53 protein-coding genes and 1 riboswitch (2 of these 54 running past the window's edge) are annotated in these 57,671 nt (G+C 53.9%); of the genes, 42 read left to right on the forward strand and 11 right to left on the reverse strand.

Annotation, left to right across the window (positions count from 1 at the left end):
• The 5 genes from QKW35_RS02615 to QKW35_RS02635 form a co-directional block, all read left to right on the forward strand.
• A protein-coding gene (locus QKW35_RS02615) for a sensor domain-containing protein (protein ID WP_282350582.1) crosses the window boundary here: on the forward strand, positions 1 to 1,801 show its 3' portion. Its footprint begins 1,601 nt before the window's first position; 1,801 of the gene's 3,402 nt are visible here — the last part of the coding sequence; its start codon lies beyond the left edge, outside the window; the stop codon is at positions 1,799 to 1,801.
• 143 nt (positions 1,802 to 1,944) lie between these two features.
• Entirely contained in the window at positions 1,945 to 3,336 is a 1,392-nt protein-coding gene (locus tag QKW35_RS02620; protein WP_282350583.1) for an MFS transporter, read from the forward strand.
• Between the two features lie 79 nt (positions 3,337 to 3,415).
• On the forward strand, positions 3,416 to 4,756 hold the full coding sequence (locus QKW35_RS02625) for a PAS domain-containing sensor histidine kinase (RefSeq protein ID WP_282350584.1): 1,341 nt from the start codon (positions 3,416 to 3,418) through the stop codon (positions 4,754 to 4,756).
• Positions 4,749 to 5,744 (forward strand): NADH-quinone oxidoreductase subunit B family protein, encoded by a 996-nt coding sequence (locus QKW35_RS02630; RefSeq protein WP_282350585.1) that lies wholly within the window; start codon positions 4,749 to 4,751, stop codon positions 5,742 to 5,744. Before QKW35_RS02625 ends, QKW35_RS02630 begins: the two co-directional genes overlap by 8 nt.
• A gap of 18 nt (positions 5,745 to 5,762) precedes the next feature.
• The gene (locus QKW35_RS02635; RefSeq protein WP_282350586.1) at positions 5,763 to 7,214 is read left to right on the forward strand and encodes a nickel-dependent hydrogenase large subunit; all 1,452 of its coding nucleotides are present in this window, start codon (positions 5,763 to 5,765) and stop codon (positions 7,212 to 7,214) included.
• A gap of 60 nt (positions 7,215 to 7,274) precedes the next feature.
• Here QKW35_RS02635 and QKW35_RS02640 read toward each other — a convergent pair whose 3' ends face one another.
• The gene (locus tag QKW35_RS02640; protein WP_282350587.1) at positions 7,275 to 7,529 is read right to left on the reverse strand and encodes an FmdB family zinc ribbon protein; all 255 of its coding nucleotides are present in this window, start codon (positions 7,527 to 7,529) and stop codon (positions 7,275 to 7,277) included.
• A 505-nt stretch (positions 7,530 to 8,034) separates the two neighbouring features.
• Between QKW35_RS02640 and QKW35_RS02645 the strand changes: the two genes are divergently transcribed.
• Positions 8,035 to 10,098, forward strand: a complete 2,064-nt coding sequence (locus tag QKW35_RS02645; protein WP_282350588.1) for a TonB-dependent receptor plug domain-containing protein — start codon at positions 8,035 to 8,037, stop codon at positions 10,096 to 10,098.
• A 57-nt stretch (positions 10,099 to 10,155) separates the two neighbouring features.
• Here QKW35_RS02645 and QKW35_RS02650 read toward each other — a convergent pair whose 3' ends face one another.
• Positions 10,156 to 10,467 (reverse strand): hypothetical protein, encoded by a 312-nt coding sequence (locus QKW35_RS02650; RefSeq protein ID WP_282350589.1) that lies wholly within the window; start codon positions 10,465 to 10,467, stop codon positions 10,156 to 10,158.
• Positions 10,468 to 10,505: 38 nt separating this feature from the next.
• Positions 10,506 to 10,611: riboswitch (SAM-I-IV-variant riboswitch) on the reverse strand.
• Positions 10,612 to 10,674: 63 nt separating this feature from the next.
• On the opposite strand from QKW35_RS02650, the gene QKW35_RS02655 reads away from it, so the two are divergent.
• Together QKW35_RS02655 and QKW35_RS02660 are read left to right on the forward strand one after the other, a co-directional pair.
• Positions 10,675 to 11,508 carry a helix-turn-helix transcriptional regulator gene (locus QKW35_RS02655; protein ID WP_282350590.1) on the forward strand — a complete coding sequence of 278 codons (834 nt, stop codon included), beginning with the start codon at positions 10,675 to 10,677 and terminating at the stop codon, positions 11,506 to 11,508.
• Between the two features lie 53 nt (positions 11,509 to 11,561).
• Positions 11,562 to 12,197, forward strand: a complete 636-nt coding sequence (locus QKW35_RS02660; RefSeq protein ID WP_282350591.1) for a LysE family translocator — start codon at positions 11,562 to 11,564, stop codon at positions 12,195 to 12,197.
• An 11-nt stretch (positions 12,198 to 12,208) separates the two neighbouring features.
• On the opposite strand, the gene QKW35_RS02665 is transcribed toward QKW35_RS02660, so the two are convergent.
• From QKW35_RS02665 to QKW35_RS02680, 4 genes are all read right to left on the reverse strand, one after another.
• A complete protein-coding gene (locus QKW35_RS02665) occupies positions 12,209 to 12,751 on the reverse strand; it encodes a DUF8082 domain-containing protein (RefSeq protein WP_282350592.1) in 543 nt (180 codons plus the stop codon).
• A 6-nt stretch (positions 12,752 to 12,757) separates the two neighbouring features.
• The gene (locus QKW35_RS02670) at positions 12,758 to 13,825 is read right to left on the reverse strand and encodes a HAMP domain-containing protein (protein WP_282350593.1); all 1,068 of its coding nucleotides are present in this window, start codon (positions 13,823 to 13,825) and stop codon (positions 12,758 to 12,760) included.
• 363 nt (positions 13,826 to 14,188) lie between these two features.
• Positions 14,189 to 15,694, reverse strand: a complete 1,506-nt coding sequence (locus QKW35_RS02675; protein ID WP_282350594.1) for a diguanylate cyclase domain-containing protein — start codon at positions 15,692 to 15,694, stop codon at positions 14,189 to 14,191.
• A gap of 205 nt (positions 15,695 to 15,899) precedes the next feature.
• Positions 15,900 to 17,366 (reverse strand): HD-GYP domain-containing protein, encoded by a 1,467-nt coding sequence (locus QKW35_RS02680; RefSeq protein WP_282350595.1) that lies wholly within the window; start codon positions 17,364 to 17,366, stop codon positions 15,900 to 15,902.
• A gap of 253 nt (positions 17,367 to 17,619) precedes the next feature.
• On the opposite strand from QKW35_RS02680, the gene QKW35_RS02685 reads away from it, so the two are divergent.
• The 5 genes from QKW35_RS02685 (at position 17,620) to QKW35_RS02705 (ending at position 22,781) form a co-directional block, all read left to right on the forward strand.
• Complete coding sequence (locus QKW35_RS02685; protein WP_282350596.1) at positions 17,620 to 17,850, forward strand: hypothetical protein; 231 nt, start codon at positions 17,620 to 17,622, stop codon at positions 17,848 to 17,850.
• Between the two features lie 242 nt (positions 17,851 to 18,092).
• Positions 18,093 to 19,661 (forward strand): diguanylate cyclase, encoded by a 1,569-nt coding sequence (locus QKW35_RS02690; RefSeq protein WP_282350597.1) that lies wholly within the window; start codon positions 18,093 to 18,095, stop codon positions 19,659 to 19,661.
• A 70-nt stretch (positions 19,662 to 19,731) separates the two neighbouring features.
• A complete protein-coding gene (locus tag QKW35_RS02695) occupies positions 19,732 to 20,472 on the forward strand; it encodes a response regulator (RefSeq protein WP_282350598.1) in 741 nt (246 codons plus the stop codon).
• 142 nt (positions 20,473 to 20,614) lie between these two features.
• Positions 20,615 to 21,916 (forward strand): ATP-binding protein, encoded by a 1,302-nt coding sequence (locus QKW35_RS02700; protein WP_282350599.1) that lies wholly within the window; start codon positions 20,615 to 20,617, stop codon positions 21,914 to 21,916.
• Between the two features lie 124 nt (positions 21,917 to 22,040).
• Entirely contained in the window at positions 22,041 to 22,781 is a 741-nt protein-coding gene (locus QKW35_RS02705) for a MipA/OmpV family protein (RefSeq protein ID WP_282350600.1), read from the forward strand.
• Positions 22,782 to 22,973: 192 nt separating this feature from the next.
• Here QKW35_RS02705 and QKW35_RS02710 read toward each other — a convergent pair whose 3' ends face one another.
• Positions 22,974 to 26,042: a mechanosensitive ion channel domain-containing protein gene (locus QKW35_RS02710; protein ID WP_282350601.1), complete on the reverse strand. Its 3,069-nt coding sequence runs from the start codon at positions 26,040 to 26,042 to the stop codon at positions 22,974 to 22,976.
• 339 nt (positions 26,043 to 26,381) lie between these two features.
• On the opposite strand from QKW35_RS02710, the gene hypF reads away from it, so the two are divergent.
• Positions 26,382 to 28,685 carry a carbamoyltransferase HypF gene (gene hypF / locus QKW35_RS02715; protein WP_282350602.1) on the forward strand — a complete coding sequence of 768 codons (2,304 nt, stop codon included), beginning with the start codon at positions 26,382 to 26,384 and terminating at the stop codon, positions 28,683 to 28,685.
• Here the strand turns inward: hypF and QKW35_RS02720 are convergent.
• Positions 28,682 to 29,620: a LysR family transcriptional regulator gene (locus QKW35_RS02720; RefSeq protein ID WP_282350603.1), complete on the reverse strand. Its 939-nt coding sequence runs from the start codon at positions 29,618 to 29,620 to the stop codon at positions 28,682 to 28,684. The genes hypF and QKW35_RS02720 overlap by 4 nt on opposite strands.
• 191 nt (positions 29,621 to 29,811) lie before the next feature.
• Between QKW35_RS02720 and QKW35_RS02725 the strand changes: the two genes are divergently transcribed.
• The 6 genes from QKW35_RS02725 (at position 29,812) to QKW35_RS02750 (ending at position 34,673) form a co-directional block, all read left to right on the forward strand.
• Positions 29,812 to 30,825 carry a TRAP transporter substrate-binding protein gene (locus QKW35_RS02725; protein WP_282350604.1) on the forward strand — a complete coding sequence of 338 codons (1,014 nt, stop codon included), beginning with the start codon at positions 29,812 to 29,814 and terminating at the stop codon, positions 30,823 to 30,825.
• A gap of 60 nt (positions 30,826 to 30,885) precedes the next feature.
• A complete protein-coding gene (locus tag QKW35_RS02730) occupies positions 30,886 to 31,440 on the forward strand; it encodes a TRAP transporter small permease subunit (RefSeq protein WP_282350605.1) in 555 nt (184 codons plus the stop codon).
• Positions 31,430 to 32,755, forward strand: a complete 1,326-nt coding sequence (locus tag QKW35_RS02735) for a TRAP transporter large permease (RefSeq protein ID WP_282350755.1) — start codon at positions 31,430 to 31,432, stop codon at positions 32,753 to 32,755. The genes QKW35_RS02730 and QKW35_RS02735 overlap by 11 nt, the downstream gene beginning before the upstream one ends.
• A gap of 4 nt (positions 32,756 to 32,759) precedes the next feature.
• Positions 32,760 to 33,188 carry a universal stress protein gene (locus QKW35_RS02740; protein ID WP_282350606.1) on the forward strand — a complete coding sequence of 143 codons (429 nt, stop codon included), beginning with the start codon at positions 32,760 to 32,762 and terminating at the stop codon, positions 33,186 to 33,188.
• Between the two features lie 97 nt (positions 33,189 to 33,285).
• Complete coding sequence (locus tag QKW35_RS02745; protein ID WP_282350608.1) at positions 33,286 to 33,672, forward strand: DUF6627 family protein; 387 nt, start codon at positions 33,286 to 33,288, stop codon at positions 33,670 to 33,672.
• The gene (locus QKW35_RS02750) at positions 33,669 to 34,673 is read left to right on the forward strand and encodes a PA2778 family cysteine peptidase (protein WP_282350609.1); all 1,005 of its coding nucleotides are present in this window, start codon (positions 33,669 to 33,671) and stop codon (positions 34,671 to 34,673) included. The genes QKW35_RS02745 and QKW35_RS02750 overlap by 4 nt, the downstream gene beginning before the upstream one ends.
• Here the strand turns inward: QKW35_RS02750 and QKW35_RS02755 are convergent, their stop codons facing one another.
• Complete coding sequence (locus QKW35_RS02755) at positions 34,674 to 35,561, reverse strand: LysR family transcriptional regulator (RefSeq protein ID WP_282350610.1); 888 nt, start codon at positions 35,559 to 35,561, stop codon at positions 34,674 to 34,676.
• A gap of 99 nt (positions 35,562 to 35,660) precedes the next feature.
• Between QKW35_RS02755 and QKW35_RS02760 the strand changes: the two genes are divergently transcribed.
• The 6 genes from QKW35_RS02760 to QKW35_RS02785 all read left to right on the forward strand — a co-directional run bounded on the left by QKW35_RS02760 (position 35,661) and on the right by QKW35_RS02785 (position 42,087).
• Positions 35,661 to 36,842: an MFS transporter gene (locus QKW35_RS02760; protein ID WP_282350611.1), complete on the forward strand. Its 1,182-nt coding sequence runs from the start codon at positions 35,661 to 35,663 to the stop codon at positions 36,840 to 36,842.
• A 359-nt stretch (positions 36,843 to 37,201) separates the two neighbouring features.
• Positions 37,202 to 38,281 carry a hydrogenase small subunit gene (locus QKW35_RS02765; protein WP_282350612.1) on the forward strand — a complete coding sequence of 360 codons (1,080 nt, stop codon included), beginning with the start codon at positions 37,202 to 37,204 and terminating at the stop codon, positions 38,279 to 38,281.
• Positions 38,278 to 40,086: a nickel-dependent hydrogenase large subunit gene (locus QKW35_RS02770; protein ID WP_282350613.1), complete on the forward strand. Its 1,809-nt coding sequence runs from the start codon at positions 38,278 to 38,280 to the stop codon at positions 40,084 to 40,086. Before QKW35_RS02765 ends, QKW35_RS02770 begins: the two co-directional genes overlap by 4 nt.
• Before the next feature lie 60 nt (positions 40,087 to 40,146).
• Positions 40,147 to 40,890, forward strand: a complete 744-nt coding sequence (gene cybH, locus QKW35_RS02775; protein ID WP_282350614.1) for a Ni/Fe-hydrogenase, b-type cytochrome subunit — start codon at positions 40,147 to 40,149, stop codon at positions 40,888 to 40,890.
• A 226-nt stretch (positions 40,891 to 41,116) separates the two neighbouring features.
• On the forward strand, positions 41,117 to 41,395 hold the full coding sequence (locus QKW35_RS02780; protein WP_282350615.1) for a HigA family addiction module antitoxin: 279 nt from the start codon (positions 41,117 to 41,119) through the stop codon (positions 41,393 to 41,395).
• A 161-nt stretch (positions 41,396 to 41,556) separates the two neighbouring features.
• On the forward strand, positions 41,557 to 42,087 hold the full coding sequence (locus tag QKW35_RS02785) for an REP-associated tyrosine transposase (RefSeq protein ID WP_282350616.1): 531 nt from the start codon (positions 41,557 to 41,559) through the stop codon (positions 42,085 to 42,087).
• Positions 42,088 to 42,179: 92 nt separating this feature from the next.
• Here QKW35_RS02785 and ubiM read toward each other — a convergent pair whose 3' ends face one another.
• Positions 42,180 to 43,499, reverse strand: a complete 1,320-nt coding sequence (gene ubiM / locus QKW35_RS02790) for a 5-demethoxyubiquinol-8 5-hydroxylase UbiM (RefSeq protein ID WP_282350617.1) — start codon at positions 43,497 to 43,499, stop codon at positions 42,180 to 42,182.
• Between the two features lie 261 nt (positions 43,500 to 43,760).
• Here ubiM and QKW35_RS02795 point away from each other — a divergent pair, with 261 nt between their 5' ends.
• The 15 genes from QKW35_RS02795 (at position 43,761) to hypE (ending at position 55,548) form a co-directional block, all read left to right on the forward strand.
• A complete protein-coding gene (locus tag QKW35_RS02795) occupies positions 43,761 to 44,873 on the forward strand; it encodes a high-affinity branched-chain amino acid ABC transporter substrate-binding protein (protein WP_282350618.1) in 1,113 nt (370 codons plus the stop codon).
• A gap of 242 nt (positions 44,874 to 45,115) precedes the next feature.
• Positions 45,116 to 45,745 (forward strand): HyaD/HybD family hydrogenase maturation endopeptidase, encoded by a 630-nt coding sequence (locus QKW35_RS02800; RefSeq protein WP_282350619.1) that lies wholly within the window; start codon positions 45,116 to 45,118, stop codon positions 45,743 to 45,745.
• Positions 45,745 to 46,047, forward strand: coding sequence for a HypC/HybG/HupF family hydrogenase formation chaperone (locus QKW35_RS02805; RefSeq protein ID WP_282350620.1), 303 nt, complete (start codon positions 45,745 to 45,747; stop codon positions 46,045 to 46,047). The genes QKW35_RS02800 and QKW35_RS02805 overlap by 1 nt, the downstream gene beginning before the upstream one ends.
• A gap of 14 nt (positions 46,048 to 46,061) precedes the next feature.
• Complete coding sequence (locus QKW35_RS02810; RefSeq protein WP_282350621.1) at positions 46,062 to 46,493, forward strand: thioredoxin domain-containing protein; 432 nt, start codon at positions 46,062 to 46,064, stop codon at positions 46,491 to 46,493.
• Between the two features lie 10 nt (positions 46,494 to 46,503).
• Positions 46,504 to 47,367, forward strand: a complete 864-nt coding sequence (locus tag QKW35_RS02815) for a hydrogenase expression/formation protein (protein ID WP_282350622.1) — start codon at positions 46,504 to 46,506, stop codon at positions 47,365 to 47,367.
• 12 nt (positions 47,368 to 47,379) lie between these two features.
• Positions 47,380 to 47,601 carry a rubredoxin gene (locus QKW35_RS02820; protein WP_282350623.1) on the forward strand — a complete coding sequence of 74 codons (222 nt, stop codon included), beginning with the start codon at positions 47,380 to 47,382 and terminating at the stop codon, positions 47,599 to 47,601.
• Between the two features lie 3 nt (positions 47,602 to 47,604).
• A complete protein-coding gene (hybE, locus tag QKW35_RS02825; protein WP_282350624.1) occupies positions 47,605 to 48,177 on the forward strand; it encodes a [NiFe]-hydrogenase assembly chaperone HybE in 573 nt (190 codons plus the stop codon).
• Positions 48,174 to 49,307, forward strand: coding sequence for a nickel-dependent hydrogenase large subunit (locus tag QKW35_RS02830; RefSeq protein WP_282350625.1), 1,134 nt, complete (start codon positions 48,174 to 48,176; stop codon positions 49,305 to 49,307). Before hybE ends, QKW35_RS02830 begins: the two co-directional genes overlap by 4 nt.
• Positions 49,308 to 49,309: 2 nt before the next feature.
• Entirely contained in the window at positions 49,310 to 49,651 is a 342-nt protein-coding gene (hypA, locus tag QKW35_RS02835) for a hydrogenase maturation nickel metallochaperone HypA (protein WP_282350626.1), read from the forward strand.
• A 2-nt stretch (positions 49,652 to 49,653) separates the two neighbouring features.
• A complete protein-coding gene (hypB, locus tag QKW35_RS02840; RefSeq protein WP_282350627.1) occupies positions 49,654 to 50,583 on the forward strand; it encodes a hydrogenase nickel incorporation protein HypB in 930 nt (309 codons plus the stop codon).
• Positions 50,580 to 52,061, forward strand: a complete 1,482-nt coding sequence (locus QKW35_RS02845) for a sigma-54-dependent transcriptional regulator (protein WP_282350628.1) — start codon at positions 50,580 to 50,582, stop codon at positions 52,059 to 52,061. The genes hypB and QKW35_RS02845 overlap by 4 nt, the downstream gene beginning before the upstream one ends.
• Positions 52,062 to 52,090: 29 nt before the next feature.
• Positions 52,091 to 52,372: a HypC/HybG/HupF family hydrogenase formation chaperone gene (locus QKW35_RS02850; protein WP_282350629.1), complete on the forward strand. Its 282-nt coding sequence runs from the start codon at positions 52,091 to 52,093 to the stop codon at positions 52,370 to 52,372.
• A gap of 14 nt (positions 52,373 to 52,386) precedes the next feature.
• Entirely contained in the window at positions 52,387 to 53,094 is a 708-nt protein-coding gene (locus tag QKW35_RS02855) for a D-sedoheptulose-7-phosphate isomerase (RefSeq protein WP_282350630.1), read from the forward strand.
• A 133-nt stretch (positions 53,095 to 53,227) separates the two neighbouring features.
• A complete protein-coding gene (gene hypD / locus QKW35_RS02860) occupies positions 53,228 to 54,355 on the forward strand; it encodes a hydrogenase formation protein HypD (RefSeq protein WP_282350631.1) in 1,128 nt (375 codons plus the stop codon).
• 146 nt (positions 54,356 to 54,501) lie between these two features.
• A complete protein-coding gene (gene hypE, locus QKW35_RS02865) occupies positions 54,502 to 55,548 on the forward strand; it encodes a hydrogenase expression/formation protein HypE (RefSeq protein ID WP_282350633.1) in 1,047 nt (348 codons plus the stop codon).
• 347 nt (positions 55,549 to 55,895) lie between these two features.
• Here hypE and QKW35_RS02870 read toward each other — a convergent pair whose 3' ends face one another.
• Positions 55,896 to 56,471 carry a HupE/UreJ family protein gene (locus tag QKW35_RS02870; RefSeq protein ID WP_282350634.1) on the reverse strand — a complete coding sequence of 192 codons (576 nt, stop codon included), beginning with the start codon at positions 56,469 to 56,471 and terminating at the stop codon, positions 55,896 to 55,898.
• Positions 56,472 to 57,021: 550 nt separating this feature from the next.
• Between QKW35_RS02870 and speD the strand changes: the two genes are divergently transcribed.
• Positions 57,022 to 57,671, forward strand: the 5' portion of a protein-coding gene (speD, locus tag QKW35_RS02875) for an adenosylmethionine decarboxylase (RefSeq protein WP_282350635.1). Its footprint extends 163 nt past the window's final position; the window shows 650 of its 813 coding nt (coding positions 1-650); its start codon is at positions 57,022 to 57,024; its stop codon lies beyond the right edge, outside the window.

The following is a 57,671-nucleotide window of genomic DNA, read 5'->3' on the forward strand; positions in this document are numbered from 1 at the left end:
GGACGGTAGCTTGTACTGGGAGCGCGCCAACATCGGTTCAATCAAGGATGATAAGGGCGAGGTTATCCACTACGTGGCGATCAAGGAGATCATCACCCAACTGAAAGAGGACGAGAAACAGCTTCGTCTGGCTTCAGCCGTTTTTCAGACGGCAGCTGAAGCAATCATGGTTACCGATGCCGATAACAAGATCCAGATGGTGAACCCATCCTTTGCCTCGATTACCGGCTACGAAGAAGCGGAGGTCTTGGGGCGGAAGCCAAGCATCCTGAAGTCCGGTAAACACGCTGCTCATTTCTACGAGAACATCCATAACGCATTGGCGGCCCGTGGGTTCTGGGAAGGAGAGATCTGGAACAAACGCAAAAACGGCGAAATCTATCCTAAGTGGCAGACAATCTCTGCGATGCTGGATGCGGAAGGGCAGGTGGAAGGATATGTTTCGCTCTTTAACGACATCACCGAGCGTAAGAAGAACGAAGAGCTGATCCTGCAGCAGGCTAACTTCGATGCGTTGACTGGACTGCCAAACCGTAACCTGTTTGCTGACCGTTTGTCGCAGGCATTGAGCCGTGCCGGTCGACTGCAGCAACGTGGTGCACTGCTGTTTATCGACCTGGACCGCTTCAAGTTGGTGAACGATACCCTGGGCCATTCAGCGGGAGACCTGTTGCTGCAGGAAACCTCGGTACGTATCAAAGATTGCCTGCGCCGGAGTGATACTGCGGCTCGCCTGGGGGGGGATGAGTTTGCGATCATCATTCCGGAGATCCAGAAGCTGAGTGATGTGCAAGAGGTGGCGCATAAAATCCTGGATCGCCTGGCGCAGCCGTTTATGCTGGACGAACATGAGGCGTTTGTGTCCGGTAGCATCGGTATAACCATCTTTCCGGATGATGGCCGTGAGTCCGAGGTGTTGGTCCGTAACGCCGACAGCGCTATGTACAAGTCTAAGGAGCAAGGACGCAACACCTATCAGTTCTATACCGCCGAAATGAACGAAGCTGCGCTGCGTAAGCGTGAGCTGGAGAACGCACTGCACCAGGCACTTCGCAAACAGGAGTTTAGTCTGCTCTACCAGCCGATCTGGAATATATGTACTGGTACCCTGGAGGCGGTCGAGGCTCTGATTCGCTGGCACCATCCGCAGCGGGGGCTGATCTCTCCAGCGGACTTTATTCCGGTCGCCGAAGAGGTGGGATTGATCACCAATATAGGTGAATGGGTGTTGAACGAGGCCAGCCGTTTTGGCGTTGAGTTGTCTCAGCTGAGTGATGAACCGCCGAAAATCAGCGTTAACGTGTCCAGTCGCCAGATTCAGCGCGTGGATGTGGCAGAACTGACCCAACAGGTACTGCAGAGTAGCGGTTTGCCTGGTAGTCAGCTGATTGTCGAGATCACCGAAAGTATTCTGATCGAAGATGAACGCAATACCCATCAGCAGCTTGAGCGGCTGCGCGACATGGATGTGGAAATCGCCATTGACGACTTTGGTACCGGTTACTCCTCGCTGAGTTATCTGAAGAAGTACCCAATCACCCGCCTGAAGATCGACCGCTCTTTTGTGCAAGACGTCGGCAAGGATGTTGGGGATCATGCCCTGGTGAGCGGAATCATCTCGATGGCGGACTCACTCTCGTTGAAAGTGATCGCTGAAGGGGTGGAGACCCGTGAGCAGGTGGAGCTGATCCGTGAAATGGGTTGTTACTCGATTCAGGGCTACTACTTCGACCGGCCGTTGCCGGCCGAAGCGCTGAAATCGTTGCTGATTGGCCAGAAGGCCGCGGAAACACTTTGTTAAAGGTGTATTGAGAAGCTGATTGCAACAGAGTGTTCGTTAACCTATTAAGCAGTTCTTTGGTATAGTCCTCTTTAACTTGGGCGCCGAACCGGTGCCCGTTATCTATTTCGTCATTCCTGGCGGCTTTTTCTATACGTTTCTGAATGTCTGACTACTACACACAAAACCCGGCTGCCCGTTGGCTGGCACTGGCCAGTATCTGTATTGCCACGTTTCTGGTCCCGCTCTCGATGTCGGCGATCAATATTGCCCTGCCAGCCATTGCTGATGAGCTTCAGGCAGATGCGGTGCTGCTCAGCTGGGTGCCGACCTCCAACCTGCTCGGCAGCATGATGCTGATGCTGCCCGCCGCGCGCGTGGCGGACATTGTTGGACGCAAGAAGGTGTATATCGTCGGAGTGCTGATGTTCTGCCTGACCTCTTTGATGGTGATCTGGATTGAGAGCATCGAGTGGTTGCTGGTGTCCCGTTTCCTGCAGGGCCTGGCCAGTGCGATGGTGTTTGGTACCGGTATGGCGATCGTGACGTCGGTGTTCGCCGACGGTAAACGGGGTACCGCACTGGGATTGACCGCCACATCTGTGTATCTGGGCCTGACCTGTGGCCCAATGATTGGTGGCTGGTTAACCGAGGTACTGGGCTGGCGTTCGGTGTTCTGGGCGCCGGTGCCGTTTGCCCTGACCTCGGTGTTAGTGGTGATCCTGAACGTAAAAGGGGACTACAAAGCCGAAGGCAAGCAGAAGCTCGACTGGATCGGCAGTGCACTGTTTGCGCTGTGGATCAGTGCGTTTTTCTTTGGCCTGTCCGGCGTGCCAGATACGGGCTACATCATCTGTCTGCTGCTTGGTGTGGGGCTGTTCTTCCTGTTTCTGCGTCAGCAGGGGAGTGCGGAATATCCGCTCGTTCGGTTGAAAGTACTGGCTAACAATAAAGTGTTTAGTCGCTCGATGATCTCCAGCGTCTTTATGTACGGCGCACACTATCCGGTGTTGTTCCTGATGAGTCTGTATCTGCAGTACCTGAAGGGGATGTCTCCGAGCGAGTCGGGGCAGCTTATCCTGCTGCAGGCGCTGGTGATGGCCTGTCTTGCACCCTTTGCCGGGCGTCTGTCTGATCAGTTTGAGCCACGTATCATCGCTACCACCGGCTGTCTGATTTATGGCAGCGGCTTTGCCATGTTGCTGTGGATTGATGCCAGCAGTTCACAGGCTTATATCGCGGCAGCCTTGCTGGCGCTGGGAATGGGCTTTGGGCTGTTTTCCACGCCGAATAACAACGCCGCGATGGGGGCAGTGCCGCCGGATCGTCTCAGTATCGGGTCCGCGTTGATGAACCTGTCACGTACCATGGGCAATATGTTCAGTATGACGCTGGTGGTGTTACTGGTGAACCTGGTGATGGGAGAGGCTGAGATCACATCGCAGCAATATCCTGATCTATTGCGAGTGATCAAGGTGGCCTTTGCGCTGGCGTTTGCGTATACCCTGGTCGCGGCTTACGCATCATTTTCCCGCGGCAACGTGCGCAACACGTAAATAGGCACAATATACGGCGACTACCGGTTCGGGCTAATATAGAGAGCAGTATTAGCCTTGATCGAGTAGTGCTGCCTTCATGTCCCGAAAGCAAGATCTGACACCTCCAACCCACATCGACACCGATGATGCCTGGGTCAGCGTAATCCAGAAGATGGATGAAGCGTACGCTGAGCTGGTGCATTCACAGGTTGAAGTGGAGGAGAAAAACGCCGAACTGGAAGAGGCACGCAGCTTTTTCCACAGCATCCAGAGTTCGATGAGTGACGTGCTGATTGTCTGTGATCAGAACGGTGTGATCGAAGGGGTGAATAAAGCGCTGGAGGTGCTGACCGGACGCCGCGAAGCGGAGCTGATCGGCACCCGTTTTACCGATCTGGTGGTGAAAAGGTACCACGCCAAGATCAACACCTTCATGGGACAGCTGCGCATTCAGCCGGTACGGGACTGCGAAGTCGAACTGATCGGCCGTGAGGGTGAAGTCCCACTTTCCATGAACTGCTCCCCCCGTAACAACCACCGGGGGCGCCTGATTGGCATGGTGATGCTGGGGCGACCGTTGGGGGAGCTGCAGAAAGCCTACAAGGAACTTAACGCTGCTCATGCCGAGCTGAAACTGGCCCAGGAACGCCTGGTGCAGTCGGAAAAGATGGCCTCACTGGGGCGCCTGGTGGCGGGTGTGGCCCATGAGCTGAACAACCCGATCAGTTTCGTCTACGGCAATATGCATGCCCTGCAGCGCTACACTGACCGCCTCTGTACTTACTTCGATGCGATCAACGAGGGCAACAGCCGCGAACAGCTACGCGCAATGCGCGAGAAACTGCGTCTCGACAAAGCGATCCGTGATCTCAATTCGTTGGTGGAAGGCACCATGGAGGGGGCGGATCGGGTCAAAGAGATCGTCAACGACCTGCGCCAGTTCTCCTCCACGCAGGAGTCAGAGAAGGCACAGTTTGATCTCTCCCACGTGATCAAGACCGCGCTGCACTGGATCATCAAAGAGAGCAAAACACCGATCGATCTGGTGGATAATGTACCGGATGACCTCACCGCGTTTGGCCACTCCGGCCAGATCCATCAGGTGGTGGTTAACCTGATCCAGAATGCGGTGGATGCAATGGAGGGCTGTGATCACAAGCGCCTTGAGCTAAGTACCCATCAGCGTGATGGCCGGGTAATCTTCGAAGTGCATGATAGCGGTAGCGGTATTCCCGAGGACTTTCTTTCCCGCCTGTTTGATCCGTTCTTTACCACCAAGCCCGTGGGGCAGGGTACGGGGCTGGGGCTCTCGATCAGCTACGGCATTGTGTCCGAACACGGTGGTGAGCTGGAGATTCTGAATCATCCCGAAGGTGGTGCTCTTGCACGCCTCACCTTGCTGGCCGAAGAAGACCTGGCGGAGGCCGATCATGCCTAATCTGCTCTGGTTGCAGTCCGGCGGTTGCGGGGGCTGTTCCATGTCTCTGCTCAATGCTGAATCCCCTGATTTGATGACTTTGCTGGACGCCGCAGGGATTGAGCTGCTCTGGCATCCCTCCCTGAGTGAACAAACCGGGCGAGAAGTGGTGCAGTTGTTGGAGGCGATTGTCAGAGGTGAACAGCCGCTGGATCTGCTCTGTATTGAAGGTTCGATGATGATGGGGCCGCAGGGTACGGGGCGTTTTCATATGCTCGGCGGCACCGGCAAGGCGATGATCGAGTGGGTGCGTGAACTTTCTGCAAAAGCAAAATACACCCTGGCTGTAGGCTCCTGTGCGGCCTACGGGGGCATAACCGCAGCAGGCAACAACCACACCGATGCAACCGGGTTGCAGTTTGACGGTGAACTACCCGGCGGTTTGCTGGGGGATGACTATCTGTCCGACAACGGCTTTCGGGTAGTGAATATCGCCGGTTGTCCAACCCATCCTGACTGGGTGACCGAAACACTGGTCAGCATCGCTTTGGGTGAACACAGCGAAGAGAACTTGGATGCATTGGGACGCCCGCGTATGTATGCGGACCAACTGGTGCACCACGGCTGTAGCCGCAACGAATACTACGAATACAAAGCCAGCGCCACCGCGCCGGGTGAGCGTGGTTGTATGATGGAGAACATGGGCTGTCTGGGTACCCAGGCCCATGCTGATTGCAATATTCGTGACTGGAACGGCCACGGCTCGTGTACCAGCGGAGGCTATGCCTGTATCAACTGCACGGCACCGGAGTTTGAAGAACCCGGCCACAGTTTCGGTAAAACACCCAAGATCGCCGGTATCCCGGTGGGCCTGCCGACCGATATGCCCAAGGCTTGGTTTGTGGCATTGGCCTCGCTTTCAAAAGCCGCTACACCCGCTCGCCTGAAGGAGAACGCCACCTCCGAGCAGTTGATCTATCCCCCTACCATCCACAAGCGCAAAGGCTAAGCAGGGAAGGACAGAAGTATGAGTCGTATTTTGGTTGGTCCCTTCAACCGTGTGGAAGGGGACCTGGAAGTCACACTGGATATCGATGGTAATCAGGTGCGCAGCGCGCGAGTAAATTCGCCGCTGTACCGCGGTTTCGAGCAGATCATGCTCGGTCACGATCCGATGGATGCGCTGGTCTATACGCCACGTATCTGTGGGATCTGCTCAGTGAGCCAGTCGGTTGCCTGTGCCCAGGCCCTTGCCAATCTGATGCAGCTGGAGATGCCTGAGAACGGCCAGCACTGTACCAATCTGGTCCTAGCCAACGAGAACATGACCGACCTGCTAACCCACTTCTACCTGTTCTTTATGCCTGACTTCGCTCGCCCGGTGTATGCCGGTGAAGACTGGTTTGAAAAAGTTGAGCAACGCTTTAAGGCCACCAAGGGGGATGCCGGCCGCGTCATGCTGCCCGCCCGTGCTGAATTCCTACACCTGATGGGGCTGTTGGCAGGTAAGTGGCCACACACTCTCAGTCTTCAGCCCGGTGGTACCACCAAGCCGGTTGAACCGCAGGAACGTATCCGCCTGCTTACAATTATCGCAGCTTTCCGCCGTTTTCTGGAGACGGAGCTGTTTGGCGATGACCTAAACGTAATCGCCAGCCTGAAAACCGTAGTGGAGCTGGAACAGTGGCGCCAACAAAAGCCTTGGTACAGCAGCGATTTCCGTACCTTTCTGCACCTGAACGAATCACTGGAACTGCATAAGCTGGGAAGGGCTTCCGACCAATTTCTCAGTTACGGTACCTACCCTCAGGGAGGGCAGAGAGTCTTTAAATCCGGCATCTACATGGGAGGTGAACGCTTACCTCTCAACAGTGCAGACATCACCGAAGACGTATCTCATACCTGGATGGAGAACGGTGACCCACCCCGTCACCCATCCCAGGGTAAAACCATTCCGTCCTTGGAAAATAAAGAGGGTTACAGTTGGTGTAAGTCGCCTCGCCTGAATCATCAGGTCGTTGAAGTGGGTGCGTTGGCTCGTCAACTCATCAACGGCCATCCACTGGCACAGGACCTTGTTACGCAGCAGGGCGGTAACGTCCACAGCCGCATTGTTGCCCGTCTGCTGGAACTGGCGATCATCGTGCCTCAGATGCAGGAGTGGGTAAAAGCGATCGATCCGAAAGCCCCATTCTGCAATAACGCTGAACTGCCCAATAGCGGTTCAGCCTTCGGCATGATCGAAGCGGCACGGGGTTCGCTTGGTCACTGGCTGGAAGTAAAGAAAGGCAAGATCCACAACTACCAGATCATCGCCCCAACCACCTGGAATTTTTCACCGCGTGATCAGCAAGCGGTACCGGGAGCTTTGGAACAGGCACTGGAAGGCACGCCGGTCAGGGAAGGGGAGAGTGAACCGGTCGCGGTTCAGCATGTAGTGCGGTCATTTGATCCGTGCATGGCCTGCACGGTGCATTGATCGAAAGCTCCAGGCTGAAATTTAGCTTTCGATCAGTGAGATTGAAGGCAAGAATGGGAGTTAGATCCCACACCCTCCACCTGAACAACCGCCGCCTGTCATGCACGGCGGTAGGTTCTGACTTTTCAAAGGATTGCTTTTCACCACACCACCGGTTGTCAGCAGTTTGGTGATAGGGCTATCCAGTGGCGTATCACCAGGCTCCATTCCGGTTACGTCGCACAGGTCCTGCCAATTAGACAGCTTAATTGCCATCGGGTGGCGGGCTTCATAGACGTTACCTGTCAGTTCACAACGGTAATCGTAAGTTGGCATTTAGTTCTCCAGATCTCATTCGTCCCTGATAGTGGGGGTGCCACGCGTAGCGATCGATTATACACGGGAATCTTCATCTCAGTAGAAGGAGATGAATGATTCTGGTTCTTGTTAATACAGCCTTTACTTGCGATATCCCGATGGCAGACGGTTGTGTTTTGCATACTGCTTAAGACGTGCCTTCAAAGAGGGGGGGAGTTGATGCGTGTGGTAAGCGTTTAATTTTGTTTGAATTACAACTTTGGGTTGGGCTGATTCAACAGAGGTTTTCGCGTATCATCAGCCCTTTAATTATTGCAGTTGTAACAGGTTTTCGTGATCTGTTGTTTATTGTAGTTCTTGCGACTGCCAGATAAAACGTACTCGTATTCTTGTTTAAATTTTCGATTCTAAACGGAGTGGTTATTTGTACGTGCGTAGCGTTTAACTCGTGTTGTTTGCTAGGGATACTATGAATTACCCCTCTTCAATTCTTACTTTGATACTGTGTCTTTGCTCGCAGGGTGTGGTCGCAGATATTTCTGCCCTGGATGAAGTCGATTATTCATTGGAAGAAGCCTACTTCTCCACTATTGCATCAGGTCATCTGGAAGCAGTGCGTAAAGCACCTGGCGTGGTCAGTGTTATTTCCTCTTCTGAGATGGAGGCGATGGGGGCTAACCATCTGGACGAGGTATTGGAAGCGGTATCGGGTATACACGTGGTGCGTTCCGATCTCAACCGTTTGGAACCGGTTTATAGTATTCGCGGTATCCACAGTGGTTTTTCTGCGCAGGTTCTTGTGTTGTTTAACGGTATGGAACTGAAGAATCCATTTAATGGAGGGCTTCCTTCTGTCTTCCGATTGCCGCTGAACGCCATTGAGCGTATTGAAGTGATCAAAGGGGCGAGCTCTTCGTTGTATGGCGCGGATGCATACTCGGGTGTGATCAACATCGTGCCCAAACGGGTAAGGGATTATGCACCAGCTATTGCTCAGGTGCGTGTAGGTAGCTTCAATAGCCGGGAATTCACGGTGCAGCATCAACATCAGGATGCAATGGGGGCAGGGTACTTTTTCTCACTGGAGCATCAGGAAAGTGGGGGTGATTCTGCCCGCACGCTATCGAAGGATCTGCAAACCCTGAATGATCTTGCGTATGGAACCAGTGCGTCATTGGCACCTGGTGAACTGAGTACGAATTACTCGGTGACTAACATGATGCTCAATGTGGAAAATGATACGTGGAGCTGGAATAACTGGTACTGGAGTAATTTGGATGCAGGTACCGGGCAGGGGGTTGCTCGTGCGTTGGATAAGGACGGGTTTGTAGACTCCACGTCGTTTATGACTCACCTGCAATATCGCAGCATCATTGATCATGGTTGGTCGGTGGAGAGTAATCTCAAATATCATTTTATTGATGCTGACAGTCTGTTCAAACTCTTTCCGGATAACAGCCGTCTGCCAATCGGCAGTGACGGTAATCCGTATACCTTGCCTGGTAATATGGTGACTTTTTCCGATGGAGTAATTGGTGCGCCTGCCTATAAAGCATATGAAAGCTATTTTGATACCAGCTTTCAGTTCATTGGATTAGAAAACCACATCCTTCGTGCTCAGTTGGGCGGGCAATATGTCGCTTTACGTAGTGGTGAACGCAAAAACTACGGTCCTGGCGTATTAGATGGAACTGAGACTATAGTGAATGGCTCTTTGACCGATGTGAGCGATCAATCCGAGGTATTTCTGGCGGACCAGGAGCGTCACAATGTGTTTGTCGCGTTGCAGGACCAGTGGGATATTCAGGATAACTGGACTCTGACGTTAGGGGGGCGACTGGATCAGTACTCTGACTTTGGTCGGGTCTTTAACCCAAGAATGGGATTGGTTTGGGAGCCTAGTCACAGCTTTACGGGCAAGTTGTTATATGGTGAGGCTTTCAGAGCACCTTCGTTTAGTGAACTTTACCTGAAGAACAATCCGAGTGGTATTGGTTCTGAAATCCTAAAACCAGAACGTATAAAAACCTACGAGTTCGTCGCGGATTACCAGGCGACCCCATCGCTCAGGTTGATCAATACGTTGTATTTATACGAAGCAAAAGACCTGATTGCCAACCGTTTGGTCGGCAGCGTTTTTCAGTTCCAGAATGCGCTACGACAAGACGGCTACGGCTTCGAAGTTGAGAGTCACTGGCGTGCCAGCGACGCAATGACGCTGAAAGCGCAATATAGCTACCAGCACAGCGAGAACAGTGATACGGGCGAGGCGGTGGCGGATGTGCCTAATCATACGGCCTACCTTGCAGTGGATTACCAGTTACCTGATCAGTGGCAGTTGCACGTGAATAATCATTGGATCGGTTCCAGTTTCAGGGCGCCGGGGGATGGTCGTGACAAACTGAGTGGTTATTCATGGACAACCCTTAAGCTCGCCAAGGCGTTTGAGCCTGAAGGATTGAGTGTTGCGTTGATCGTTAAAAATCTGCTGGATGAAAATGCCCGCGCACCGGCATCCTCCATTATCCCGAACGACTACCCGCTGGAAGGTCGCAGTATTTGGGGTGAGTTGACCTACCACTTCTGAGGCAATACCCACAGGGGCAAAACGCCCCACCCCTGTGTGATCTATCTGGCTGAACTATTAGCTATTCAGTTCCGGAATCTCGATGGCAGTGGCTTCGGCCAAAAGCTGTTCTATAGTTTGTCCTTCTTGCGTGCGTTCCAGGCAGATAAAGCCATTCTCACCCTGATTGGTACGGTATTCCACATAGATAAACCAGACGTCCTGTGGATTCTGTTGGTTGTCTTTACGTTTGCCGGCCGCCAACCAGATCTTGAGTGGACGCAGGCTCGCCTTGTGAGTGCGGGTAAAGGTGCGTTGCCAGTGGTTGTCGGTCACTGGGTTCAGATTCAGCTCGGAATCGTGTGCGGAAAGTGTGTGTGCTTCAAACATGATGGCTCCCATAGTGTTTATGAGAGCTGACGTGTGGGGCGTACCTGATTGGTTGTCGGTCGACCACATCGCTGCTTAGCAGCAACCACCTTGCCCAGGTCAGGCAGGTTGGCGAGGACGTCAGCCCTTCTCTTGATGTATATGTTGAAAACGCTACTCTACTTCGAGCGCAGTCGATTGGCAAGTGTACTGAGGAAAGACAGGGCGATGCGGGTAAAAGAGATCGATCAGCAGTTTCTGCGAGTGGTGGGCTTGCCGCATATGGAGTTGCGCTCAACCCGTTGTAGTTACCAGGGATACAAGGCGCATAGCCATTCGGAGTTCTCGATTGGATATCTGCACTCCGGTATGACCTGCCTGACCAGCAATGGGCGGGAGCACCAGATCCAGCAAGGGGATCTGGTGATCATTGAACCGGGTAAGGTGCATGCCTGTAATCCGATCGGTGGAGGATCCCGTGGTTACCATATGCTGTATATCGATGCGCAGTGGTGTTTGGAGTGGTTATCTGCACTTTACGCAAAACCGGTCTCTGAGTTTTGTTGTGAGCAGGCGGTTATTCATGATCCCAAGGTAATTGAGCCGTTTCTTACGCTGGTGAACCTGCTGCAAAGGGGTCATGTCCGTGCTGCTTCGGAACAGCTGGATTATCTGGCAGTTGCGCTGCTAGCGCCTTATTGTGCACCGGTAGACACCGCTGGCATATCGTATGAACGGTCAGTCAGACTTAAACAGCAGTTGCTAATTGACCTGAGCAATCCCCCGGCCCTGGATCAGCTTGCCGAGGCCGAAGGTTGTAGTCGGGAGGCATTAATCCGTTTGTTCAAACGTCATTACGGTATCACGCCTATCGCCTTTGCAAACAACGCGCGTATCGAGCATGCCAAGTTGATGCTACGGCAGGGCAGAGCAATTGTGGATGTGGCACAGGAGGTCGGTTTTGCCGATCAGAGCCAGTTTCACCGTACCTTTGTGAATTACACCGCCTCCACCCCACGCCAGTATCAGCAGACAGGGTCAATTTCCGACAATAACGGCTAAATCTTCTGGCGTAAGCTCCTCGTTGTTGATGTTGTCCGTAAGAGGAGTTTGCTGTGTCGCTGGAGTTATTGTTTCCTGCCGCCTTTCCTGCGCTGGTTTTAGCGCATTTTGTCGCGTTGTTGAGTCCCGGCCAGGACTTCTTCCTGATTTCCGCCAACACGATCGGCCATGGTTTGCGGGGCAGCCGTTTTATCTGTGTGGGTGTTGCGCTGGGTAACGCGGTTTATATCGCTATCGCAATTTTGGGCTGGAGCGGAATCCGCGACAATCCTGTGATCTTTACCGTGATCGAATTCGCAGGGGCGCTGTATCTGCTGTGGATTGGATTGCAACTGTTGCGTAGCAAACCGCAATTGATGACAGGCGGGCAGGGTGAGATTGAAGCACCAAGCGTATTAAAGCAGCTGTTGCTTGGCATTAACTCCGCCCTGTTAAACCCCAAGAACGCGTTGTTTTATATGAGCCTGATGGCGGTGATTCTCGGACCGGATGTAACCCTGGTACAGCAGCTCAGCTGCGGGGTCTGGATGATGCTGACGGTGTTGTTGTGGGACCTATTCGTTGCTTGGTTGATTGGTTTACCGAAGATCAGAGAGAGGCTCAACCGGCGGATCCACTGGGTTGAGCGCGGCGCTGGAGTGGTGCTGGCCAGTTTGGGAGTCGGGATCTTCCTGCAGACTGGCCGCTGATAGATAGTCAATTATCCCAACTGCGCTTGCACCTCTTTGAGAAACTGGCGTGCCTCCTCTTCAGAAGGGATCTCTTCTGCCAGTTTGCTCAGCGCTGTGTCCAGGTCGAGTACGGACTTTAAGATGTCGTCGCAGATAAAGGGGGCGACCGGGCCGATGTACTCCGCCAAGCGGGTTTCGATCACGCTGCGTTGCTCATCCGAGCATTCGAATACCGGTGCCGGGACAAAGCTGTCATTCAGGGTTGCTGATTGAGTTTTGATCTCTGCCAGCGTGTTCAGGATCTCAGCGGTAGGCGGTAACGGTGTGCGCTGATTGGTGATCATCCCCTCCTGGAAGTTGTGGCGGGCGTTGGCGATCTCCCCTATAGCATCAAGTGCTTCAATACCATGCAGGTTGAAGTAGTAGATAAATACGATCTCGCCCTCGGCGATGATCATATGTGCAGACCGGTTGCAGTCGGTCGAGATAAACAGGCTGCCTGTCGCGTCCTTTCGACAGAGCTGTCTGATCTCCTCAACAACCCGCGCAAACGGCAGATAGTTTCTGGACATCGTGGTTTACCTCTCGCGCAGGCGATCCATGGTGATTTGCAGACTGGTATCCATGCGCTTGATCGCTTTAGCTAATGCGCCGATCTCATCTTTACGATCGGTGCCTTCGATTTCTGCGTCAGTCTGTCCGCGGCTGATCCCTTCAGCAATCCCGGTGAGGCGTGCAACAGGATTCAACACCAGATGGCCCATCATGATGTAGAGTACCAGCGAGGCCACAATGGCACTGGCGATGGCGCCCAGAATGGCGTTTCGGCTCAGGGTGTAGGCCTCGGCCATCACCTTCTCTTTCTCCAGCACAACCCCGATCATCCAGTTACTGCCAAACAAGCCGCGCAGGCGGCGGTAGCTGGTCAATACAGTTGTGTCGCCAAGCTCCAGCTCCTGCAGTTCAGAACTCAGGCGGGGTTGCTTACCTGTAAATAGCGCACTGATTGGTTGACCGTTAAAACGTGTTTCCGGATGGCTGATGATCTCGCCCTTGGAGTTCAGCAGGAAGGCATAACCGTTGCCATTGAAGTTCAACGTGTTCACCGCGTCGGAGACGGTTTTCAGGCTCAGATCACCACCAAAAGCACCTTTGAATTCACGGCCGTCATAGATGCTCGCTACTGCGGAGATAAGGATATCGTTGGTGGCGGAGTCGGCGTACGGATCGGTCAGGATCGCGCGGTTGTGGTTACGCGCGCGGTCGTACCAGGGGCGCGCGCGGGCATCCCAGCCTTTTCCCGGGTTCCAGTCCGGGTTATTGGAGATTGGCTGGCCGTCGTGGTCTAGGCCCCCGAACATCAGAATGAACTCCTGCTCCAGCAAAGGTCGATCCATGGTGGCTTGGATCACTTCTTTGCTGAAATCATCGGAGATGGTTTGTGCCATCATATCGATGATCGCTAACTTGCCGTTCAGCCAATTGGTGATCTGGTGAGAGAGGGCAACGGTCGCTTCATTGATACGGTTTTCGGTACGTTCGTATAGGGTGTTTTGTACGGTGTGGTATTGGGTCCAGGCGAAGAGTGAGAACGCAAGGACGATCACGGCAGAGGTTGCCAGTGGTACTTTGTGTGAGATTTTCACGATGGTATGCCTTATTTCGGAAACCCTTTCGACGTGGCTGAGGTTTCAGTTTTTATTTTTGTTTTCAGGCTGCAGGCGAATTAATTAAGGCTGCACTTTTTTGTGATTCATTTAATTCTCTGAAAAAGATCGAAGGGGGTATTACCGTCGGTGCGGGTATTTATCTGGTCCATTACTACATCCCAGTTAGTAATCAAATTAGCCACAGTATTAACCGATCGAACAAGTTGACTAAAATATAAGCAGATATGTTGGCTCATTAGTGCCAACTTGAACTGCTTGATTGGGCCAGGTGCAGGGCTACAACACTACGTTAGTGGTTAAACTTTTTAGTTACTCTGGGGGCCGGGTGCTTTCAATCATTCAGGTCTTTACCTGTTCATTGGCGTTTTCAGTCGAATCGTGCACGACGTAGCAATAAGGTGCCCCAGACTGTTTAGCTCGATACATGGCAGCATCGGCTTCGGCGATGAGTTCTTCTGAGCTGCTGCATGGGTTTGGGTAGAGGGCAATTCCGATGCTGGCGCTTACGTTAATCCCCAAATCGTCAATAATGACCGGTTGTTGGATCAATTTCTGTAGGTGTTCGACGATTTTTGTGGAGTCGATTGTGCCGTTGACCGCGGGTGCGATTATTACAAATTCGTCTCCACCATAGCGTGCGATTGTATCGGTAGAACGCATGCCATCTTTTAACCGTCCGGCCAGAGTGATCAGCAACTTATCGCCGACCTCATGGCCATGGGTATCATTTACCGGTTTAAAGCCGTTTAGATCTATAAAGAACAGAGCAAGTCGGTTGCCGTTACGGTCGGCATGAGCGACCTCCAGCACCAGACGGTCATAAAATACTCGCCGGTTGGCGAGGCCGGTCAACGCATCATGATTGGCCAGTTCTGCTAACTGCCGTTCTTTATCGCGGTGATGGCTGATATCTATGACAGTGGTCAGGCGCAGCACCCGGTCATCCAACTGAAACTGTTTTTCATGCAGTTCAACTGCAAAGCGTTTGCCATCGGCCTTCACGCCTATACATCCGCCTTCTGACGGCTGAAAGAGATCCTGATGGGTTAGCGCGGTGATTTCTGCGATCTTATAACCAAAGGTTTCTCTTGCCAGGGCGTTAGCCATACGGATTCTGCCATGCCGGTCGCTGATCAGCAGGCAGGAAGAGGTGTTATCCAACAGATCGGAGAGATGGTTGATAAGTTGAGACGAGGCGAGGCTGGTACGACGGAAGAGCCAGATAATATGGGCAAAGTTGAACAGTGCCAGCAGAAAAGTGACAAGTTGGGCCGCACGCAAGCGTTCAATCTTTTGCCGGGACATCTCCTCGATACGGGTTGTTAGACTGTTCATCAGCGTTAGGAGCGAGTTGTTTCGTGCCTCCAATACCGTCTTCAGTGCTTCCACCGTTGCCGCAGATTGGTTTCCCTGAATAAATCGCTGGGCGAGAGGAATGAGCGGGGAGAGTTCCTGCTCTGCCAAAGCAAATATCTTTTCGAGCTGTGAGTCGTCGCGTACAGTGAATCTAACCAACTGGCCGCGGGTATCTATTATCGTGCCGCCATGCTTTAGGCCATCCAAGGTAGCAGAGAACATCTGAAATACGTCGATGAACTCTTGGCGATATTGCTTAAACTCATCTGTGCCGGGCTGCGAGTAGTGCAGTTGCAGCACTGACTTGGTCAGTTTCTGAGACAGCATACGCTGGCGCCCGGCAATGTTTATTGCTATTGCGTCCGACTCGACTTCCTGCGTGATCTTTAAGTTGATACCTAAGATCGCAAAGTCGAGTAAGAGAAAGACGCATATGGCGATAAACAGCGAGCGCCGGTTATTGGGTTGTTGGAGGCTTAACGGACTCATCCTAACTTCGGTCGGTTTTCTACGACATTCCTTCGACGCGATAAACCTAGTACCGGATTACTGCTTTTTCCAGCGTTGTTAACTGAATCCGTTCAAACCTTGATGTTGCTCACACTTTGTTCGGATTTTACGATAACCGGATGATGAGCCACTTAGATCATGCGGCTTACAGACGACACGCAGTCACCAAAGCTGTTTTAAAGTACTATGCAGCGGTCGGCTGCTTATCAACGTAGGTGGTAGCGATGTCAATAAACGTCTGCTCCAGTGCCAGGAACGCATCCACGACAGCAGGATCGAAGTGGCTACCCCGGCCTTCAACAATAATGGCGCGGGCTTTTTCGTGTGGGAAGGCGGGTTTGTAGACACGCTTAGTGGTGAGTGCGTCATACACATCGGCCAGTGCCATCAGACGACCGGAGATCGGAATCTCTTCCCCTTTTAGTCCTTTCGGATAACCACGGCCATCCCATTTCTCGTGATGGGTCAGACTGATCTCCCGTGCGGTCTGCAGAAAGGAGTTACTGCCCAGCTGCGCTTTCGCGACTGCCAGCGCGTCGGCACCGATTTGGGGGTGGCCCTTCATGATCTCGAACTCTGCATCGGTCAGTTTACCCGGCTTGAGCAGGATATTATCGGGGATACCTACCTTACCCACATCATGCAGAGGCGCGGACTTGTAGAGCAGATCAATGGTCTCGGGATCCAGCTGATCGTGATACTTGTCCTGTTTTGCCAGCTCCTCGGCCAGGACACGGACGTAGTTCTGAGTACGCAGGATATGCGCACCGGTTTCATTGTCACGGGTTTCGGCCAGACTGGCCAATCCCAGGATACTGGCGTCACGGGTGATGCTCAGCTCCTTTGTGCGAGCCGCCAGTGCTTTGATCATCTGGTTGGTACGTACTGCCATCAGACCGAATTCGTCGTTGCTGGTCACCGGTACTTGTACATTCAATTCACCGTTGCTGACACGGGCGAGGGTGGCATTCTCAGCACCGATAAACAGTTTTAGATTGCGAGAATAACCCACAATAATCGCCAGTATGTAAATCATCATCGCGCCAACCACGAAGATAATTTCGCCCAGGATATAACGCTGGGAGGTTTCTAATGGGATGCTGTTACCGGTGTGGATCAGCCACTCCAGATCCTTGTTGATGACCAGAAAGACCACGCCGATGAGGGCGATAGCACAGATTGCGGCAAACCATATAAATTTCTGGGTAAGGGGATAGGGGTTGTCGTCCGGTTGCAGTTGTTCGTTAGATGCTGTGAGCTTTTGGGCCAGCAAATATTCGCGATACAGGGCCAGTTCGCAAGCGATCAGGAAGCCGAGCACGGACATCCCCACAATTACTTTGCCGGCACTTTCCATCGGAAAACCGTAGTTGAGCCAGTTATACAACCCAAGACCCGCACCAAAGATCAGAAACAATCCCAAGTCGATTTTGAACTGGTGTTTCACCTGCTGTTTGTAAGTGCGTTGCTCCAGACCCGCTTCAAGCTTCATACGCAAGGCCCACTGCACGCAGAATGCGATCAGTATAGGTGCCAGCAGCTGCGTTGTGGTCAATGAATCAAGAAAAGGGCACACCTGAACACCATAAAGAGCGAACAGGAGCATTGCTGTCAAATAATGGAGCGTGGTGCGCTTGGTAATCGACTGCATGATAATGGTTAATCCTCTGCGGTGTACTTCAGCCCTTATCCTAGGGAAACACGGTTAAATTGCAGGTTCGAATCCTCTGGGTCCAAGCACAATTTAAAGGTTCAAATTCCAAAATGTAAAACTTGTTGTATTAAAGACAAACCTTTTTCGTGGCTTTAATCATATAAAACGTTGTTCCGGTGAACTACGGTAGAACTTGTGATCAATATTGGCTATGTTCTTACCAAATACCGCACCCTTGAGAAGTAATTGAATGACCATCGCATCGGTATTCTCTCAATTAAATCAGGCCTATCTTCTTATTTCGCTTTCAGACTGGTCACGTTTAATCGCCAACAAAAGTGCCTGTCGTATGCTTCGGCTGAACGCCGATACTCTTGAACAGGGGGCATTATGGAATCACACCCTGAAACCGCTGTTGTCAGAGCGTTATCTATATCATCCAGTGGCCAGAAGAATAGCTCTTACTCTGCCAGTTCTTTGATGATCGTTTGTATATCAAATCAGGGGGATTTATCGCCGTCTGATGAAAGAACCTGATCATTGTCAAGAAAACCGGTAGAGGCCCTTTTATGTGTGCTTACTGATGTGCATGCTTAGAGGCATAATAAAAAAGAGCGTGATCGTCATGGATTGACACTGACGGCATCGCCTACCAATGACTGTACTTTGATGGCCTCTATACGCTGTGCCTGAAAGTCTGGAAAATGAAGTAGAAGTAGTATGATGACCAGACAGCTCCAACGTCTTGATACCGCCTTCAACTGGTTATTAAGAGTCTTTATTGCCGGTGTGCTGGTGCTTGTGGCATTTGCGGTTGCACAGCCCGGTAACGCCGCCTTACCCTCGATTCAGAAAGTTTTTGATCAGCATAGCGCGATTATGCTGCTGATCGATCCCGCTACCGGCGCATTGATTGATGCCAACCCTGCCGCGGCGCGTTTCTACGGTTTTTCGCAGGATCAACTGCGTAACATGAAAATCCAGCAGATCAATACGTTGACCCCGCAAGAGGTGGCTGCCGAGCGACAGCGGGCCGCGAAGCAGAATCGAAACTTCTTTATCTTCCGCCACCGGCTGGCAGGTGGCGAAGTGCGTACGGTTGAGGTCTCTTCCGTACCTTTTATCTTTGACGACAAAAAACTCCTGTTTTCGATTGTGAATGATGTATCGGAACTGCGTGAAACCCAGGAAGCGCTGTGGCATTACCAGTCCCAGCTGGAAGGTATGGTTGATCGCCAGACAGAAGCCCTGCGTAAAGGTGATGAGCAACTGATTACGCTGTTGTTGGCCGGATCGCTGGCATTGCTGCTGGTGGTGTTGGTGCTGGTCCGTTTACTCATCAAGCGCAAACAAGTGGAGGCGGCGCTGGATCTGGAGCGGAAGCGTCTGGAAGAGATCATTCGTGGCACCAATGTGGGTACGTGGGAGTGGCGCATCGATACCGGCGAGATTGTGCTAAATGATCGTTGGGCTGAGGTACTGGGCTACAAACTGAGGGAACTGCAACCACTTAACATTGATACACGGCTTGAATTGATCCATCCGGAAGATCGGGCGCGGTCGGATACGCTGATAAGCGAGCTGTTCCGGGGCGAGATTGACCACTATGAGTGTGAGGTTCGCTTGCTTCACAAAGCGGGACACTGGGTGTGGGTTATGGAACGCGGCAACGTGGTGGAGTGGAGCGACAATCACAAACCACTGAGAATGTCCGGAACTCACCAGGATATCAGTCTGCGCAAACAGCGGGATGAGCTGATTAAGTATCAGGCACGCTACGATGCGCTCACCGGGCTGTTGAACCGCAGCGCCTTTCTTGAACGCTGTCGTCTGGTGCTGGATGAAGCGCGGCTCAAGGAGGAACATGTCGCCTTGATGTTTGTGGACCTGAATAAGTTCAAACCGGTCAACGACACCCTCGGGCACGAAGTGGGCGACAAGGTGCTCAGGGACGTAGCAACCCGAATCCGCGCAACAGTGCGTGAACAGGATTGCGTGGCACGTTTTGGTGGGGATGAGTTTGTGGTGCTGCTATCAGGTTTGCATGATCGCAGGCCGATCCACCGTATTGCACATGATGTGCTTGAACAAATCTCCGCGCCTTACCACGTGGATGAAGAGACAACGGTCAGTGTTGGCGCCAGTATCGGTGTGGCAATGTTCCCGGATGATGGAGATTCCATCGAAGCGCTACTGCGTAACTCTGATTTCGCCATGTATGCAGCCAAACGCGGGGCGAAAGGTATCGTGGTGTATGCCGCGGATGTAGTGGAATACACCTGCGAGGTGTAAACAACCGGTTTGCCTAACCTGCCGGGTTGGTTATGATCTCTGCCAGAGCAACAGCAAACAGGCGATAGGCGTGAGCACAGAAACCGGCGTTCAGATTCTCCTGATCGAAGACGATATCAAACTGACCGAACTGCTTGATCTTTACCTGAGCCGCAATGGTTATCAGGTGGCGATTGGGCACTCCGGCCATGATGCGCAACACCTCATCGAAGAGGTCAATCCCGACCTGTTGATCCTGGATCTGATGCTGCCGGGTATGGACGGCCTGAGTATTTGTCGTGCGGTGCGTGCGTCCTACCACGGTAAGATTCTGATCCTGACCGCCAGCGATGACGATATGGATCAGGTGGCTGCGCTGGAGATGGGTGCAGATGATTACGTCTGTAAACCACTGCATCCCCGTGTGCTGCTGGCCCGTATTCGTATGTTGTTGCGCCGACAGGATGAAGAACAACCGTCGACTACAGACACTGCGGCCAACCCGAGTGCCACCGATACCCAAACCCTGTCTTTTGGGCAGTTAGCGCTGAACAGTACCACCAAACGGGCGCAGCTGGCGGGCGAGACTATTAACCTGACGCCAGCTGAATTTGACCTGTTGTGGTTGCTGGCACAAAACCCGGATACACCCCTGTCCCGTGAAGAGCTGGTGCGCGAAACCCGCGGTATCGAGTACGATGGCGTCGACCGAACCATCGATAACCGTATTGTGACCCTGCGGAAAAAACTCCAGGACAACGCCTCCCAACCACAACGGATTATCACCGTGCGGGGTAAAGGTTACCTGTTTGTGGCGGACAGCTGGCACTGAGTCTGACCGTTTAGCCAAGTAGTCACTTACAAACCCATACATTTAATCCCATGACCCTGGCACGGCCTGCTGCCACAATAGCTTTCAGATTGAGCAACATCGGGTTTACTCTCCTTTCACCGGCCCGTAATCAGGTATCTTCATGGCACGCTTATTTGTCACCCTCTACGCAGGTATTATCGTCTCCCTCTTTGTATTTCTGGTGTCCGTTGAACTGGTCGCCATCTCACTTTCCTACGACGTTGAACGGCAGGATCAGCGCAACACGCTGATGGGGTACGTGGCGCTGCTATCGGAAGTGCGGCAACACGCTGGTGAAGAAGCGATGCAGCGGGCGATGCATAGTGTGGCCCGGATGAACGAGATGATCGCAGCGGAAGTCACCGATCCGGAGATCCTGAGTCATCCCAAGATTCAGGCACTGCCAAGTCCTGGCGGCATTATGGAGGATATTGGGTTGGAGGGGGATGATCCTGCTTACTTCCGCCTTGCAGGGGATAGCCGAGTGTTCCGTGTGGCGGACGATCCCGACGCGGAACTCTGGGCCAAGGAACGCCTGCTAGACCGAATCTCCCTATGGGGGGCACTGATTGTGATCGCCCTGATCGTTGGCGCCTGGTTGATCTACCTGCACCGTAAGCTGAAACGGCTTGAGATCGCCTCTGGTCGCATTGCTGCCGGGGATTTCAGCGCCCGTGTCGGCGAAGACGCCCGCAGCCGTGTGGGTGGCTTGAACTATGCCTTTAACGGTATGGCGGAACGGGTTGAGCAGCTGATCGCCAGTCATAAACGCCTCACCAACGCGGTTGCCCACGAATTGCGCACGCCGATCTTTCGCCTCCGCTGCCAGCTTGAACTGCTTGAACACGGTTGTGATCCAGCCGAACATGACCAGTTTGTTGAGGGTATGGAAGCCGACCTGGAAGAGTTGGAAACCATGGTGGATGAACTGCTCACCTTTGCCCGCATGGAACGCTCCGATCTGGAGGTCGACCTGGTGCAAACCGATCTGGGCGAATGGCTGGAGCAGCAGATGCCTACCCTGGCTCGTAGCGCCAAGCTGCCGGTATCGTTGAATGCGGGCGCCGGGATTCAGGCTCCTGTCGATACCAAGTTATTGCAACGGGCGATCACCAACCTGGTCAGTAACGCGGATAAGCATGGCACCTCGGCGATTCAGATTAACGTGCACAAGGAGTACAACCGGGTAATGCTCTGCGTAGATGATGACGGCCCGGGTATACCGCCGTCTGAACGAGAGCGGGTACTGGAGCCGTTTGAGCGTCTCGACAGCGCCCGTACCCGTAAGACCGGTGGTTATGGCCTTGGCCTGACCATTGTGCGGGAGATCGTCGCCTACCATCAGGGGGAGCTGTCCATCGACAGTGCTCCGACGGGGGGGGCACGCGTTTGCATACTTTTGCCGATGACTCCGACAGCTTAAGACCGCTTTGTAAGCAATTGTAAGGCTCCCGTCTGACAAACCCATACAGATTGCAGATACTGTCAGCGTCTATCTGAGGCGAGAATACACTCATCAACTTCGAACACGGATGAGGAATTCACCAATGAAAAAACTGATTATCTCCAGCGCCATCGCATCTCTTTTTACCGCTTCAGCAGCGATGGCCGGTGATTTTACAGTGGTGGGTGGCGTGGCAACCTTTGAAACACCGTATAAGGATTTTAAAGACGACAGCTCGCTCTACCTGGATGCGCGCTACAAAGAGGGTAACTTCAGCATCGACGAGCGTGGTATCAATTACCGTGTGATCGGTACCGACAATACGCCGCTGAATGTCCATGCGACTCTGACCAGCACCGGTTACGGTTACGACGAGAACGATTCAAACTTCTTTGCCGGCATGGAAGAGCGTGACGCCAGTCTGGACCTGGGTATCAGCGCCGACTACACCCTGGCTGACGGTCAGGTAAAAGCGACGCTGGTGCACGATATCTCCGGTGCCCATGAAGGTTTTGTGGCGGACGTAAACTACAGCCACAACCTGGAACTGAGTAATGGTCTGTCGGTGGTGCCACGTGCCGGTATCGCCTACACCAGCGAAGATTACACCAACTACTACTTCGGTGTACGTCAGAGTGAAGTGAGTGGCAGCCGCACCGCGTACACCGCCGACGGCGCAATCAATCCTTATGTCGGTTACCGCGTCAGCATGCCTTTGGCTGACAACTGGAGTGTGGTGCACGAAGCGGCATATGTATGGTTGGACGACGAGATTGATAACTCTTCGCTGACAGACCGCGACAATGCATGGTTTGCTGCCGTCGGTATCGGTTACACATTCTGAGGTTTGTAAAACGCTCTACTTGCTCTATCAGCTCACTTGTTGATTTCTTAATCAGCACGGTCTCGATTCCGGAACATTTGAAGGGGTGACCGGAATCACTTCAGGGGCGGATTCATTTGGTTCGATGCCTTATGCACAGGTTTCCCAACCAAGTTGTAGAATCCGCCCCTCCTTTTTTCCGTTATCTGATAATCAGCTTCCCGGCTTCTCAACCTTGTGCAGATGCACATCCAACTGCGGAAAGGCGATTTCCAGCCCGGCTTCCTTAAACTTCTGCGCGATCTTGGTATTCACCTTGTGGGTCATCTCCAGACGGTCGGCCATCGCATTCACAAACAAACGCAGTTCCAGATTGAGGGTGCTGTCCCCAAAGGCAGTGAAGAACGCTTCCGGTTTCGGATCTTTCAGCACGCGATCCTGCTCGGTTGCGGCTTCCAGCAGGAGTTTGCGCGCTCTCTCGGTATCCGAACCGTACGCCAGGCCCACCGGAATGACGATGCGGGTGATGGAGTCGGTGAGTGACCAGTTGATCAACTGCTGGGTGATGAAGGTTTTGTTGGGGATGATCACCTCTTTGCGGTCCCAGTCCACAATGGTGGTGGCGCGTATCTGGATCTTGGTGACGGTACCGGTCAGGTTATCGATGGTGACGGTATCTCCGATTCGCACCGGCTTCTCAAACAGGATAATCAGGCCGGACACGAAGTTCGCCACGATCTCCTGCAAACCAAAGCCCAGGCCCACACCAAGAGCCGCGACGAGCCACTGCAGCTTGCTCCACTCCAGGCCAAAGCTGGAAAAGGCGCCCAGAACACCCACCATGATCAACACATACTTGATCAGCGAGCTGACCGCATACCCGGTACCCGGTGTCAGGTCGAGGTTACGTAGGATCAGTAGCTCAAGCAGGCCCGGCAGGTTGTAGGCGGCGAGCAAACTGAGCCCCAGAATTACCACGCCAAACAATAGGGATTTCAGTGTAATCTGGCGTATGGTTTCGCCATCAGCGGATATAGTGTTCCATACCTCTACATTGTCCAACGCACCGAAGAACGGCAGGAAACCACCTAGAAATCCCCACAGCATTGCCACAAGAGCGACCACCGTTGCCGTTTTCAGCAGCGTGCGGGAATGATCCGATACCGTTCGCATATCCAGGTAGTCGGTTTTGAGTGGAGGTTCCTCTTCTGATTTCTCACGTGCCGCTAAAATCTCGGCGCGGCGAGCCTTGGCACGGTCAAACTCCAGACGACGTTCTGAGATCAATACCAGGCGAAGTCCTAGCTTGTAGAATACGATGGCCGCCAGCAGTACCATCAGCGTTTGCAGTACCGCGTACACCATGAAATTGACGGTAAAGGTGTAACCCGTGGCTGTCATAGCCAGCATGGCGACATTAAAAAGTACCAATGCAGACAACCAAAGTTCGGCACGGGACCACCAACTGATCGAGTCGGTGAGTTGATTGAGTTCCCGCTTCACCCGCCACAGACTCGCCCAGAGCAACACAATCATTGTAATCAGCGCGAACATAACCAGCCGTACCAGACCGGATCGAATTTCGTCTGAATCAATATTCCATAGATAGATGTGCACCAGTAATAAAGGAAGACAGATTACATAGAGCACGCCTAAGCGCTGGCGTAATGCGTGAACCAGGGTGTCACTTATTCCAAAGTGGGCAGCAAATAAACCATAGGGTGTTTTCATCCAGTTACGTAAGCTGTGGATGCACCAGGTTGCAAAGGCGGTGGTAAACAGGAGGGCTGTCCAGGTTTCTGCATCAGGGTGTGCTGGATTGATCAATGATCGGCTTGCTACCCACAGTGCAAGTGGCAACGGTAAGGCCGTGATGACGGAGAGCACCATTGTTTGCACTGAGTGATGGAATCGGTCGTGGATGACATTTCCTATGTATTGGCACCAACGCTTGCGCTCCCGGCGATGATAGTGGCTTAGCCAGGTTATGAAGCTCACTACGAAGAACAGCATGATGACGCGTAAAGCCGTGGAATCATCTGCTTTTAAAAGCGGTTCGGGCTGATCCTGATTCCAGTGTTCCAGAACCTGCCCGATGCCAATGAAGATTTGCTTAGGCCACTGCAGGTTGATGGGATTGGACACCGGGTTCCAAAGCAATTGCTTGGTTAGCAGCTCGCTGTTGGTCTCGATCTGTTGATTGAGTTGCTTTTCGATACTAAGGATCTGGTTGAGAACGCGTATGAGCTGTTCTTTCGCATCGCTCAGTCGGTTAATCAGGCGCAGTCGATCATCCAGAATATCACGATAGATCTGTTGCTCATTTTCGTTTAGTGATGCCTGAAGCGACTCCGGTATTTGGCTACGATGGCTCACCGCTTCTGTTTTCTTTTGCTCCAGCAGGGTGCTTTCCAAGCGCAGAAGGTTAATTGCATTTGCCGTCTGCCGCGTATCCAAGGGCTCCCGGTTGCGGAAGATAAAACGGCGCTGCTCTGGGCTGATATGGCTGACTTCCAATTCCAACTGTTGAGCAATGGAGCGGAACGTGCTGCTAAGAGTCGTCAGTCGTTGCTGTAAGGAGAGACGTTTGTTATCAGTTTTTTCGATCCGGTTGAGGAGATTGCGCAGCTCGGAAGACAGTTGTTGGTTTTCGTTATATGCATTGGCGAGCAGAGGTTTTACTTCTGTATTATTCAGGTCCTCATCCAGCTCCAGAAGGGTTTTTTCAGCCTCACTGCGTTGACGGCTTTGTTTATATTCTGTGAGTCGGTTTTGTAAGGTAGTTTGACGATTGCGCTCGGTTTCCAGCTGTTGCCAGGTAAGCTGGGCAATCTCCGCTCGACGGGGTAGCACTAAGAGTTCCAGCTCCAGTGCTTGAACGCGCAGTTGTCGTTCCGTAAAGGTGGCTATTTCCATTTGTTGGCGCAGTTCGCTGAACTCGCCGGCGTCGCTACTCTCCTTGACCTCGAGATTCAGCTTGAGCCCAGTAAGCTGCTCGCGGATTGTTTGCTGGCGTTGCTCTGCTTGAGATTTGGTTTGTTGTTGCAACGCCATATCGCGTTCGAGCTCGAGTAAACGCGTATTTACATAGGTGAGACGTTGTTCCAGCGCTTCATCGCTGAGCTGTTCCGGGAGGTCAGGCTCTGAAGGTTCCAGATCGTCTGGAGTAGCGGTTTCAAGCGCTTTGATTTCGGCCGGCTGGTTATCAATTTCCTCTTGCAGCGCTTTTATTTGAGCACGCAGCTGGAGTTGGTTTTGTAATGCCCCCAGCGTTTTTTGCAATATTAGTTTTCGAGTTTTATCGGCAGAGCTGTCACTTTCGCCTATCGCTTCTATCTGCTTTTGCAGTAACTCAATATCCGTTGGTATATCGGCTCGGGCAACCCCAGAAAATATCGTAAAAGTAAAACACAGCGTAAATAGCAATGTATAAAGCCGGGCCATGGGACATCCTTCTGTTGAGCCAGTAATCTGTAGTGTACTACAGGGTTTTTACTTAATGAGAGGTGAAAGCGAGCATGCTACTTTGTCCGGTTCTTATGACAAATGTTCCCACTCTGTATGAGCATCACGATCAGCTATAACATATAGCACCTCGTTTTTGACTAGTTAGATGACAGAATGACTGCCCACAACGGATTTCGCCTGACCATCAACGGCCTTGTTCAAGGGGTTGGTTTTCGCCCCACCATCTGGCGTATCGCCAACGATTTGGGACTGCATGGCTCGGTGTTTAATGATGCGGCTGGTGTGGTGGTGGAGTTGCTGGCCGGAGAGGCCCAGTGCGATCGTTTTATCAACGTGCTGTACGCTGAATGCCCGCTGCTGGCGCGTATCGACTCGCTGAAAGTTGCCGGCGCTGTCGTGACCGATCCCGGTTCCTTTGTTATCTCTGAAACGCAGCAGGGCAGTGTGAGTACAGGTTGTGCGCCGGATGCAGCCACGTGCCCTCAATGCCGGGCGGAGCTGTTTGATCGGTCCAACCGGCGTTTCCGCTATCCCTTTATCAACTGCACGCACTGCGGACCGCGTCTGAGTATTATCCGACAGATCCCTTATGACCGTGCAACCACCACCATGGCGCAGTTTACCCAGTGTCCTAAGTGTCAGACTGAATACGAAGATCCGGCGGATCGCCGGTTTCATGCGCAGCCAAATGCCTGTGACACCTGTGGGCCGCAGGTCTGGCTGGAAGATAATCAGGGGCAAAAACAGCCTGTAGACGAAGTCTTTTCTGTATTGGCGACCGCCTTGCGAACAGGCAACATCGTTGCAATCAAAGGTTTGGGCGGATTTCATCTGGCGTGTGATGCGACGAATCCAGAAGCCGTGGCTGAGTTGCGGTTGCGCAAACATCGACCGGATAAAGCCTTTGCCCTGATGGTGCCGGACCTGGATGTATTACGCTCTTATGCCGCGCTGGCTACCGGCGCGGCGAATTTGCTTTCAAGCCCTGAAGCTCCGGTGGTACTGCTGGATGCGGTGAAAAACAGCAAACATCCGTTAGCTGAGAATGTGGCACCGGGACAGTATCAACTGGGCTTTATGCTGCCCTACACTCCGTTGCATCTGTTGTTGATGGAAACCTTAGATGCCCCGCTGGTGATGACCAGCGGGAACCGCTCCGGCGCGCCGCAGGCGATTACAAATGAGGATGCGCGCGAGCAGCTCTCAGAGATTGCCGATCTGTTCCTGATGCATGACCGCCCGATCCAGAACCGGGTGGATGATTCGGTGGTGCGTCAGATCGTCGGACGCAGTCATTATCTGCGACGTGCGCGCGGTTACGCACCGACTTCGCTGGCTTTACCGCCGGGCTTTGAACAGTCCCCAGACTTGGTCGCTTTGGGGGCGGAACTGAAAAACACCCTCTGCCTGATCCAGGCGGGCAGGGCAATCCTCACCCAGCATCTGGGTGATCTGGAAGATGCCCGCACCTACGAGCAGTACCAGCACACCTTGTCGCTCTATCAGAGCCTCTATCAGCACCAGAGCGACCTGTACGTATGCGATCAGCACCCGGAGTACCTTTCCACTAAGTTTGGCGAGCAGTTGGCGGAGGAGGGTAAAGCGCTGATTCGTGTACAGCATCACCATGCACATCTGGCAGCGTGCCTTGGGGAAAACGGTTATCCACTGGATGGTGAGCCGGTACTGGGGATCTGCCTTGATGGCACCGGCTTTGGGTTGGACAACACCCTGTGGGGCGGTGAATTCCTGTTGGGCGGGTATCAACAAATTGAGCGCCTGGCCCATATAAAACCGTTCCCGCTGGTGGGCGGTGTACAGGCGATTCGGGAACCCTGGCGTTGTTTGTATGCACAGTTGAAACAGGCGAATGTAGCAGAACCGTCAGCGCTGGAAGCCGCGTTCCCCCTGCTGGCAACCAAACCCTGCGCCACGTTGGATAAGATGATCGAGAAAGGGCTGAATTGCCCACTCACCAGCTCTGCAGGTCGTCTGTTTGATGCCGTTGCGGCAGCGCTCGGTTGTCACGGGGAAGGCATTACCTACGAAGGACAGGCGGCGATTGAGCTGGAAACCCTGGCGCGCGAGGGCAACCCGGAAACACCGGCGTACCAATTTGCGAATGCGGATAACCGGATCGATCCAGCGCCTTTTTGGCAGCAGCTGATTGCTGGCCTAAAGCAGCGAAATCGAGCGGATATGGCGATGGCGTTCCATAAAGGTTTTGCGAACGCAGTGGTGGAGCAGACGTTATTGCTCCATAAGGCCTATGGCTTCAAAACCGTCGCCCTGAGCGGTGGGGTGATGCAGAACGGATTGCTGTTTAGCACGCTGGAAAATCAGCTTGGTGCACAAGGCTTCACTGTACTAACCCACCAGATGTTGCCTGCCAACGATGGGTGTATCGCGTTTGGGCAGGCGCTGATTGCGGCTGCCCAAACACAGTACCGATCCTAATAGGGTGGTGATTCCTCCGCGCCAAGGTGTATCTCCCGAATCGTTTGCAGAAACAGCTCCTTGGCCCGATTGGGCTGGGAAGACTTTTTGTAGATTACCGCAACACCCAGTCGAAACTGCTTCGACGCTGTGGCGATCGCTTGTAGCTCGCCGTTTTCCACATAAGGTCTGGCGATCTCCTCCGGCAAGAAGCCGGTATAGCAGCCGGAGAGTATCATCGCTATGCGGCTCTCATAGAAATAGGACGTGCCCGCCAGGTTCATCTGCGAGATCTGCTGGTAGACCTCCTCATGGGGTTTTAAGCCCGCGTGGATCAGTTTCTGCTCGCGTACCTTCTCTTCGCTGATCTCGGCATCATCCAGGCCAAACAGTGGATGTCCGTGACCGCAATAGAGATAGTGGACATCGGTGAAGAGGTGGATGTAGCTCAGGCCTTCCAGGCGTCGGTGGTAGGGGATAATCGCCACATCCAGTTGCCCGGTAAGCACCAGCTTCTCCATTGCTTTCATGTGTTCCACATCCACATGCATCTCAACGTTCGGTGCTTTCTGGTGGAAAACACGAAAGATGTCCGGCATCTGGCAACGCTTATCCTGACTCAACGTATCGCTGACTGCGATCTTTAGCTGTCCGGACGGGCTGGCACTCAGGTTGTTGATGGTGTTGCGAAACTGTTCGAGCTGGCCGAGCAACTGCTTGGTCTGTTCGTAGATCACCTCACCCTCTTCGGTGAGGGCAAAACCACCCCGGCCACGGCGGCACAGTTTCAAATCCAGGCGGGACTCGAGATTGGCAATGTGATTGCTGATGGTGGGGCGACTGATGTTCAGCTCGGTTTCTGCTGCAGAGAAGCCCTCGCACTCCACCACGGTTTTAAAAACCTTCAGCTGTTTTATCTCAAAATCGCCTAACTGACCCAGTGCATGCGCAGCCATCGCCCAGACCTCATTCCAACCTTATCGTGCTGAAAGTATAACGTTTTATGTTTGTGAATATGTCACTAATGAGCTGTTACGTAAAATTTGACGAACCTTTACGTCGAGCGCACAAGATTTAACCAGTTGTGATGATCTGGGAAGGTATCTCTCAAGCGATATCCAACAGAGAAGCAACGTAAGGGTGCGATATGTTTACAAAGATAAAAAAGAAACTATCAACTTCTGCACTGGCCCTGACACTGGGTCTGTCTACTTTGGCTGCGGATGTATCCGCGGCTGAGCATAACTGGCGATTCAGCAACCTCTACAGCCGCGGTACCGCATTTGGTGACGTGTACGAAAGCATGGCCAAGAACATCGAAACCATGTCTGACGGCCGTATCAAGGTTCAGGTTCTGTATTCCGGCGAAGGTGTGGGCACCAGCGGTCTGTTGGGCGCAGTGAAAAGTGGCCTGATTACCATGGGTGCGCCGTTCCAGTCCATGCACGCCGGCGAGCTACCAGCGGGTGTGGTCGAGATTGGTCTGCCGGGTGGGACCGATGATCCGGCTGAGCTGAAATCCCTGTTCCACGACAAAGGCTGGGGCGAGATCCTGACCAAGGCATACGGTTCCCAGGGCATGGTATGGCTGGAGCCTTACATTCAGCCGCCGGTTTACATTCTGACCAAGAAACCGATCAACTCCATCGAAGACTTCAAAGGTCTGAAGATCCGTGCGCCGGGTGCTTACGGTAAGTTCCTGCGGAACCTGGGCGCCTCACCGGTATCCCTGGCATGGAGTGAGATCTACACCAGCCTGGCAACCGGCGTTATCGATGGCTCCATCGGCAGTAACATGATCGACCACCGCGATGGTAACCACGTGGAAGTGGCGAAGTACATGTACCGTCTGCCACTGGCAGGTGCGCAGGTATTGCCGATCGTTGTGCACCGTGGTTCCTGGAACAAGCTGCCGGATGACCTGAAAGCGGCGGTGCGTAAAGCCACCGAAATCCACGCCGAAGACCAGCTGCGTCTGTCCCGTCAGTGGGAGTCTGAAGCGGTAGCCGAGATGGACGCGAAGGGTATGCAGTGGAGCCCGGAACCAAGCGAAGCTGATCGTAAGGCATGGGCTGCGGCGGGTGCGGGTCTGTGGGATGAATACGCGTCCAAAGACCGCTACAGCAAACAGCTGATCGACGTCCTGCGTAAGACTCAGTAAGTCACGCGTGCTCTCTATCAGGGCCTCCTTGTGAGGCCCTTGTCCGTTTTAGGTGTATCTATGGTTTTATCATTGCTGAGAGGTCTCTGCCTCGGCGTGGATGCCTTGGTTAAGGGATGCGGAAGGCTGGCAGCGTTGCTAATGCCACTGCTGGCGCTGGTGGTGGCGTTTGAGGTGTTTTCCCGCTATGTACTGAATGCTCCAACCATCTGGGCGTTTGATCTGTCGCTGTTCATGTTCGGTTATATCGCTGCCTTGGGGGGCGCCTATGCCCAGCAGAAACGGGCACATATCAACGTTGATATTCTTTACCTTCAGGTTTCACACCGTACACGCAGCCTTTTTAATCTGGTCACGTTTGCGCTGGCGATCTTTTTCCTGATCCTGATTTTCAAAACCTGCCTGGGCAAATTCGAGGAGGCGATTGAATTCGACTACCGCCGCCAGAGTGAGTGGGCGCCGCCGATGTTCCATTTCTGGATCATGATGTGTGTGGCATCTGTCCTGTTTATTGCCCAACTAGGCCGCGACATGCTGGCAGAAGCCTGCTTCCTGTTTACCGGTCACCCGCTGCTTGAGGACGTGAAAGAGGAGGCTAATGGCGATGGGAATTGAGATGTTAACGGCGGTGCTGTTGGTCTGCATTCTGACTTTCTTTGCACTGGGTGCGCAGGTGGGGCTAGCCCTGGGCGGTATCGCCATGGCGGTCGGCTACATGACCTGGGGGGAGGGGATCTTCAACGTCATTCCCACCACGTTGGAAGCGACCTACTTCAGCTTTATCCTGCTGGCGATTCCGCTCTATATCTACATGGGGCAGCTGCTCACCAAGTCGGGCATTGGTGATACGATGTTTAACTTCAGCCAGATGCTGATCGGCCGTGTACGCGGTTCTCTGGCGATCAGCGTGATCGGTGTATGCTCGATGATCGGTGCCATGGTGGGCATCATCGGCGCGGGTATCATGACCTCAGGTAGCATCGCTCTGCGGCCGATGCTGGATCGTGGTTACAACAAACGGTTGGCGTTGGGGGTGATCATGGCCGGTGGTGGTTTGGGTATCCTGATACCGCCGAGTATCCCGATGATTATGTTTGCCGCATCCACCCAGAACTCCGTTGGGCGCATGTTCCTGGGTGCGATGATGCCAGCATTGCTCACCGTTGTGTTGATGATCCTCTACGTGGTGGTGAGCTGCAGGCTCAAACCAGAGCGTGCGCCACTGGATAAAGAAGCAGATCAGCCGGTATTGGCAGGTGCCGAGAAATTCCGTATCGCCCGTGACGGCCTGTTCTCCATGCTGCTGATTGTGGCAGTACTGGGCAGTATCGTGACGGGTATTGCAACACCAACGGAGTCTGGTGCAATTGGTGTGGTGGGGGCGATTCTGCTTGCGATCATATTCAAGCGCTTTAAGGCGGATATGTTTCTGCACGCGGGTTTTCAGACTGGCACTCTGGTCAGTGTGGCGATGTGGATCATCTTTGGTGCCTCCGTGTTCAGCAACTTCCATCTGCTGATGGGGGTGCAGAACATGGTGGCGGGTTTTACCGAAAGCCTCGATCTGCCGCCGATCATGATCATCATCATGTTCCAGCTGATCATGTTGCTGCTGGGGTTCATCATCGATGAGTTCATCATCGTGCTGATGTGCGCACCGCTGTTCACACCGATTGCGGTGTCTCTGGGGTATGACCCGATCTGGTTTGGTGTGCTGATGATCATCAATATCCTGATCGCGGTACAGACGCCGCCTTATGGGTTTGCGCTGTTTTACCTGAAAGGTATTGCACCGGCAGGTATTGGCATGTCCGAGATCTACAAGTCGGTCACGCCGTTTATTCTGCTCAATATGACCGTGTTGGTATTGTGCATGATCTTCCCGGAGATTGTGCTCTGGTTGCCAAATGCTGTGATGGGGGAGGGTTAGCTTGATGTTTACCAAGATACTTTTGCCGGTAGATCTATCGCATGAAGACCATATTCGTGAACTGATGCGGGTGGCCGCCAAAATGGTGGAAGGTGAGTCACCGGAAGTACATATGCTCTATGTGGATCAGAGCCTGATCCACACCGCCGGTTATCCACATCTGGACGAACAGAGTCTTGCGGATCATCGTCGTGATGCAAAAGCGACCATGGATCGTTTATTGGCGGCGCTGCCTGCAGGTTTGGCCGGATTCAGTCACTGTCGCGAAGGTACGGCCCATGATCAGATCCTGGAAACCGCGGAAGAGCTGGGCGTGAACGTCATCGTGATGATGGCACGTAAGCCCGGTATCAGCAGCTACTTTATCGGCTCCAATGCCGAGCGGGTGGTTCGACATGCAGGTTGTTCGGTGGTGATCGTCCGGCAGGACTAAACACGATTCTGACTGCTTGAAAACAGAGGCCCGACTGACAATCGGGCCTCTTTTTCTATACTGGTGAGTAATTAAGTCAAAACATTGGTGAACAGAAATGAATAAAGCAAAACGAATTGTCGCTTCAGTTCTTGTCATGATGTTGGGTCTTATCCAGCTGCCGGTAGCGCACGCAGCGGTTATTACGACCGATCAGGCGATCCAGGCACAGCAGGGAGACATTGATCGTACACGGTTGCTCTCTCTATTAGAGAAAGAGGAGTTGCAGCAACAGCTTACCGCGTATGGCGTGGACGCTGCGCTAGCCGCTGAAAGGATTCAGAGCATGAGCGATGCCGAGGTGGCGATGCTTAATGCCAAGCTGGATGAGATGCCAGCAGGTGAAGGGATTCTCGGTTTGGCGGCCTTGTTCTTTATCGTATTCATAATTACGGATGCATTGGGTGCAACGGATGTTTTCACCTTTGTTAAGCCTATCCGATGAGCGGGCTTCCCGCGCTTCTGAATGCGCTGAAACTCAGTCTATGGCTGGTCCTCGGAAGCCTGTTTCTTTCCGGATGCAGTCATCAGGCTGTTTGGCGCGAGCAGGTCGATGATCAACTGCAATTGCCTGTTCGCGTCGAGTTGGCTGACACGCCGTTTTTCCCTCAAACCGAATACCACTGTGGACCTGCCGCGTTGGCTACGGTGCTGGCTGCGACAGGTGTCGAAACCACTCCCGATGAACTGACGCCATACGTTTATCTCCCCGAACGGCAGGGTAGCTTGCAGATCGATCTTGTATCGACAACAAGGCGATATGAGCGATTGCCCTACGCGCTCAAGGAGGGCTTGGATGCACTCTTTACCGAAGTGGCGAACAACTATCCCGTCCTGGTGATGCAGAACCTGGGTTTTGACTGGTTCCCGCAATGGCACTATGCGGTGGTGGTCGGATACGATCTGGATCAGGAGACCGTTACGCTGCGATCGGGAGAAGAGAAGCGGCATGTGGTGCCGATCTATACCTTCGATAAAACCTGGGAGCGGGCACAACGTTGGGCAATGGTGGCCGCATCGCCTGACCGCATACCGGTAACCGCTGATGTTCACAACTTTGTGCGTGTGGTGAATGGTGTGGAAAAGCTGCATCCCGACGCCGCGATTACGGCATACCAGCATGGGGTAGAGCGCTGGCAAGACAACGCGCTGCTCTGGCTGGCACTTGGCAATGCGTTGTATGACCAACAGCAGTTTCAGGATTCAGTGAGAACCTATCGTCAGGCTCTCCAGACTCATCCTGAGAACGTATTGCTGTGGAATAATTACGCTTACGCGCTGCGCTCAGTGGAGTGCGGTGAAGCATCCCGAGCGGCGATTCACTGTGCTGTTCAGATTAAGCCCGATGACCTGCTGTTAAGGGATAGCCTCGTCGAGTTACACCAGCATAAAGAGGCAAATGGATTGCTTTGTGATGTGGTGCATTGTCCACACCGAACGCAGTAGTTACTGATCCAGATGTAAGCGTGGCCGGATAAACTCGATAAATGCGTTGATACGTGAAGAGAGGGCGGTGTTTCGGTAATACACCGCCTGAACCTGTTCGCGCGGATTGGGTGATTGCATCTCGTTTTCCAAAACCTTGAGCAAACGTCCGTCGGCGAGATCTTGTTGCACCATAAAATCGGAGAAACAGCCGATCCCTTCCCCGGCCAAACAGGCCTGCCGTAAGACTTCACCGCTACTTGCTGCCAGATCAGGCTTGATCTCCAGTCCTTCACCGACAGGCCATTTGTTGAGGCGGCTAGGGGGAATAAAGCCCAATAGCCGGTGGTCTGACAGTTGTTCGACCGTCTGTGGGGTAGCCTTTCGTTCCAGATACTCCGGACTGGCCAATAAGTGCAGGCGAGACCGCCCCAGTAACGTGGCGTGCAACGAGGAGTCTTCGAGCTGGCCGATACGGATCGCCACATCGGTGCGCTTTTCCAGCAGATCGATAATGCCTTCGCTGGTGCTCAGCTCCAGGTGAATCTCCGGATATTGTTCACGAAACTCGCCCAGTAGTGGCACCAGTTGATGCAGCATAAACGGCGTTGCTGCATCCACCCGCAAGCGTCCCTTAGGTTGGTCCATGCGCAGCCGGAGTTGTTCCTCTGCCGATTCCAGCTGTTGCAGCCCTTGCCGGATATTCGTCACAAACAGTTCGCCCTCTTCAGTCAGGGAGATGCGGCGTGTTGTTCGTTGTAGCAGGGTGACACCGAGCTGTTTTTCAAGACGTTGAATCGCCCGTGATACCTTGGCCACCGGTACATCGAGTTGGTTGGCGGCGGGTGAAAAGCCGCCACAGTCCACCACGGAGAGCAGCAGTTCTAGGTCGTCAGATCGGCTTATCATTACACTTTCATCAAAAATAATTTGTTATTAATGCGGTTTTTGTTGATAGTCTGGATCGAGACAATAGCTCCGTCAATTAAATCTTGCGGGAGCTAATCCATGCCTATCGCGTTGTTTGCACTCACACTGAGTGCATTCGCTATCGGTACCACCGAGTTTGTTATTGTCGGTCTGGTGCCTACCATCGCCCAGGATCTGGGTGTATCCCTGCCATCGGCAGGTTTGTTAGTGAGTCTGTATGCTCTGGGTGTTGCTGTGGGCGCACCGGTGCTCACGGCCCTGACCGGTCGCTGGAATCGTAAAGTGGTGCTGCTGGCGTTGATGGCCCTGTTTGTGGCAGGGAACTTGATGGCGTGGCTTGCACCGGGGTACGAATCCCTGATCACGGCCCGTGTCCTGACAGGTCTGGCCCACGGCGTGTTCTTCTCAATCGGATCAACGATCGCAACAAGCCTGGTCGCTAAAGACAAAGAGGCGAGTGCGATTGCGATCATGTTTACGGGGCTGACAGTTGCACTGGTAACCGGCGTTCCACTGGGTACCTGGATAGGTCAGGAATTCGGCTGGCGAGCAACCTTCCTGGTGGTGTCCCTGCTGGGTGTGATCGCTTTCATCGGCAGTGCGCTACTGATCCCTCGTGATCTTAAACAAGCTAAACCAGCGCGTTTGTCCCAGCAGCTAAGTGTACTGACGCAGCCACGTCTGTTACTGGTGTACGCGATGACCGCAGTGGGTTACGGCGGTACCTTCGTTGCTTTTACCTTTCTGGCGCCCATCCTTGAACAGGTGTCTGGTTTTGCTTCCAGTTCGGTGGCGCTGCTGCTGTTGGTGTACGGGGTATCCGTCGCTGTCGGCAATATCTGGGGCGGAAAGATGGCCGACCGTATGGGACCGGTTAAAGCGCTGCACATCATCTTTACCGCGTTGGCGTTGGTGCTGGTGGCCTTTACCTTTACCGCCGGAAACCAGATCACTGCTGTACTGACCGTGTTGGTGTGGGGTGCCTTTGCATTTGGTAACGTACCCGGTTTACAGGTGTATGTGGTGAAGCTGGCCGAGAAACACACACCACAGGCCGTGGATGTGGCGTCGGGTCTGAACATCGCAGCGTTCAATGTGGGCATCGCTGTTGGTGCTTATGTCGGTGGTTTAATTGTGGACTCCATGACGCTGATGGATACCCCTTGGATCGGCGCAATCATTGTTTTTTTGGCACTGTTACTGACGCGACTTTCCGGCTTTCTGGATAATCGGGGGCAGCCGAATGTGGTCGTGGTTTAACGGTCGTAGGGTGCTGTAGCGTAGCGTATTGCACCGGGTATTCTCAGGTTTGGTGGTGCGTTGCAACGCACCCTACGTAAGCTACCGCCTAAGACCTTTGTCGCTGCCAACTGACTTACCGCTTGCCCCGCAATGCTGGTAAGTCAGTTATCCCTCTTTTTCTGTATATCTCTCCAGGCTGTTGATTATTAGTGGTTTTTAAACTTGGCCCGCTCTTTGCTGAAGCTATAGCTGACCAATAAAAAACTATAAAGCTGAACACTGTTTGCTGCCGCGCTATGAGCACCTTTTCGCATCTGGGGTGAGTGTGTAGGACCGAGCAGTGCTTCTTCAGCGGTATCACTGCCGGAGAGAGCCGAATGTCCCAAATTGAAACCTTCTACGAAGTTATGCGGCGACAGGGGATAACCCGTCGTAGCTTCCTGAAATACTGTAGCCTGACTGCCGCGGCGCTGGGTCTGGGGCCAACGTTTGCGCCGCAGATTGCGCACGCGATGGAGACCAAAGAGCGTACGCCCGTACTGTGGCTGCACGGTCTGGAATGTACCTGTTGTTCCGAGTCCTTTATCCGTTCTGCGCACCCGTTGGTAAAAGACGTGGTGCTGTCGATGATCTCCCTGGACTACGACGACACGCTGATGGCGTCGGCTGGTCACCAGGCGGAAGAAGTTCTGCACGAGACGATCAAGAAATACAAAGGTAAGTACATCCTTGCTGTAGAAGGGAATCCACCCCTGAACGAAGACGGCATGTTTTGTATCTCGGGCGGTAAACCCTTTGTGGAAAAACTGAAGTACGCTGCGAAAGATGCCGCTGCGATTATCGCCTGGGGTTCCTGTGCATCCTGGGGTTGTGTGCAGGCCGCACGTCCAAACCCAACCCAGGCGGTGCCGATCCACAAGGTGATCACCGACAAACCGATCATCAAAGTACCGGGCTGTCCACCGATCGCGGAGGTTATGACCGGTGTGATCACCTATATGCTGACCTTCGGCAAGATGCCTGAACTGGACCGTCAGGGCCGCCCGAAGATGTTCTACAGTCAGCGTATCCACGATAAATGCTACCGTCGTCCGCACTTCGATGCCGGTCAGTTTGTTGAGCAGTGGGATGACGAAGGCGCACGCAAAGGTTACTGCCTGTACAAGGTGGGCTGTAAAGGGCCGACTACTTACAACGCTTGTTCCACCGTGCGCTGGAACGAAGGTGTCTCCTTCCCGATCCAGGCCGGTCACGGGTGTATCGGTTGTTCCGAAGACGGCTTCTGGGATAAGGGCTCGTTCTACGACCGACTCTCCAACATTCCGCAGTTCGGCATCGAGAAAAATGCCGATGAAATTGGTACCGCTGTCGCGGGTGGTGTAGGTGCTGCGATCGCTGCACACGCTGCAGTAAGTGCTATCAAACGTGCGCAGCATAAAGGAGACCAGGAATCATGAGCACCCAACTGAATGCAAAAAATCTGGACAACAGCGGACGCCGGGTGGTTGTTGATCCTGTAACCCGAATTGAAGGGCACATGCGTTGCGAAGTGAACGTGGATGAGAACAACGTCATCCGCAACGCAGTGTCGACCGGCACCATGTGGCGCGGTCTGGAAGTGATTCTGAAAGGCCGTGACCCACGTGATGCCTGGGCGTTTGTCGAGCGTATCTGCGGTGTGTGTACGGGTACCCACGCGTTAACCTCCGTTCGAGCAGTCGAGGATGCGCTGGGTATTCAGGTTCCGCTGAACGCGCACCTTATTCGTCACCTGATGGACAAAACCCTGCAGGTGCATGACCACATCGTACATTTCTACCACCTGCACGCGCTGGACTGGGTCAACCCGGTGAACGCGCTGAAAGCAGATCCGATCAAAACCTCGGAACTGCAGAAGATGGTTTCACCGCGTCACGCTAAATCCAGCCCCGGTTACTTCAAGGACGTGCAGACCCGCCTGAAGAAGTTTGTCGAAACCGGTCAGTTGGGTCTGTTCGCCAACGGATACTGGGATAACCCGGCGTACAAACTGCCGCCGGAAGCGGATCTGATGGCGGTGTCTCACTATCTGGAAGCGCTGGATTTCCAGAAAGAGATCGTCAAGATCCACACCATCTTCGGCGGTAAGAACCCGCACCCGAATTACATGGTGGGTGGCGTGTCCTGTGCGATCAATCTCGATGGTACGGGTGCCTCCGGTGCACCGGTGAATATGACTAGCCTGAATTTCGTGCTGGAGCGTATCCGCGAAGCGCAGGAGTTCACCAAGAACGTCTACATTCCGGATGTAATGGCCGTCGCGTCTATCTACAAAGACTGGTTGTACGGCGGCGGTCTGGCGTCTGAAAACGTGCTTTCCTACGGGACTTACACCCAGGTACCTTACGACAAGTCCACTGACCTGCTGCCCGCCGGTGCCATCGTGAACGGCAACTGGGACGAGATCCATCCGGTGGATGTGCGTGATCCGGAACAGATCCAGGAGTTTGTCGATCACTCCTGGTACACCTACGCAGACGGCAAGAAAGGCCTGCACCCGTGGGATGGCGAGACTGAGCCGAAGTTCGAACTGGGCCCGAACACCGTGGGTACCAAGACCAACATCAAAGAGTTGGATGAGTCCGCCAAGTACAGCTGGATCAAGGCACCGCGCTGGCGTGGTCACGCGATGGAAGTGGGTCCACTGCCGCGTTACATCATCGCGTACCTGTCGGGTAAAGAGTATGTGCAGGAGCAGGTGGATCGCTCGCTGTCGGCATTCAACCAAAACACCGGTCTGGATCTGGGACTGAAACAGTTCCTGCCGTCTACGCTGGGCCGTACTCTGGCGCGTGCGTTGGAGTGCGAACTCTGTGCCGATACCATGCTGGACGACTGGCACCAGCTGGTGAACAACATCAAGAACGGTGACAGCTCCACGGCCAACGTGGATAAGTGGGATCCAAGCAGCTGGCCAAAAGAGGCACAGGGCGTGGGTATTAACGAAGCGCCACGGGGTGCGTTGGGTCATTGGATCAAGATCAAAGACGGCAAGATCGAAAACTACCAGGCGATCGTACCGACCACCTGGAACGGTTGTCCGCGTGACGGTGAGGGTAACATCGGCGCCTTTGAAGCCGCGCTGCTGAACACCCCGATGGAGCGTCCGGAAGAACCGGTTGAGATCCTGCGTACCCTGCACAGCTTCGACCCGTGTCTGGCGTGTTCTACCCACGTGATGTCTGAAGACGGTCAGGAGCTGACCAAAGTAAAAATCCGGTAATGCCTGATGCGCGGGGCTGGCTGCATCCGGACCCGCGCGGCATCCGAGGAGGTTATAACCATGACTATGTCAGTAAAAGACGACGACCTGCTTACCGGAGAAGCGACCGCACAGGAGCAACAACTCGTCCGTAAACAGACGGCGGTGTACGTGTACGAAGCACCGGTACGTTTGTGGCACTGGGTGACGGTATTCTCTGTGCTGATCCTCTGTGTGACAGGTTACTTTATCGGGTCTCCGCTGCCGACCATGCCGGGCGAGGCGAGTGATAACTACCTGATGGGGTATATCCGGTTTGGCCATTTCGCCGCGGGTTACCTCGTAGCAATCGCCTTTGTGGGGCGGATCTACTGGGCCTTTGTGGGCAACAGCCATGCCCGTGAACTCTTCTTCCCGAAACTGCTGCGCAGAGCGTGGTGGCAAGAGGTGTGGCACGAGGGGCGTTGGTACCTGTTTCTGGAAAAAACGCCGAAGAAATACATCGGTCACAACCCGCTGGGCCAGTTGGCAATGTTCTTCTTCTTTGTACTGGGCATGATCTTCATGATCGTCACCGGTTTTACACTTTACGGTGAAGGCCTGGGGCAGGGCAGTTGGGCGGACGAGATGTTCGGCTGGGTAATCCCGCTGATGGGGCAGAGTCAGGATGTGCACACCTGGCACCATCTGGGGATGTGGTACCTGATCATCTTTATCATGACCCATGTGTACGTAGCGGTGCGTGAAGACATCATGTCCCGCCAGAGCTTGATCTCCACCATGGTGGGGGGCTGGCGAATGTTCAAGGATGACCGTCCGGACTGAGTCCGGGCTGTCTCCAACTCTCTTCCGATTGCTCTGGGAGACCGTTGGTAGTCACTGGCTGGAACCTGCTTTCCCGGCTGTGATTACAGGCATTGAATCTGAAGCATCCAATTGTGGGCGCAGACAGGTTCATGATTGTCATTCAATAGTTTGGCCTGTCAAAGGATCTGATGCTGGAGGTGGGCCGTTTTTTTCAGAGTCGTTGTTTAACGTTTTGAGGTAACAGGTGCAGGGAGCATTACGACGACGCTTCTGTAGCCGAAAACCGGAACACCCCGGTGCGTTTCTGGAGCGTTGCTACATGAAACCGCTGGGGATTTCCCAATCCGAACTGGCCCGTTCGCTGGCGATCTCTCGCCGTCGCGTTAACGAGATCGTCAACGGCCAGCGTGCCATCACCGCCGACACCGCTCTGCGCCTGGCAGAACGCTTTAACACCACCCCAATGTTCTGGCTGGAAAAGCAGCAGATCTGGGAGTTGTATGAGGCAAGTCGGCAAGTGTGATCTCAGTATGGCTACCCACACAGAGCATGGGAAACAGTAGTTGGGGGGAAAGGATCTATATCTCGTTCCCACGCTCCGCGTGGGAATGCATACACCAAATAGTTTATGCTTCAGTTTCTACTTCAGTTCACGGATGAACACATGCATAGGAGGGAATCTCTATGGGGAGAAGCCGCTACAAGTTCTATCAACCAGATCAACCGCACTTCATGACACTAACGGTGTTGCACTGGATACCTGTATTTACGCGCCCGGAAACGGTCAATATCCTGCTGGAAAGTCTTGAGTATCTGAGCAAACAGCGCTTACGAATTTATGCGTTCGTTGTTCTGGAAAACCATCTCCATCTGATTGCACAAAGTAGTCAATTAGACCGGGATATTGCTCGGTTTAAATCCTACTCAGCCCGGCGAATCATTGATTATCTGCAAGCGAGAAACGTGAAAACAATTCTTGAACAGCTCGCCTGTTATAAGAAAGCGCATAAGCAAGATCGGGAGATTCAACTCTGGCAGGAGGGTGTCCATCCTGAACTAATCCAAGAGCAAGAGATGATGCGCCATAAGATTGAGTATATTCACCAGAACCCGGTTAAGAGGGGATACGTGGATGAGGCAGCGCACTGGCGCTACTCCAGTGCGAGAAACTATGACGGTAAGAAGGGGCTGCTAGAGGTCTGTCGAGACTGGTAGTTGGGGTATAGGTTCCCACGCAGAGCATGGGAACCAGTAGCTGTCCTAGATTGAACCACTCGTTCCCGCGCTCCGCGTGGGAATGCATAACCTCACTTCAATCCCAGCACATTCAGTGGGTGGAGCTTTTCCGGCAGGATGGATTCGATTTTCTCTCGCGCCTTCGCAACCGGAATAAAGTCCGGTACCGGCGGCAGGTTGTTTTTCAGTTCCTGAAGTGGACTGGTGCCGTTCAGATCATTCTCGGTCAGAGACTCGGTGATCAGATGTTTGATCGGCCCGATGTTGTTCGCCAGGCGCAGGGTGGCTTTTCGCGCCAGCTTGGCGGCCAGGGATTCGTTGGTGAACAGGCCTACAACCACGTTAGTGCCGTGATAGAGCACGCGGGTCACGCGCATCTGGCTGCTTTCGTAAGTCTTGAGCAGCGACGGGCTGGCGATATCCTCACCTTCGGCAATCGCGTTAGCGATCTCTTTGGCCAGAGTAGCCTGACCACGCAGCCCCAAGTTAAAGCCGTGAGCAGTCACCGGGTGCATGCCCACTGCCGCATCACCGATCAGGGCAAAACGGCGGGCCACAAACTGGTTGGCGTGAACAGCGACCAGCGGATATACGTGGCGCTTGCCGATCAGTTTCATCTCACCCAGCAAACCGTCCATCTGTTGTTCGATGTTGTGGTTAAACTCCGCTTCGCTCATGTCGGCAAATTTCTGCGCATCGCGGCTGTTGATGGTCACTACGACGGAGGACTTGTTGCCGTTCATTGGCAGGATCGCAGTGGTGCGGCCGTAGTGGAAACACTCAAACGCGGTCTGGTCGTGTGGCTTGGTGTGCTCCATGCGGCATACGATCGCGGTGCGGGAGAAGTCACGCATGGTGGCCGACAGGCCCATCTTGCGACGGGTTTCGGAGAAGCGGGTGTCGGCTGCGACAACCAGGCGGGCCTGCAGTACCTCGCCGTTGTTCAGGGTGACGTAGCCAAGGTTATCATCGGTGTTTACTTCCTCAACTACGGACTCGGTGCGAATCTCAATCTGTTTGTGGCTGGCGACCTCTTCATAGTACGCCTTGCGGATCAGGTGGTTGGGTACCAGATAGCCCAGCGCTTCCAGGGATGCGTTTTCGTTATCGAAATCCAGGCTGTAGCTGGACTGACCGTCGAATACGCGGGCCGCTTCAATCGGTGAAATGCCGTCGTCTGGCAGACGCTGCCAGGCGCCACACTCGCGCATCAGTTTGGCGGAGAGGTGAGTCAGGGCGATTTCGCGGCCATCCTCCGGTGGATCGGCCAGTGTGGATTGAGAGGAACGCTCCAGAACCGCGACCTTCAGAGGCAGGTCAGCAAGAGAACGGGCAAAACTAAGACCGGCCGGACCGGCGCCGATAATGAGTACGTCGTACGGCTGCTGCACGGCATCCACCTTTTGACTGTTGAAAGTGATGCAGCTTACCTGAATCTTTTTTTGCTGCACCCGACTTATATCAAGGATTCAACAACTGATGAGCGGCCTATGACAATCTAAATTTTTCTTGCTTCAGATCAGCTCTGTTTTCCTACTAAAGATCGCTTCTTGCAGCCATTCTTAACTACAATAGCCACAGGCCAAAAGCCATCAAATAGAAACGGTTTGTGTACCCCGCAAACCTTGTGTTCAGAGTGTCAGGAGTACCCCATGAAACTCACCCCTTCCTCATTCGCCTCGCTGGCGTTATCTGCCGTGCTCAGTTTTTCCGTGCAGGCCGCTGAATCCGTAAAAATTGGTATTGTTGGACCCTTTAGTGGGCCACTCACCCAGTACGGTGAGATGCAGTTGAATGGTGCCCATGCGGCGATCGATATGATCAACGGCCGTGGTGGTGTAAATGGCCGCATGCTTGAAGCCGTTGAATATGACGATGTCTGCGAACCAAAGCAGGCGGTTACCGTTGCCAACAAGATCATTAATAGCGAGGTGAAATTTGTTGTTGGTCATCTCTGTTCCAGTTCAACTCAGCCCGCAACCGATATCTATCGGGACGAAGATGTGCTGGTGATCACCGGTTCGACCAACCCGGGCATTACCCTGCGTGGTTACTCCAAACTGTTCCGTACCATCGGTCTTGATTCCCAGCAGGGGGCGACCGCAGCGGACTACATCGCGCAGGTGGTGAAGCCGCAACGTGTGGCGATCATCCACGACAAACAGCAGTACGGTAAAGGTGTGGCCCTGATCGTTCGAGATCGACTGCAGGCTGCTGGCGTGAATGTGGTGAGTACCGATGGCATCAACAGCGGTGCCAAGGATTTCAGTTCCCTGATCACCAAGCTCAAGCGTGAGCAGGTCGATTTTGTCTACTACGGCGGTTACCACCCGGAGCTGGCGCTGATTATGCGTCAGGCTAAAGCGGTTGAGTTCGCGCCCACCTTTATGGGCCCGGAAGGTTTGGGCAACAAAGATATCGCGTTCCTGGCCGGTGATGCGGTGGAAGGTTTGCTGGTGACCCTGCCTGCACGTTTTGATCTGCAGAAAGATAACCAGGCGGTTGTCGAGCTTCTAAAGCAGAAGGGTGCTGATCCGAGTGGACCGTTCATCTGGACCAGCTACGCCGCAGTGCAGGTGCTGGCCGATGCGATGCAGCAGGTGCAGTCCGATACACCGGCTGATGTGGCAAAAGCGCTGCATGACTCTACCTTTGAAACTGTACTGGGTCCGATCAGCTGGGATGTGCACGGTGACCTGCAGGGCTTCGAGTTCGGTATCTACCAGTGGCATGCGGACGGTACCGGTACTCCGGTAGAACGTTAAGCTCAGACGTATCTGTAGGTTCACACTCGCTCCCACGCTCCGCGTGGGAGTGTATACGGTATGAAAAACAATCTTTCACTTTTGTGATGATGTGGAAAGTTTGTTTTCAATAGTTGTTTGGTCTCGTCTGTAACCCTCCCCGTAACACCCCGTTATTCCTGAATATCCGTTATCTGTCTGTGTTGGCACGCTCTTTGTAACACCAGTGGTTACAACAATAACGCTGCACAGAAGAAGTACAGATGAACGATAAGAAGATTCTCATTCTTGGTATTGGCAACGTCCTTTGGGCAGACGAAGGGTTTGGCGTACGTTGCGTGGAAACCCTGAACCAGCGCTACCGCTTTGGCGACAACGTCAAGCTGATGGATGGCGGTACCCAGGGGATCTATCTAGTGCAGCACGTTCAGGATGTTGATGTGCTGGTGGTGTTTGATGCCATCGATTACGGCCTGGAGCCGGGCACGCTGAAAAAGATCTACGACGACGAAGTACCCAAGTTTATGGGCGCCAAGCAGATGAGTCTGCACCAGACCGGTTTTCAGGAGGTGCTGGCGATGGCGGAGTTTACCGGCAACTACCCGGAACACTTGTTGCTGATTGGTTGCCAGCCGGTGGAGCTGGAAGACTTTGGCGGCAGCCTTCGCGACCCGGTGAAAGCCCAGATCGACCCGTCCATCGAGATCGCCCTTGATTACCTCAAGCAGTTTGGTGTTGTCCCCGAGATCAACGACCAGCCGGTTGAAGGGCTGGCGCCGGGTGAACTGGAGCTGCGCGAATACGAATCTGGTCGCCCGTCTGAACAGGATGCCTTCCGTAAAGGTGATCTGCGTTTTATGGCTGAAACAGAATCTGAGCAGGGCGACACCTAATGTGCCTGGGAATCCCGATGCAGGTGATCCGCAGTGAAGAAGGGAGTGCCTTGTGCAGCAACGGCAGCGAACAGCAGTGGGTGGATCTGTCGCTGGTCGGTGAGCAAGCCCGGGACACCTGGGTATTGGTGTTTTTGGATGCCGCCCGCGAAGTGCTGGATGAGTCGCGTGCCCTGCAGATACGAGATGCCCTCAGTGCGGTGCAGGCGGTGATGGCCGGTCGAGAGGCGAATCTTGATGATCTCTTTGCCGACTTGGTCGACCGTGAGCCTCAGCTACCACCCCATTTACAGAACAATTAGAACAGGAACCCAACATGCCATCTCCTTTGATTAACCGACTGGTCGACGAGCTGGATTATCCGCTGCTCGATCAGACTAACTTCGGCGACTTCATCAAGTCGGCGCCTTTCTCGGTGTTGTTTTTCACCGAGGAGCCGAAACGTTTTCCGGAAAGTAACGATGTGGCAGTTATCCTGCCAGAGCTGGTAAAAAGCTTTCCACAGCTGACCCCGGCGGTGGTATCCACCGACGCGGAAAAAGCACTGCAGGGGCGTTACAACTTCACCGTCTGGCCTGCGCTGGTGTTCCTGAAAGAGGGACGTTACCTGGGCACTATCACCAAGGTGCAGAATTGGGATGTATACGTGGCCGAGATTGGCAGCATTCTGGCGCTGGAGCCCAAACGTGATCCGGGTATCGGTATCCCGGTAGTGGTTAATCCTGTATCCAGCGGCTGCGGTCAGTGAGGTAAAGAGCATGCATGACAACGGTATTCAGTTATTCAATATTCCGATGGGGCCGGGCAGTCAGGACGAAGGCGAGATGGTTCTGGATTACATGAAAATGCCATCGGAGATGAACACCTACGATATCCCGGTACTGCCGGAATCGGACGCAGTGCAGAGCTGCCCTCAGGCAGTGGCGGTAATGGAGCAACTGCAGGACTTGCTGACCAAATACACCCCGGGCGCAGCCACACAGAGCATGGTGCTGGATGCGATGCCGGATGTCGATCTGGATATGCTCAACCAGATTTTGGGGGAGGGTGAGGTGAGTGCTGTTATTAACGGTGAACAGCCGATCCGCATTCAGGAAACCGTAATGGCGGGCGTATGGCGCTTGCGCAGGTTTAACACACAGGGCGATGTGATCGCGGAAACGCTGGAGGTGGCGGATGTGCCTGCCTGTGTGCGTGAAGCCGCATTCCGTACCCAGCGCATTCTGAATGTCGAGTTAGACAATATGCCGCAGGGTGTGCTGAACGCGCCTTCGGTACTGGTTGAGATCGCCGAAGCCTCCGAAGCGTTTGAAGGCTCGGCACCGGAAGCGCCTCATGTGATCAACCTGTCGCTGTTGCCGTTCTCACCGGAGGATCACAACCACCTGGCAGAGAGTGTGGGTACCGGTGCGGTGACCATCCTGTCGCGTGGTTACGGTAACTGCCGAATCACCTCCACCGAAGTAAATGGCCTGTGGCGTGTGCAGTACTTCAACAGCACCGATCAGCTGATCCTGGATACACTGGAGATCACTGATATTCCTGCCGTGGCCTGCGCAGCCAAAGAGGATCTGGAAGACTCTGCCGAGCGTCTGAAAGAGATCCGCGAAGTGCTGGTTTGAGGAGCGTTGACGATGAACTATCAGGGTTTCGAAGGCAGCTACCTGGGGGATGCCAGCCGCATCGACGATGCGGCCAGGCTGGAGTGCAAGATCTGCTGGTACCAGTACGATCCTGCGGCCGGTGATCCGGTGTGGCAAATCGCGGCGGGTACGCCGTTCAGCCAACTGCCGGACCACTGGCGCTGTCCGGAATGTGATGGCGAAAAAGACCTGTTTATGGTGCTGGGGGACTGAACGATGAGTCGGGTGGATGCACTGCACACTCACTTCAACAGCGTTGCGCAACGTATGGCCGACCTGCCGATGTACAACGCGGCGCTGGAGGTGGCTTGTGTGGGTTTCCAGCCGTATGCCGAGCGGGAGATCGGTGTGCTGGTGACACCCTGGTGCATGAACCTGACCCTGTTTCCGGCCGAGTCTGACAACTGGGCAGCATGGAGTGGAACTGAGATCGGCAACAAACAGATGATTGCGCTACCCTCCGGCCAGTATGAAGGGATCTTTGGCTGGAGCGAGCTGACCGGCGGTTTTATGAGCTGTTCGCTGTTTTCGCCGATGTTCGAGTTTGCCGAGCAGGTAGTTGCGCTAGAAACAGCGGAAGCGGTGATGAAGGCTGTGTTTGATAGCGCAAATGAAGCCCCAACCGACCGGCAGCACGCCCTGCGCGAGCAGAAAGCAGAGCTGGAAGAACTTAAAAAGCAGCAAGAAGCTGAGGCTGTGAAAATGGCAACGCCGAAACCAGAAAAGCTGAGCCGTCGTGGTTTCCTCACTGGAGGCTTTGCACGTAACGATGAGGCAGCGTCGTCATGAACAGCCTCGCAGATCTCGCCGGTAAACTTCACGTCTATGTCGAATGGCATGACGATGTGATTACCCGTGTGGATCTGCGCAGCAGTCGACCGCACAAGATCGCCTGGTTGCTGCAGGGAAAAACGCTAACCCAGGCTTTGACGATGGTGCCGATGATCTTCTCCCTGTGTGGTGTGGCACAACAGGTGGCGGCATTGCGCGCTGCGGAAAGTGCTCTGGGTTTGCAGATCAAACCGGAAGTGGCAGAAGCTCGACAGATCCTGGTGTGGGCTGAAACCGCACGTGAGCTGGGATTGCGACTGGCGCAGAACTGGCTGCAGGAAAAGACCCTTGTATGCGCTGAACTGCTACAGTGGTTTACGCGGTTGAAAGCGGACCTGTGCTGGGCGTTGGCGCTTGATCCGCAGCTGGATGCTAATGAGTTTGATCGTGACACGGCCGCGCGCCGCCTGGATCAGATTCTGAAGCCGCTGGTAGGCAGTGAAACTGAATTGAGTCAGCTGTTGTTTGGCGCTGCATCCACAACGCCGGTGGGGACGCAGATCAAACAATTGCAGAAGTCCTTGGGAGATGTTGAGTTAGCCTTAGGTGCTGTACCCCTGAGTAGTAATACTTCGAGTGACCTGCGTTGGATCACCGAGAAACTGACCAGCGAGCAGGCGTTTGAGTTTTGCGCACAACCGGATGCTGAGGGTACCTGCTTTGAAACCAGTATCTGGACCCGAAACTGCGAGGCGAAGTTGGTGCAGCAGGGACAGCACGCCGGACTGAATGAGCTGACATTGCGTTTTCTGGCGTTGGTGGATGAGCTGCAGGCGTTGCCGGGATTGATCCTAGAAGGCGGTGAAGCAGCGCAGGCATCGCACATTGAACCGGGTTTGGGGTGTGTGGAGGCCGCGCGCGGCATGCTGATTCACCGCATAGAGCTGGAAGGTGATTCCATGTCAGACTACAGGGTAGCCGACTACAAGATCGTAGCGCCCACCGAGTGGAACTTTCACCCGCAGGGTACCCTGGTACAGATGCTGGATGGGGCGCGGGTAAGCCGGGAGCGGTTGCACGCTCTGGTCGAGAAACTGATCCTGCTGGTCGACCCCTGCGTCGACTGGGAGATCGAGATCGGAAACTGATTATGCATGAGATGTCGATTGCCGAAGGGATCATCCAGGTCCTGGAAGAGCAGGCAAAAGCACAGAATTACCAGCGGGTAAAAACCGTGTGGCTGGAGATCGGCCCGCTGGCGATGATCGAGACCGACGCACTGACGTTTTGTTTTGACGCGGTCGCACGGGGCAGCCTCGCCGAGGGGGCTAAACTGAACATTATAAATATAGAGGGCGAAGCCTTCTGCATGCCGTGCCTGAAAACCGTGCCTGTGCAGAAGCGCTATGACGCCTGTCCCGAGTGCGGCAGCTACCAGTTGCAGGTCACTCAGGGGGACGAGATGCGGATTAAAGAGCTGGAGGTCGAATAAGTATGTGTACCGTTTGCGGATGTGCCGAGGGAGAGGTTCAGATCGAGGGTGGTCATCACCATCATGACCACGATCATCACGACCACAGCCATGCTCATAGCCATGAGCATGCGCACGATCATGGCCATCACCACCACGACGAAGGTGTGGTGGTTGCCGAAGGTGACAATATCCATTTTGGCAAAGGACCGGCCCACGCTCACGTAGCGGGTCTGAGCCAGAGTCGTATGGTGCAGATTGAGCAGGATATCCTGGGTAAAAACGACCGTTACGCGGCGCTCAACCGCGCCCATTTCGAGCAGCAGAGCCTGTTTGTACTCAACCTGGTATCCAGCCCGGGTTCCGGTAAAACCACGCTGCTGACCGAGACCATCAACCGCATCAAGGAAAGCCGCAAGGTGGCTGTGATTGAAGGCGACCAGCAGACCGCTAACGATGCCGATCGCATCCGTGAAACCGGCGTACCGGCGATCCAGGTGAATACCGGTAAAGGCTGTCATCTGGATGCGCACATGGTGGGTCACGCTATGGAGAAGTTCGACGATATGAAAGGTGGCCTACTGTTTATCGAAAACGTAGGTAACCTGGTCTGCCCGGCAGCGTTTGATCTGGGCGAGGCGCATAAAGTGGCGATCCTTTCCGTGACCGAAGGTGAAGACAAGCCGCTGAAGTACCCGGATATGTTCCACGCGGCGGACCTGATGATCCTCAACAAGACCGACCTGCTGCCGTACCTGGATTTTGACGTGGAGCGTTGTATCGAATATGCCCGACAGGTGAACCCTAATATTCAGGTGATGCAGCTTTCTGCTCGCTCAGGCGAAGGCATGGATGAGTGGATTGAGTGGCTGGAGAACCGCCGCAAAAATATGATCCAGACCCGCATCGACGTGCTGCAATCTGAAATCGACCAGTTCCAGGCGCTGCTATGATCGATTTCGAGAACCGCCCAACCGTCCTCTGCGTTGACGACGAGATTCGTTCGCTGGAGACGCTGGAGCGTACGCTGGATGAGGAATTTGACGTCCTTACCGCCAGCAGTGCCGACGAGGCGATGGCGCTGCTGGAGCGTAATGACGTGCAGGCGATCCTCTGCGATCAACGCATGCCGGACAAAACTGGTGTGGCGTTCCTTACCGAAGTGCGCGAGCGCTGGCCGCAGATCGCCCGCCTGATCCTCTCCGGTTACACCGACTCCGAGGACATCATTAAAGGCCTGAATGAAGCAGGCATCCTGCAGTACATTACAAAACCCTGGCACCCGGACAATCTGCTGCTGATCATGCGTGGCGCCTGTCGCTTGTGTGAGCTGCAGAACGAAAACGAGCTGCTGGCGATGGAGATGCGTCTGACCGAAGGGCAGGCGGAAGATAACATCACGCAGAAGAAACAGCGGCTGCAACAGGCGTTCCAACTGGATGAGATCCAGCGCCACCCGGACAGCCCCCTGAATGCGCTCTGCAATCAGGCGGGCAAGATCGCACCTTACGATGTGTCTGTGTTGGTGACCGGGCCCTCCGGTGCAGGTAAAGAGCTGTTTGCCCGTGCGTTGCACTACAATAGCCTGCGCGCCGACAAACCCTTTGTGGTGGAAAACTGCGGTGCGATGCCGGATGAGCTGTTGGCTTCCGAACTTTTTGGTCACAAGAAAGGCTCCTTTACCGGCGCGATTACCGATCATGTAGGCCTGTTCGAGCAGGCCGACGGCGGCACCATCTTCCTCGACGAGATCGGCGAGATCAGTCCTGCATTCCAGGTAAAACTGCTGCGTGTGTTGCAGGAGCGCGAAGTGCGCCGTATCGGTGAACACCAGCGCCGTAAGGTGAACGTACGTATCGTGGCCTCCACCAACCGTGATCTGGAAGAGGAGGTGCGTGCCGGTCGTTTCCGTCAGGACCTCTACTTCCGTCTTGCCGAAGTCACGCTGGAGTTGCCGGCCCTTGAACGCCGCACGGTGGATATCCCGGTGTTGGCGAACAGCTTCCTCGACAAGGCGATGCAGGATTTTGACAAACCGGTGAAAGGCTTTACCGACGAGGCGTTGGATTGCATGAGTCGCTACTGCTGGCCGGGCAACGTGCGAGAGTTGCAAAACGAAGTACGTCGCATGCTGGTACTGGCCGACGATGAATGGCTCTCTGCAGATCTGCTAAGCCCCCGTGTCCTGCGCGCAGCACCGGTGGATGAGACCGAGGAAACCGAAATTCTGGCAGGCTTGGAAGGCACTCTGAAAGAGCGTGTCGAAACCTTGGAAAAACGGATATTGCGCGAGACCCTGATCCGCCACCGCTGGAATAAAAGCCGTGCCTCCAAAGAGCTGGGCCTCTCCCGTGTAGGGCTGCGCTCCAAGCTTGAGCGCTATGCGCTGGAGCAAAGTACCCCCTCTGCTGTCCCCGAGCAGAAACAGTAACCAGACCGAATTGCGAGTGTAGTTGAGTTATGTGTTTAGGAATTCCCGGCCAGATCGTTGAGATCAAAGACGCTGCTGAAGGCATGGCGATGGTCAATGTCTCCGGCGTGAAACGTGAGGTCAATCTGGGTTGTGTGCTGCCGGAAGACGGCAATCTGGACGCGTTGATTGGCCGCTGGACGCTGGTCCACGTGGGCTTCGCCATGAGCCTGATCGATGAAGAGGAAGCGCAAAAGACACTGGAGATTCTGGCTGAACTGGGCGAGCTACAGGAAGAGCTGGACGCCATGCAGAACAGCGAAGTTGATTGAGAGGGTATTCAGACATGTCCGACAAGAACGATGCTAGCAATATGCTCGGTGCCCTCTATCCCTTTATGGGCAGTGAGCAGGGCGATAAGCCTGAAACCCGCGACAAAACGCAGGAACTGCTGGATTCGATCCAGCTGAAAACCGAAGAGAGCATCGCGGCTAAGCAGGCGTTCTTCGCCAAGTACAACACGGTGCTGGCAGATATCGCCCGGGCGATTGCCGAGTCCTACCGTAACGGTGGACGTCTGATCACCGCCGGAAACGGTGGCTCCTCCTGCGATTCGGCGCACCTGGCGCTGGAGTTTATGCACCCGGTGACCGCAGGCCGTCCGGCACTGCCGGCGATCAACCTGAGCCAGGACAACGCCATGCTGACCGCCGTCTCTAATGACATCGGATTCCAGCATGTGCTGCCACGCCAATTGCTGGCGCTGGCCAAACCGGAAGATGTGCTGGTGGTGTTCTCCACCAGTGGCAACTCACCCAACATCACCGCCGCCTGTGAAAAGGCGAAACAGCTGGGGCTGGTTGTGGTGGCGTTCTCCGGTGGTGATGGCGGCGAGCTAGCAACCAACAAAACGGTGGATCACTGCCTGATCGTTGAGACTGACAGCGTACACCGCATCCAGGAGTGCCACCTGGTGAGTTATCACATTCTTTGGGATCTGGTGCATACCCTGTTGGCGGACGAACGTGGTTTTATGGGCGAGCACGGTCGTTAATTGATCGATCGGTTTTGTGTTGGACATCACTGGCGTGATGGCCAACCTACTCCATTGGGTTAACACCGCCTGTAGGTTGGCCTTTGCGTAGCAAAGCCCAACAAATACTAAAAATCTCTGTGAGCAAAGACAGATGAAATTTGTAGACGAATTCCGTGATCCGGATATGGCGAAAGCGATTCTGGAGCGTATCCACACCCTGGTTGATGAGATCCCGCAGGCGCAGGAGCGTCCGCTGCAGATTATGGAGGTTTGTGGTGGCCACACCCACTCTATCTTCCGCTACGGCCTCGAAGAGCTGTTGCCGGACAAGATTGAGCTGGTGCACGGTCCGGGCTGTCCGGTCTGCGTGTTACCGATGGGACGTGTGGATGATTGTGTGGCGATTGCCGAGCAACCCGATGTGATCTTCACCACGTTCGGGGATGCGATGCGCGTACCGGGTTCTAAGAAAAGTCTGCAACAGGCCAAAGCGGAAGGTTGTGATATCCGCATGGTCTACTCGCCGATGGATGCACTGGCGCTGGCGCGTAAACACCCGGACAAAAAAGTGGTGTTCTTTGGTCTGGGCTTTGAAACCACCATGCCAAGCACTGCGCTGACTGTGAAGCAGGCAGAGAAGGAGGGGATCAAAAACTTCTATCTGTTCTGCAACCACATCACCATCATTCCAACCATCAAGGCAATTCTGGATTCGCCGGATATGTATATCGACGGCTTCCTGGGACCGGGCCATGTGAGCATGGTGATCGGTCAGGCTCCGTACGAGTTTATTTCCGCCCAGTACAACCGTCCGCTGATCATCTCCGGCTTTGAACCGTTGGATGTATTGCAGTCCCTGTTGATGGTGCTGGAACAATTGAAAGCGGGCGAAGCCAAGATCGAAAACCAGTACAAACGCATTGTGCCGGACGGCGGCAATATGCAGGCGCTGCGTGCCGTGTCCGATGTATTCGAGCTGCGTGAGTTCTTTGAATGGCGTGGACTGGGGTCCATCGACCACTCCGGAGTGCGTATTCGTGATGGTTATGCCCAGTACGATGCCGAGCGTGCCTTTGCCCTGCCAAACCTGAAGATCGCCGATCCGAAATCCTGCCAGTGCGGTGAGGTGCTGAAAGGGGTGATCAAGCCGTGGCAGTGCAAGGTGTTTGGCAAGCAGTGCACACCGGAAACGCCGATGGGCGCACTGATGGTTTCCACTGAAGGGGCCTGCTCAGCCTACTATAGCTACGGCAAGATCGACACCAAGAGCATCGCTTAGAAGCTACTGCGCTCGATCATACGGCGTTAAGAATCAGCTCAAAATGCTCACCTACAATTGTAGGCTCCGCTTTTTCACCGATTCTCGCCTTGTCTGATCTTCGCTCGTAACGCTTTTATATCTAATGACAGTAACGAGATTTATCGATGAGTAAACCACAACGTACCCTGAAAGCATCCACCATCACCATGGCGCACGGCGCGGGTGGCAAAGCGATGCGTGATTTGATCGAAGATGTGTTTGTGGGCACCTTTGATAATGAAAATCTCAACAAGCTGGAAGACCAGGCCCGCTTTGAACTGGCCGACCTGCAGGCACAGGGCCAGAAGCTGGCGTTTACCACCGACAGCTATGTGGTGGATCCGGTGGAATTTCCAGGTGGTGATATCGGGACCCTGGCGGTGAATGGCACGGTTAACGATCTCGTCGTGTCTGGTGCAATTCCCAAGTACCTTTCCTGCGGCATGATTCTGGAAGAGGGGCTGGAGGTGGAACTGCTGCGCCGCATCGTGACCTCCATGCGACAGGCAGCCGATGAAGCGGGTGTAACCATCGTAACCGGTGATACCAAGGTGGTGCCGAAGGGCAAAGGTGACAAGGTCTTTATCAACACCACCGGTATCGGTGTGATACCAGCAGGTGTGGATATCTCTGCAGAGAACTGCAAACCGGGTGACAAGATTATCGTCAACGGTTTTGTCGGTGATCACGGTGCCGCAATCCTTAATGCCCGCGGTGATCTGGCACTGGACGTAGAGCTGAAAACCGACTGTCAGCCGCTACACGGGTTGGTGCAGGCGATGCTGGAAGTCTGTCCGGAACTGCATGCGGTACGTGATGCCTCCCGGGGTGGTGTCGCAACCGTCCTGAACGAATTTGCGGAATCCTCAGAGGTATCGATTCGCCTGCTGGAGAACAAGATCCCGGTACGTGACGAAGTACGCGGCGTCTGCGAAATACTGGGCTTGGATGCGCTTTACTTTGCCAATGAGGGAAAACTGGTGGCGGTGGTGCCGGCTGAAAAAGCGAATGCTGTTCTGGACGTGATGCGCGCTCATCCTGCGGGTGAAGGCTCAGCGATCATCGGTGACGTTATTGAAGGTTATGCCGGACGGGTGCTGGTACAGACCGGCTTTGGTGGTGAACGTATTCTGGATATGCTGGTGGGCGAACAGCTGCCGCGCATTTGTTAAGCAGCTCACTTCAGTACCTTTCCTTATTTCCCTCTCTGCCGTCCATAAAGGCGGCACCTTTCCCTATCTGATTGTGTTGGGCATCACTGACGTGATGGCCAACCTACGTTTATCCATAGCGTAGGTTGGCCTTTGCGTAGCAAAGCTCAACACCAGTGTGTTATTCAGGTGAGAAAAAGACACAAAAAAGTCGGGCTAAAAAGCCCGACAAAACGTGGGTGACAAAGCGTCAGAAGATGATCCCGGTCCAGGGTTTTCAGATTGGGGACCGGGCCGGGATCAAAAGAGCAGAACCTATCAATAACTCCTATGAGCACTCAGGCTATTGGGATTTATTCAAAGATTCCTTAGGCAGCCAGCAGAGTGGCGCCTGCAGCAGCGATTACCAGACCAGCCAGTTTGGCCAATGTTGGCAGTTGGGTTTTTACGGTGTTAGCTGCAATACCACCGCACAGGTGAAGCATCAGGCTAGAGCCGAGGAAGCCTGCTGCGAATAGGGTCATGGAAGAAGCTGCGGCCTCGGCGCCGTGCGCGTAGCCGTGGAACAGAGCGAATGCGCCACTCAGGCCCAGCGCGGCAGCTGCGGGGAGACGCGCTGCGGTTGCAATCAGCAGACCCAGCACCAATACAGAAGTTGCGATACCGCCTTCAACAACCGGCAGGTTGAACGCTGTCTGGCCCAGCAGGAATCCGGCAACCAATACCAGCATAAATGTCATCGGGATCTGGAAACGCAACTGACCTTTCTGCATTGTGGCCCAGAAACCCACCGCCAGCATTGCCAGCATGTGATCAAGGCCAACCAGAGGGTGAATCAGACCACTCAGCAGGCTGCTGTGTTCTGCAACAGTGGCAGTGTGTGCAACAGCGGAGGTGGATGTCAGGGCCAGCAGAGAGGCAACGGTGGCTACTTTAAGCTTCATATTCGTTCTACCTTTTTATTCTGGTATATGTTCTGGGAATAATTTGGGTATAGATAAAATACCGTTTGCAAGCTTGGTGCCAGCTTTGGCTGTTATGAGGCCAAATAGCTAAAGGGGCCTGAAAACGGTGTCTGTAGGGATTCTGAGGCTAATTTGTCGCAGCGTCGAGACTTGGCGTAGAAGATGTTAGTGGAAAGTGGCTAACCACTTAGTGTGCAAACTGAACAGTCGTATTGATTTTTCGGCGTTGATGCAGACGGTTGAAACTCTGTGGTAGGGGCCTGAAATTTGATTCGCTTGTCCAGTGTAGATGAAAATGTTTCTTATTGCGCGCAAAAGCGCTGAAGTGGTCGATAAAATACGATAAATTTATCTTATCTAGATGGGTAAAATTTTCTTTGTGTTTGTGGCGTTCTGCTCTACAATTCGCCCACCAAAAACAGTGTTTTTGTGCCTTAATTTACAGACTCTACGAACACCTTTTGTGCACCCTACAGAATGGGTTCGTAGGCCTCTAAAGCATTGATTTTCGTACTGGAGAGCACCCGAGTTGGCATCAAACGGTAAAATTAAACTGCAGGGCTTTAACAACCTGACCAAAAGCCTCAGCTTCTGTATTTATGATGTTTGCTACGCAAAAACTGCGCAGCAGAAAGCAGAGTACATCGAGTACATCGATGAGCAGTACAACGCCGACCGTCTGACAGAGATTCTGACAGAGGTGTGCGACATTATTGGTGCTAACGTACTGAACGTTGCTCGCCAGGATTACGATCCTCAGGGTGCCAGCGTAACGATTCTGGTGGCTGAAGAGCCGATTAAAGATGCTGAGGCCGTGGATCAGACCGAGAAACCAGGCCCACTGCCGGACTCTGTGGTTGCGCATCTGGATAAGAGTCACATCTGTGTCCACACCTACCCGGAAGCGCACCCGGACAACGGTATCTGTACTTTCCGTGCGGATATTGAAGTGTCTACCTGTGGTGTGATCTCTCCGCTGAAAGCGCTCAACTACCTGATCCACAAGTTGGAATCCGATATCGTCACCATCGATTACCGCGTGCGCGGTTTCACCCGTGACGTGGACGGCGTGAAGCACTATATCGATCACGACATCAACTCTATCCAGAACTTCATCAGTGACGATATCCGCGATCTGTACAGCATGGTGGACGTGAACGTTTACCAGGAAAACATCTT

The sequence above is a fragment of the Pontibacterium granulatum genome (assembly GCF_029961155.1).
Lineage (GTDB): Bacteria > Pseudomonadota > Gammaproteobacteria > Pseudomonadales > Balneatricaceae > Pontibacterium > Pontibacterium granulatum.

Coding starts and splice junctions, on each gene's coding strand:
- hypE (WP_282350633.1), top strand. CDS start 54,502: ATGAGTAAACCACAACGTACCCTGAAAGCATCCACCATCACCATGGCG.
- QKW35_RS02685 (WP_282350596.1), top strand. CDS start 17,620: ATGACCATCGCATCGGTATTCTCTCAATTAAATCAGGCCTATCTTCTT.
- QKW35_RS02855 (WP_282350630.1), top strand. CDS start 52,387: ATGTCCGACAAGAACGATGCTAGCAATATGCTCGGTGCCCTCTATCCC.
- QKW35_RS02705 (WP_282350600.1), top strand. CDS start 22,041: ATGAAAAAACTGATTATCTCCAGCGCCATCGCATCTCTTTTTACCGCT.
- QKW35_RS02845 (WP_282350628.1), top strand. CDS start 50,580: ATGATCGATTTCGAGAACCGCCCAACCGTCCTCTGCGTTGACGACGAG.
- QKW35_RS02700 (WP_282350599.1), top strand. CDS start 20,615: ATGGCACGCTTATTTGTCACCCTCTACGCAGGTATTATCGTCTCCCTC.
- QKW35_RS02680 (WP_282350595.1), bottom strand. CDS start 17,366: ATGCAGTCGATTACCAAGCGCACCACGCTCCATTATTTGACAGCAATG.
- QKW35_RS02655 (WP_282350590.1), top strand. CDS start 10,675: ATGCGGGTAAAAGAGATCGATCAGCAGTTTCTGCGAGTGGTGGGCTTG.
- QKW35_RS02800 (WP_282350619.1), top strand. CDS start 45,116: ATGAACGATAAGAAGATTCTCATTCTTGGTATTGGCAACGTCCTTTGG.
- QKW35_RS02625 (WP_282350584.1), top strand. CDS start 3,416: ATGTCCCGAAAGCAAGATCTGACACCTCCAACCCACATCGACACCGAT.
- QKW35_RS02735 (WP_282350755.1), top strand. CDS start 31,430: ATGGGAATTGAGATGTTAACGGCGGTGCTGTTGGTCTGCATTCTGACT.
- QKW35_RS02755 (WP_282350610.1), bottom strand. CDS start 35,561: ATGATAAGCCGATCTGACGACCTAGAACTGCTGCTCTCCGTGGTGGAC.
- QKW35_RS02820 (WP_282350623.1), top strand. CDS start 47,380: ATGAACTATCAGGGTTTCGAAGGCAGCTACCTGGGGGATGCCAGCCGC.
- cybH (WP_282350614.1), top strand. CDS start 40,147: ATGACTATGTCAGTAAAAGACGACGACCTGCTTACCGGAGAAGCGACC.
- QKW35_RS02850 (WP_282350629.1), top strand. CDS start 52,091: ATGTGTTTAGGAATTCCCGGCCAGATCGTTGAGATCAAAGACGCTGCT.
- QKW35_RS02870 (WP_282350634.1), bottom strand. CDS start 56,471: ATGAAGCTTAAAGTAGCCACCGTTGCCTCTCTGCTGGCCCTGACATCC.
- QKW35_RS02725 (WP_282350604.1), top strand. CDS start 29,812: ATGTTTACAAAGATAAAAAAGAAACTATCAACTTCTGCACTGGCCCTG.
- QKW35_RS02640 (WP_282350587.1), bottom strand. CDS start 7,529: ATGCCAACTTACGATTACCGTTGTGAACTGACAGGTAACGTCTATGAA.
- QKW35_RS02720 (WP_282350603.1), bottom strand. CDS start 29,620: ATGGCTGCGCATGCACTGGGTCAGTTAGGCGATTTTGAGATAAAACAG.
- QKW35_RS02675 (WP_282350594.1), bottom strand. CDS start 15,694: ATGAGTCCGTTAAGCCTCCAACAACCCAATAACCGGCGCTCGCTGTTT.
- QKW35_RS02810 (WP_282350621.1), top strand. CDS start 46,062: ATGCCATCTCCTTTGATTAACCGACTGGTCGACGAGCTGGATTATCCG.
- QKW35_RS02760 (WP_282350611.1), top strand. CDS start 35,661: ATGCCTATCGCGTTGTTTGCACTCACACTGAGTGCATTCGCTATCGGT.
- hypA (WP_282350626.1), top strand. CDS start 49,310: ATGCATGAGATGTCGATTGCCGAAGGGATCATCCAGGTCCTGGAAGAG.
- QKW35_RS02770 (WP_282350613.1), top strand. CDS start 38,278: ATGAGCACCCAACTGAATGCAAAAAATCTGGACAACAGCGGACGCCGG.
- QKW35_RS02805 (WP_282350620.1), top strand. CDS start 45,745: ATGTGCCTGGGAATCCCGATGCAGGTGATCCGCAGTGAAGAAGGGAGT.
- QKW35_RS02785 (WP_282350616.1), top strand. CDS start 41,557: ATGGGGAGAAGCCGCTACAAGTTCTATCAACCAGATCAACCGCACTTC.
- QKW35_RS02795 (WP_282350618.1), top strand. CDS start 43,761: ATGAAACTCACCCCTTCCTCATTCGCCTCGCTGGCGTTATCTGCCGTG.
- QKW35_RS02740 (WP_282350606.1), top strand. CDS start 32,760: ATGTTTACCAAGATACTTTTGCCGGTAGATCTATCGCATGAAGACCAT.
- QKW35_RS02635 (WP_282350586.1), top strand. CDS start 5,763: ATGAGTCGTATTTTGGTTGGTCCCTTCAACCGTGTGGAAGGGGACCTG.
- QKW35_RS02650 (WP_282350589.1), bottom strand. CDS start 10,467: ATGTTTGAAGCACACACACTTTCCGCACACGATTCCGAGCTGAATCTG.
- QKW35_RS02630 (WP_282350585.1), top strand. CDS start 4,749: ATGCCTAATCTGCTCTGGTTGCAGTCCGGCGGTTGCGGGGGCTGTTCC.
- hypF (WP_282350602.1), top strand. CDS start 26,382: ATGACTGCCCACAACGGATTTCGCCTGACCATCAACGGCCTTGTTCAA.
- hybE (WP_282350624.1), top strand. CDS start 47,605: ATGAGTCGGGTGGATGCACTGCACACTCACTTCAACAGCGTTGCGCAA.
- QKW35_RS02665 (WP_282350592.1), bottom strand. CDS start 12,751: ATGTCCAGAAACTATCTGCCGTTTGCGCGGGTTGTTGAGGAGATCAGA.
- QKW35_RS02690 (WP_282350597.1), top strand. CDS start 18,093: ATGACCAGACAGCTCCAACGTCTTGATACCGCCTTCAACTGGTTATTA.
- QKW35_RS02620 (WP_282350583.1), top strand. CDS start 1,945: ATGTCTGACTACTACACACAAAACCCGGCTGCCCGTTGGCTGGCACTG.
- QKW35_RS02815 (WP_282350622.1), top strand. CDS start 46,504: ATGCATGACAACGGTATTCAGTTATTCAATATTCCGATGGGGCCGGGC.
- QKW35_RS02830 (WP_282350625.1), top strand. CDS start 48,174: ATGAACAGCCTCGCAGATCTCGCCGGTAAACTTCACGTCTATGTCGAA.
- QKW35_RS02750 (WP_282350609.1), top strand. CDS start 33,669: ATGAGCGGGCTTCCCGCGCTTCTGAATGCGCTGAAACTCAGTCTATGG.
- QKW35_RS02765 (WP_282350612.1), top strand. CDS start 37,202: ATGTCCCAAATTGAAACCTTCTACGAAGTTATGCGGCGACAGGGGATA.
- QKW35_RS02730 (WP_282350605.1), top strand. CDS start 30,886: ATGGTTTTATCATTGCTGAGAGGTCTCTGCCTCGGCGTGGATGCCTTG.
- QKW35_RS02745 (WP_282350608.1), top strand. CDS start 33,286: ATGAATAAAGCAAAACGAATTGTCGCTTCAGTTCTTGTCATGATGTTG.
- hypB (WP_282350627.1), top strand. CDS start 49,654: ATGTGTACCGTTTGCGGATGTGCCGAGGGAGAGGTTCAGATCGAGGGT.
- hypD (WP_282350631.1), top strand. CDS start 53,228: ATGAAATTTGTAGACGAATTCCGTGATCCGGATATGGCGAAAGCGATT.